Consider the following 47,038-nt stretch of genomic DNA (forward strand, 5'->3'; position numbering starts at 1 on the left):
ATTAAAGTCAATGTAAAACTCAAGTATTAAAGCAACTCTATATCCAATAATTCACTTATAATCTTTAAAAATTACTATTAAAAATAATCTTCTCAATAACTTAGGTATGGGTGAGTGCTTTATATTACAAGTCTTCAATTAAAATTTACCTTAGGACAAACTAAAAAAGTACTAATCTGGACTTTGCTCTGTTGTAGCTGGAGATTTGCTGACAAGGGTATAAGTAGTAGAATGACGAAGTAATAATTATCGACAATCCACTTTAGTTTAATTGGATTAATGGTTTTAAAAAGATGATTATTTAACCATTTTTGTTGTAATTAAAAAGAGCTGGGGGAAATAGAAAAATAGCCATAAATATAAATTTATCTTTTATAGTCAAAGCGATATTTATGGCCGTCTAATTTTTATTTGTCAGATCAACTTTAGGTATTTGACATTTAGGTTAGATGTTTTCTAGCTTTTTCATTATTATTTTATAGAATATATAAAGTAAAGCTGAAATCATCAAGAAGCAAGGTAGTACATACAAAAAGATATATGGAGCATTCTCAACTTTTTGCTCTTCATTTATAAAAGGTAATGAAAGCCTTTTATAGGCTTCTAAAAACACTATGAAGTTCGCAAATGAACTAACTAAAATAAATATCACATTCAAAAAGTATAATTTAGCCTTTGACATAATTACTTAATCTCCCAAAACCAAACATCTTTGCTTTCGTTTAAATCAGAAACTACACCGAAAAATTCATATATAGATCTAGTCATCATGCCACCACTCGTAATTTGATCTTTATTCCAAAGATCAATATGGTCACCACTTCGATTAGTTACTGATTCATTACCTCGCTGCCAATAATCTTTAAAAAAGATAATGCCAGTTTTACCATCCAGATCATCTTGAAATGATTTCGGGTTAATTTTTTCAAAGTCACCTAACCAGCTGAAGTTTGATTTTTTAAGCCAAATAGCCATTTCTTCTGCTAATAAAATATGCTTCATCCCGGCATGTCCCCAGCATTTCTTTACCTTTGCCCCAACAGTTGATACACCTGATTTAATTAAAGAATCACTTAAATTTATCGCGCAATAATTACTAAAGGGTGAAGAGCTTGTAGTTTGTTTATTTTGACATCTTGCTCTTATTAGTTCTTTTTGAGGAAAGTTTTTCCATAACTCATTAAATTTTGACATTTTATATCCTTATATATTTTATGAAAACAATTAACCAGCCTGAAGAGTGACTCTCTTTTTTTGTGGACCTGTAATCGGGATTTATTGTACAGGCATTCAATTGCTTTAACAATTATCTAATAAAATTAGACAGCCATGAATCTAAGTTTATTATTTAAAATCAATAATATATTTATGGGTGTCAACTTTATTTTCAGTTGATATAAAGGGTGTGCTTAGTATGTAATAACTTGAATCATCAAATTATGACTTAACTGCTTTCAATTATATCTACATAGCTCTGTTTATTATGTATTTTAAGTTTTATTAACCCACATAGAGTCTCCTGATTAACGTTTTCGTTTTAAATATATCAATTTGTTGCTCATGAGTTTTTAAAAATCAGGTTAAAACTAATTAAATCAAGAATATATTTATGGATGTCTATTTTTTCGTCGTTGAACCGCCAGTAGTTTTTAATACACTTATATCAGGTTTTTTTTTAAACATATCACCATCTTCTTTCTTTTCGATGACTTCTTTTTTTTGCGCTTCTACCACGTATTTTTTTCCGGGATTAAAAATAGCATCTACTTCCAAAAAGGCTCCACTCATTGAACTTTGACCTGAAACAGAGCTTTTACTTTTTACTTTTTTTTTGAACCAATTCAAATCAAGAATTTTATATGCACAAGTAATTCCAATAAAAGGTATAAACCAAACACCAAGAAACAAAGCTAAGCGCTTTTGTAATGAAGGCACCCATTCATGGATTTCTTTTGGAATGTGGGCGTTCACCAATATGTGCAATACAATAATGATAACACCTAAAGTTAATAGCTTAGTGTTCTCCATAAATAGTAACTCCTAAGGGCTTGTGTATTTTTTGCTAATACTCGGTGTTTTTTTCATCTATTAAAGTCAATGTAAAACTCAAGTATTAAAGCAACTCTATATCCAATAATTCACTTATAATCTTTAAAAATTACTATTAAAAATAATCTTCTCAATAACTTAGGTATGGGTGAGTGCTTTATATTACAAGTCTTCAATTAAAATTTACCTTAGGACAAACTAAAAAAGTACTAATCTGGACTTTGCTCTGTTGTAGCTGGAGATTTGCTGACAAGGGTATAAGTAAAAGAGTGATGCAGTAATAATTACCGATAATCCGCACATGTTTAAATTGATTAATGGTTTTTAAAAAGGTAATTATTTAATAATTGTTGTCGTAATTAAAAATAGCTAGATGAAATGGAAATATCCATAAATAGCAGTTTATCTTAAACCATAAGAGAAGTACGTGTGATTGTCGATCTTTATTTTTGTAAAGTATTGATTGAAATTAAGTGGCTTAATTAGGTACTATATTGAAGAGAATTAAAATATAAATTACGCAAAGGAATATAAATGCAATCTTCATATGTAACTCAGATCTATAAAAATGACCCTTTAAAGTTTTTAATAAAAGTAATGGATCTTACACATTTTTCTAAAAATTTAGAAAAAATAAATTCTTCATTATATATTCTGACAGGTATTTCAACTTATCGTAATTTACCCCCTTTAGAAAAACAAAAGATTAATGCTCAAGTACTTGCCTTAAAGAAAATTGATGGTCCGTTATGTGGTAAGCTTTATGGTTTAATAGCACAATTAAATGCTAACCCATATTGGTTTAGTTGGTCTTTATCTGATTCTGAATTACGTTCTTTTTTTGAAGTAAACAGTGAGGCTAAAACTGCACTAGGCTATATTGGCATTCAACCGTCAAGTTTATTAACTGTAAGTGGTATAGCAGCAATAGTCTTAGGTATTAGTAAAAATGGTTTGTATGGTGGTGTTAAAGAAGTTGCTTCTGCTCGGATTAATTATACAAATGCGAGAGACATCACTCAACAACTATCCAAAAATAAAATTTCAGCCCCTGGAGCTACTAAAATTGGGTTGGCAGCAGCTTTTGTAACTGTATTTGCTTCAGTATTACTTGCAGCAACTTCTAGTAATTATGAATCCGCAAAAAAAGAACTATTGCTACGAGGATTACTTGAATCAGATAAAATATAATGATTAGTTATTTATTTTGGGGACTGATAGTAAATATTGCATGTGCTATCGCTTTGCAACGAATTATACTGAGTAAAGTCGATTACTCTAAAGCCCCGTTAGTTTTATTTTCTTTTGTACACAGTGCATTGCTTTGTATCGGTATTGAACTAATAACTGGACTTTTCAACATGCATATAACCATCGAACAGTTAACCATTATTTTCTGTTTTATATTCATTCAATATGTAGTATTTATATTTATGGTGAATAAAAATGATTAGCCTTTTAATGTTTTTAGCTACTATTGGAGCTCAAATAGAAAGTAAGGATTCAATAGAAAGAGCTGGATACCTTTCGTCTGCATTATTGCTATGTGGACAGTTAGAACATGATTTAACTTCCGATAAATTACAGTCTATGAATAACTCGTTTAGTAGATTATATGATAAATATACTGATAATGAGGTGAGTAGAAATCATTTTTTAAAAGGTGACTCCATTTTTTTAGAGCAGTTATCTCAACCAACAAATTTTATTTTTGCAGAGCCTCAAGATGCATTAAAAGCAATATTGACTAAAAAACAATGCCTTTTATTAAATAAAGAAGCTATAGATGTCTTAAAAAAATAAAAACCATTCTTTACTAATTTATTTTAGGATAAACCGGAACGATAGTTTTTTTATTGAATTTAGATTGACATTATATTCATCTCTGCAATTTCAGATGACTTTTTGTAATTAGAGCTTAAAAAAAATAAAGAAAAATAAAGAAAAATAAAGGGAGGTTAAAATAACGGGACAGGCATATAATTTAGCCATCTAAATGTAAATGGACTAATCTTAAAGGGTTAGTCCATTTTTCATTTAAATTGTTTTAGGTGGTTTACATGACGAGAGGAAGGCGTAACCTTATCGACTTATCAGCGACCAGTTATTATCATGTTATTGCACGATGTGTTCGACATGGTTTTTTATGCGGTGATGATAAATACTCAGGACAAAATTTTGACCATAGGCGAACTTGGTTGAAAGATCGTATTACACATTTATCTGAAATATTTTCCATTAAAATATGTGCTTACGCGATAATGAGCAATCATTACCATCTAGTCTTATAAGTAGATAAACAGCTAGCAGAGACATGGTCGCAAGATGAAATCATAAAGCGTTGGTACAAGATATATAAGGGAAATAGGTTAGTAGATCGTAACCTTAATGGTGAGAATTTAGATGATGCCGCTTTATTTTTTATCAGTGAAATAGCTGAAAAGTGGCGCATACAAATAAAAATAGACACCCATAAAATTTAACCAACTATACATCAATGTACTAAGCCTTAATAGTTTGTATTGGGCTACTCACTCTATCTAGTAAATATACAATCGATTGATAGGGGATATCACTGGCTTTAGTTAAGCCTATTTCGCAGGTTTTACTATTTGAAAATCCCTCTGTTATACAGCTTGGGTCTTTGCTGAAATTGTTGATTTGAGGTTTTAGGGTTTTTAACGCATTTTCATTTAATTTAGGCTCAAAAAAGCCTTTATCTCCTGCAAAACCACAGCAATTTATATCACTTGGGATCAATACTTCACTCGCACAGGTTTTAGCGATATTCATCAGATGGTGTTCAATATTTTGTCTTTTGCTACTACAAGTAACATGCAGTGTTATGGGTTGTGATTGTGGGATGATAGCCAAAGAAGTTAACACATTTTTGTTAATAAACTCAGCTGTTTCATACACTATAAATCCAGCTTTATCTGAGTTATTCAATGTTAATGCACACGGGCTGGCATCCATAATCACAGGTATTGAATTATTTTGATTAAATGATTTTATAACTGCTATTAATGAATCTGATTTTTGTTTGGCAGTTAAGTTATCCCCTTTACTTTGCCACGGCATACCACAACACAGATTTTTAATTGTTGGAGGGATCAATACTTCAAAATTGGCTTTTTCTAAAATTGAAGTGATAACTTCAAATAATGGGCGCTGATCGCTGGCTTTTTTATCTTGTGCAAATGTTCTGCCGCCACAACTTGGAATATAAATCACTTTTTGTTTTTGTGTTGTAAACGCGTGCTTGGTTAAGCTTATGCTTTTTTCACCTTTAGGCCATGCAGGGTAATATAAAGGAATATAGTTTTTGCTAATGGAGTTTAATATCTGAAAGCTTTTTTCTACAACAGATTTTGGCATAACTGAGTCAAGTGCATTAACCGCAGATAAGCCTACTTTAGCGACTGAAACTGTTTTATCTAAATTTTTTGCTGTGAATTTTGATATTTTTAAACCTAACAGATTATTGGCGAGTTTTTTTGCCCTTAAAGATTTTATAAACTCACCTGTGTTTATACCAACGGGGCATTTTAATCCACATAAGCCAGTCGCTGCACACGTATCTATGCCTAATCTTTGATAGTCGTCTTCTAGCGTATTGAGTTCTTGTTTTAGTGAAGTATTACTTAAATCTAGACTTAGTTTATTTTCAAGTTCGACTATGCGTCGCCAAACGCTGATCCTTTGTCTAGGTGTGAGTGTATATTCATTTGATGGGCAAACGGATTCACAAAACCCACATTCAATGCATTGATCTATTATATCATCTGCGGGTGGCAGTGTTTTTAGGTTTTCTAAATGTATATTTTTATTATCACTTATTAAAACATCAGGGTTTAGTATGCCATTGGGATCAAAAGCTAGTTTTACCTGTTGCATTAACTTATAGGCATCAGTGCCCCATTCTAATTCAACAAATGGCGCCATATTTCGCCCTGTGCCATGTTCCGCTTTTAACGCACCTTTAAATTCAATGGCAACAAGTTGTGAGACTTCTTGCATAAATGCACTGTATCTATCGGTTTGGCTTTGCTCGTTGAATGATTGAGTGAAAACAAAATGTAAATTGCCATCTAATGCATGACCAAAAATAATGGCTTCATTATATTGATATTTTTGAAATAAACTTTGTAATGCTTTTACACCTAAAGCGAGCTTTTCGATAGGAAAGGTCACATCTTCAATTATAACTGTAGTGCCTTTTTGCCTAACAGCACCTACTGCAGGAAAGGTTGCTTTGCGTATTTGCCAAAGTTCGCTACTTATTTGCTGATCTTTAGTAAATTCAACTTTCGCTTGTATATTAGCCTGTAACTTTGCAATTAAGTTTTGGCATTGATGGTGAACGGTTTCTAATTCATCAATATTTTTAGCATGTACTTCAATCAGTAAAGCGGCTGAATTTTCGGTTAGTTGTGTATTTTGGGTGTCTGAGTTTTGATTTAAACATTTCTGCATTAACGGTTTATTTGCAACACTATTGAGTGCTCTAAAATCAAGTAACTCAAGTGCCGTCACATTTAAATTAGCAAGCTCTGGTACTAAATTGCAGGCTAAATTTAAATCATCAAAAATATAAAAGCCGGTTATTTTATGTTGGTGATCATCAACCGTATGATAAGTAATATCGGCGATAAAACCTAAAGTACCTTCACTGCCTATCATTAAGTGTTTAATGACATCGATAGGGTGTTGAAAATCTAGCAATGAATTAATACCGTAACCACAGGTGTTTTTATAACGATATTTTTGTTTAATTAACTCTGCTATTTCAGGATTATTTTGTACGCTTAACAATAACTGAGAAATTTGATTGATTAACTGCGGCTGGTTATTTAAAAAGTGATTACAACTGTGTTGGTTTGATGTATCAAGCTCTGTCCCATCGGCAAAAATAATCGTCATATCTGCTAAGGTATGGTAACTGTTTTGTTTTACGCCACAGCACATGCCAGATGAATTATTTGCTGCGATACCGCCAATTTTACAACTATCTATTGATGCCGGATCAGGCCCTAATTTTTTATTAAAAGGGTGTAATAATTGATTTGCTTTAGCGCCAATGATCCCAGGTTGTAAGGTGATTTTTTCACCTAAGTGGGTAATGTCGTAATTTTGCCAATCGCGCGATAAAGTAATTAATACAGAATCTGTAATGGCTTGTCCTGATAAGCTAGTACCTGCGGCTCTAAAAGTAACCGGTACTTTATATTGGTTAGCCAAACTTAAAACTTGTTTTACTTGGTTTTTGTTTTTAAGTTTTAAGACCAGTTTAGGTATAAGTCGATAAAAGCTGGCGTCAGTGCCAAAAGCATATCGTTGGGTGTAGGCCTCTATGATTTCTTCTGGGAGTAAGAAACTGCTTAGTTGAGATTTGAATTTTGTAAATTGCTGGTGTGACATACAGTTCCCAGAATAATAATGCTTTGTTGCTTAATAACGAAATTGTTATTAAATATCTTTAAAGACCAAAGCATTATATATCCAAGAAACTTCATTTTGAAGTAACTTGGTTATGCCTATATTTATGGAGTTAAATATAGGCATGGAGGGGCATAAATTTATTCACATTCGTTTAATCTATGTGCATCAGATACAGGTGATGCTGCTTTAACCAGATTTAACTGTGTTCTCACCTGTTTATGCATACTTAGCATTTGCTCAAAGTTTTCTTCTTCGCTAACTTCTAGCTGTTCAGTTAATACTTGATCTAAATGAGATACTTCTTTTTTCCAGTTATTCATAATAATACTCCGGCTAAAATTGTAATAGTGCAAATTCAGGGCCATAGGAAAAACCCTATAAATACATCAAAATCAGCATTCTGCTTTGCAAAATGCGATGCAATAAGAAGTGAGAGACATCTTAAGCTGCGGATTATACCTTAATGGTTAAAATTTGTATTATTTTGATTCATTATGTCTCATATATTTAACGCAAATGTGTAAACTGCTTTAAATATGCCCACTTAGCCTAATTAACTCAGCTAAAGCTATTTATATGAAGCATAACTTGAGATAATCGTTAGATATAACTCACAATACACCTCATTAATTTGCTATGTGAAAGTATTGCTCAGGCCCGAGTTTATTTGGCCTTGATGCTAGTGGATTAACAGTCACTTATTAGTTTTTGTATTGTGTTAAGTAAAGAACAGCATTTCTTTTTTAGGTATACATGAAAATATTACACACATCAGATTGGCATTTAGGTCAGCATTTTATTGGTAAAAGCCGCGCAGGTGAGCATCAAGCATTTATTAACTGGATTTTAGTTCAAATTGTTGAGCAACAGATAGATGCAGTGATCATAGCTGGTGATGTATTTGATACAGGTGCACCGCCCAGCTATGCCCGTGAAATCTATAACCGTTTTGTGGTTGAAGTGAATAAATTAGGCTGTCAATTAATTGTATTAGGCGGTAATCATGACTCTGTATCTACCTTAAATGAATCAAAAGAATTGTTGGCTTATTTAAATACCCAAGTGATTGCTAATGTTAGCGGTGATTTGAGTGAGCAGATCATAGTTTTAAATCATAGCTTTGGTGAACATAAAGGAAAACCGGGTGCAGTATTGTGCGCCATTCCTTTTATTCGCCCGAAAGATGTGATGACAAGTCGTGCTGGTGAAACCGGCCAAGAAAAACAACAAGCGTTAGGGCAAGCAATTAAAGATCATTATGCTAATTTATATCAACTCGCAGATGATAAACGTAAAACTTTAGAGTGTGAATTGCCAATTGTTGCCACAGGTCATTTAACCGCTTTAGGTGTAAAAACATCTGACTCAGTGCGTGATATTTATATTGGTAGTTTAGAAGCGTTTTCGGCTTCAGAATTCCCACCTGCAGATTACATTGCCCTTGGTCACATTCATCGTCCACAAATTGTCGCAAAATCTGAACATATTCGTTATAGCGGCTCACCAATTCCTTTAAGTTTTGATGAACTGGGCACTGAAAAACAAGTATTACTCGCTGAGTTTGAAGGCGGTGAATTAAACGCTGTAACGCCTTTAAAAGTGCCTTTATTTCAACCTATGCAATCAATTAAAGGTGATTTAGAAAGGATAGAAGCACAGTTGAATAAACTTGAAAATGATCCTGATGCTTTACCAACTTGGCTACATATTGAAGTGCAAACGCAAGATTATTTAAATGATTTACAACAGCGTATTGCCACTTTAGTTGAAGATTTAAATGTAGAGGTTTTACAGCTGCGTAGAGCGCGTACTAATAGACAAGTTTCCATTGAAAAGCAACAAAAACAAGTTTTAGCAGAGTTAACACCATTAGATGTATTTGAGCAACGCTTGGCACAAGAGTCATTTGAAACAGAGCAAGAACAACAAAGGCGAACACGTATTATCACGACTTTTCAAAATATCGTTGAAGATGTAAAGGAGGCTAAATAATGAAAATTTTAAGCCTTAGATTTCAAAATATTAATTCACTTAAAGGTGAATGGAAAATCGACTTTAGCCAAGCACCTTTTAACGATAACGGTTTATTTGCTATTACAGGCTCTACGGGAGCCGGTAAAACCACGATATTAGATGCCATTTGTTTAGCGCTTTATCATAGAACGCCACGACTCAGTAACATTTCTAAAACAACCAATGAGTTAATGACGCGCGATACCGTTGAATGTATGGCTGAGGTTGAATTTGAAGTAAAAGGCATTGCATATCGTGCTTTTTGGAGCCAAAAACGCTCTCGCGGTAAAATTGATGGTAATTTACAAGAAGCTAAAGTTGAATTGGTTAAATTAGAAGATAGCGGTGACGACAGTATTTTAGCGTCACAAGTTAAAACTAAAATTCAATTAACAGAAGAGATCAGCGGTTTGGATTTTGCGCGTTTTACAAAATCTATGTTGTTATCTCAAGGTCAATTTGCTGCTTTTTTAAATGCTGAGCCTAATGAGCGAGCTGAGTTATTAGAACAATTAACTGGCACAGAAATTTTTAGTTTAATCTCTGAAAAAGTACACAAAGACTTTAGCGTTATTAAAAATGCATTAGCGCGTTTAAAAGAAAAAAAGCAAGATGTAGAAGTGTTATCTGAAGATGATTTAGAGCTGTTAAAACAGCAGCAAACAGATAATCAAACCAGCTTAGAAGACAATCAAAAAAGTAAAACAATTTTAATTGAGCAACAAGCTTGGCTAAAAAAACGTGATGACGCGAAAAATAACTTAATACAATCGGATAATAATTTATTATCGGCACAAAAAAATACTGATGAGCAACAAAGTAATTTTGAAAAGCTTGCTAAATGTGAACCTGCCGAAAAGCTCAGAGCGCAATTTGCTTTATTAAATAAAGTAAAACAACAATTAATAAACATAAGCGATAAACATAAAATATTATGTGTTGATCTAGAAGCTGCTGATAAAGTATCTACTGAATTGTCTCAAACACTTAATGCAACAAACAGCGAGCTTGAAACACTTACAAAGTCTCATACTGAACTCAATACTTTATTGAATGACAAAATAGTGCCGCTAGATGCAATATGTAAACAGCTTAATGATGATGTTACTAAAAGTCAGCAGCAAATAGAGGCATTAACTACAACAGAGCAAAGCCAAACAAGTGAGAAAAAAGCGCATGTTGCAATGCAGCAAAAAATGCAAGCTGAACATATACAATTTACTGAGTATTTAGAGTCTCATAAACAAGATGAAAATTTAGCTGAGCAATTACCTGTTTGGCAAGTAAAGTTTGATGGTTTAACTAAATTAAATGCTCAAAAGTCAGCGTTAGATAAAACACTTAAAACGTCGCAAAAAGATGTCACAGCACAACAAACCGCACTTGAAAAAACACAAGAAACAATCAAACAAAGTGAGTTAAGTGCAAAATCACAGCAAGATGAGCTAAATAAACAAAAACAAAATTTAGCCACTTTGCTTAATGGCGACGAGTTAGCAAATTTAAAGCAGCAGTTGTTATTATTAAATCAGCAGCAAGAACATCGCTCGACATTAAGTTTTAATAGCGAACAATGGCAAAAATCTCAAAATGAATATCATCAGTTAACGCAGCAACATCAAGTACTACAACAAAATGTGACTCAATTTGAACAACACATTCAGCAATTAAGAGCAGATTACCGCCCTAAGTTGCAGATGCAAAAAGATTTACAAAAAATCTTAGAGCAAGAGCGAAAAATCACTGATTTAACCCAAGCGAGATCACAATTACAACCAGGAGATGCCTGTCCTTTATGTGGCTCTTATGAACATCCTTCTGTGCAGCAATATCAAACAGTGAATGTGTCAGATACTGAGCAAAGGTTAAACGGGGTTACTACTGAGTTAGATGCCATACAAGCCAACGGAGAAAAGTTAAAAGACCAAAGGCTTTTGGAGAACAAAGAACTAGAGAATACAATCCAAAAATTAAAAGAACTATCAAATACAGGTCAAACATTATCAGCGCAATGGCAAAATATTTGTAATGAGTTACAGCTGCAAATCACTATAGATAATATCACTGCATTTAATGATTACATCAATCAATGCTCTGAGCAAAAAAACTATTTAGAACAGCATATAAAACAAATAGAACAGCAAGAAGTCACGCTAAGAGAGTTACAAACCCAAGTTGATGCTGCTATCAGTGAACAAACAAAAAATAGCCATCAAGTTGAATTAGCACAACAGCAAATTGCTACGTTGCAACAGCAAGTAAAAGCAACTGAGTTAGAGCTTACAAATATTGATGAGCAATACAAGACAGATGAAAGTGAATTAAAAACTACATTTGAAAGTTTATCTCTGAGCTTACCTGAAGTAGAAAGTGCCAGTGAGTGGTTTGATAATAAACAACAAGATTTACAAAAATACACCCACGCTAAAGAGCAAACGACAGCATTACAAGAGCAGTTAACAGCAGCGGGTGTTAAGACCGATAACTTAGAAAAGCTAATAGTTGAATCTCAGACACAATTAAAGCAACACAGTGATGTTTTAAATGAATTTAAACACAAGCTTGAAGTAGAGCAGAAAACACGTTTTGAGTTATTTGCTGATAAAGATGTATCAGAGCAAAGATTGCTTAGCGAAAAAGCACTTGCGGATATTCAAGAAAAACAAAAACAAGTTCAAACGCAATCGCACAATGCGGCTCACGCGTTGACAGAAATTAAGGGCCAGTTAAATGCACTAAATATAGAGCTTGAAACTGCCAATACTGAACAAACACAACAAACGGATAAATGGCAAAAACAGTTAGCTGATAGCCCATTTAAAGAGCAGGATGAGTTTGAAGCTGCATTGCTTGATGAAGATGAGCGAGAAGCCCTGATCAAGTTAAAGCAAACATTACAAACAGAACTTGATGGTGCAAAAGCAGTTCAAATTGAAGCTAAAAAACAATTAGAACTTGTTGAAAATTTAGAGCAAAGCAATCAAGCATCAAAATCGAGTTTAAGTGAAGTCACTGAGCAATTAGCAAAACTGGAATCTGATATTTTATTATTAACTGAAAATATCGCTAACGCTAAGTTTAAATTGACAGAAAATGACAAAAAACAAACAAGTCAGGCATTGTTAATTGAGCAAATTGCACAAAGCCAAATTGAATTTGACGATATGGCTTATTTACATAGTTTAATTGGTTCACAAAAAGGCGCTAAGTTTAATAAGTTTGCACAAGGTCTAACATTAGATCATTTAGTATTCTTAGCCAATAAACAGCTTGATAAACTTCATGGTCGTTATTTATTACAAAGAAAACAAACTGAAGCATTAGAGCTACAAGTAATTGATACTTGGCAGGGCGATACGGTACGTGATACCAAAACATTATCTGGTGGTGAAAGCTTTTTAGTTAGTCTTGCTTTAGCATTGGCTTTATCTGATTTAGTGAGCCATAAAACCAGCATTGATTCGCTATTTTTAGATGAAGGTTTTGGTACATTAGATAGTGAAACCTTAGATATCGCCCTTAATGCATTAGATAGCTTAAATGCCAGTGGAAAAATGATAGGTGTGATCAGTCATATTGAAGCCATGAAAGAGCGTATCCCTGTTCAAATATTAGTGAAGAAAATGAACGGTCTAGGTGTCAGTAAATTGGAAGATAAATATAAATTTATCAAGGAGTAATATTTTGGATATGGCGCAGCTGAAGCAAGATTTAATCGCACTGGAACTTAAGTTAATTGAGCCTGAAGTACGTCGTTGCAAATCAACGTTAAATCAACTCATTGCTGAAGATTTTATGGAATACCCAGCCAGTGGTGACGCGCCATATTCAAAAAATGATGTATATGACAGACTTGCAGGTGAAATACCTTTTACTGTTGAGCAACAAGATTACCAGTTAAGAATATTAGCTGATAATGTTGCTCAGTTGGTTTATCGTGCGAAAATTACCTTAATTGATACTGATACAATCAAGTATTCTCATAGAAGTTCACTTTATAAATTTAATGGCCAGCATTGGCAAATGCAATTTCATCAGGGTACACCCTGTGAGCGCTTTATTTAGGTTTGGCAAAATATGAATTTAAGTGATTTAACACGTAGCACTTTGTATCAAGTATTTGGTAAACAAATTCAAATAGCTGATGTAGTGCTTATTCAATCTCTATGGAGTGATTTTGGTCAACTTTTACGTGTAAAGTTATCAAACGCTGCAGTTGAAAGTGTGATTGTAAAATATATCAAAGTGCCGAATGAAATAAGCCATCCAAAAGGGTGGCAATCAGATTTATCTACACAAAGAAAATTAAAGTCTTATCAAGTAGAAAGTGCATGGTATCAAGACTTCTCTGCATTATGCGACTCACCAGTTGCAAAGTCATATGCCTCTAATACTGTAAATAATGAAACTGTCATAATATTAGCTGATTTAGCATGTTCGGATTATGCGCCATTGAGCTGTGATGCTAACGAGTGGCAAATAAAACAGGCTTTAAATTGGCTAGCGCAATTTCATGCACAACACTTACAAGTTTGTCCACAAAAATTATGGCAAACTGGCAGTTATTGGCATTTAGCAACACGACCTGATGAACTCGCTGCGATGACTGACTTAACCTTAAAAGAACAAGCTAACAATATTAACGAGTTATTAAATCAATGTGAGTATCAAAGCATTATTCATGGTGATGCAAAGCTGGCTAATTTTTTATTTAAAGACGAAGGTGCCGCAGCGGTCGATTTTCAGTACGTGGGCGGTGGCGTTGGTATTAAAGATGTCATGTTGTTGCTCAGTAGCATGCCGCAAGCGCTAATGAAAAATGAAGTTGGGTATTTAGATTATTACTTTACTCAGTTAGCACGTTATTTATCACACTATCATGCACATATTGATGCTGAGGAAGTTTGTAAACACTGGCATAGCTTATATAAATTTGCTTGGGCTGATTTTGTTCGTTTTTTAAAAGGTTGGTCACCCAATCACTTTAAATTGAATCAACATAGTTTAGCGATAACTGAATTGGCGCTCAGTGAATTACCCTAACGTGGCCTTTAATATCATCACATAAAAAACCCTATTCATTGATGGAATAGGGTTTTGTTTTTATTAGCTGGTGGATTTATGGATTTAAATGTTGCTTTAAAAACTTGTCCATAGCTTGGTAGGCTTCAAGACGGTTCTCTAAACTTCTAAAACCATGGCCTTCATTCTCTTTTACGATATATTCTACATCGATACCGCGTTTAGTAAGTGCGTCAACAATTTGATCTGACTCAGCTTTTACTACTCTTGGGTCTTTCGCGCCTTGCAATACCAATAATGGTGCTTTAATTTTATCTACGTTATATACCGGAGAATACTTGGTCATCATCTCTTTATCATGCTCTGGGTGACCAACCATTTCATGTAACATCGCTAAGTATTGCTTCCAATATGGTGGGATTGACTCCATAAAGGTAAATAGATTAGATACACCTACATAATCGATACCACATTTGTATAGATCTGGTGTATAAGTCACACCAGCAAGTGTTGCATAACCACCATAAGAGCCGCCATAAATACATACATTATCTTTATCTACGATACCTTGGTCTATGGTCCAGTTTACGCCATCAGTAATATCATTTTGCATGGCTTGACCCCATTGCTTAAATGATTTTTCCCAAAATTCTCGGCCATAACCCGTTGAACCTCTAAAGTTAACTTGTAGTACTGCATAACCACGGTTAGCGAACATTTGTACTTCAGGTTGGAAGCCCCAAGAATCTCGGGCCCAAGGACCGCCATGCGGTAGCATAACTAAAGGTAAATCTTTAGCTTCTTTTCCTCTTGGTGTTGTTAAATAACCATGAATTTTTAGCCCATCACGTGATTTAAACTCAATTGGTTTCATGTACGACATGTGCTCTGAATTATGCCAAGGCGCATTTTGCGCAAGTGGTGATAAAGAATCAGATTTTACATCATAATGATAATAAACAGGGCGTTCTACATCACTATAACTGACCACTATCATTTGTTGCTCATCACGAGAGCTGCTACTAATAGATAATTGACTGTTAGGTAGTTTAGATTGAATCTTTTTAAATGTTTGTTCTGCACCTTTATCTAAGAAATGATGCTGGTTTTTCCATGTTGTATAGTTAACTGAAGTGATTTTATTGTGCACATCAGAGTAACTGATGCCACTAATATCAACATCTGGGTGAGAGAAAATCTCTTTTACTTCTTTATCTTGAGCAATATCATATTCAATTAGTGTTGCTTTATCACGTGTGATACGAGTGCTTACATAAAGGTTTTTATTGTCAGGTGTAAAACCTAGTGGCTCAAAACCTTGCTTAAAGTTAAGTTGTTTTAATACTTTAAAAGGTTCTGATTCATCATCACGATATAATACTTGCGTATTGACACCATCTGTTTGCATTGCGACTCTGATTTTACCGTCATGATCTGTCATCCAGCCACTATAACTACCAGGGTTTTGTGCAACTAAAGATGTCGCTTTGGTTTTTAGGTTGTAGCGATAAACATCAAAAATGCGTTTATCACGTTGATTCGTTGATATTAAAATTTCATTTTGTTGATTAGGTAATACATCTATTACTCTTGCTACTACGCCACTTTTTGGCGTTATCACTAATTCTTCGCCGGAGTGAATATTTACTGTTACTAGATAGTAATTTTCATCGCCACCAGTATCTCTTGCATAAATGACTGTATCGTCTGAAATCCAACCATAACCGGCGACATCACGGTCGATTTGATTTGAAATACGTTTTGCTTTTTCTGGTTGGTTAATTGGGTGAAAGAAAATATTCATGCGGTCTTTATAAGGTTTAAGCATCGCAACATAGTTTGCACTTGGAGAAATGGTCACACTACGTGTAACACTGTTTCTGAAAAAATAATCGACTGGGTATTCTGGAATTTGAATGTTTTGTACTTGCGCACTTTGTGTATTTGTTTGGTTTTCTTCTGTTGCGTTACAACCGACTAATGTTGCTGATATTGCAGCTGCGATGAATAATTTTTTAAACATGTTGATTCCCTTTTTTTACAAACTATTATTTTTGAGTTGTGTGCATTATGAAGAGATTGATGTTGTTGATGCGCCAAAAATGAAAATAGGCTAAATAACATGATTTTAGGTAAAAATAGATGGTATAAGGTTTTTATGCTTTTTTATTAAAAACTTAACACAGCATGTTTTAATTTTTACAGGCTAGATGTGTTGTTGGTGTAGATTGTTTTCTAAAAAGACCAAGTAGCTTTATATCTGACTTTGATATTGCAATCCGTTGTAATTTATCTTGTTTATTAAATGTGATGGCAACCGCATCTGAGTTTTTGTAAATAGATAAAACACGATTGTCTTGATCCCATTCATATTCAATTAAATTAAGCCGAGTATGCTCTATTACTTTTTCTTTTGTTGTTTCACAAGAGATTTTATCGACAAAGGTATTGAGATCATGCCAATTGGAATAACAACCGGTGTTGATAGTAAATAATATGAAAATTAATAATTTAAATAGAAGTCGTTTATTCACAATACTTGAGCAATACAATGAGATCGTATATTGATAATAGATGAGAAAAATTGAGCCTGCAGACATAAAACCAAAAAATGACAAACTTCCCTTAGAAACGATTTAAATTAGCTAAATTTTGCTTTCTTAAATATATAAATTTTAAATAATTCGATACCCTTTTTAAAAATGTAATCAGTTTATATCGGATTATAAACTGACAATGCAGCTATTAACTTATAAATATTAGATCCATTAAAAACACAAATTAACCTTAAACACTACAAACTCTCATTCCCTATGGGTATTCAATTAACAGGCGGAACAATATTTATTGTCTATAATTCATACTGGTTGCATATATGTTTTATAACAAAAACGAGCTCGCTATGATTTAGGTTTTAGTCGCTCAGTTACTATGTGGTCGCATCTTAGGAGATTTATTGTGCCAGAACAAGTAACGCATGAATCAGAGCATTATCGACAACATGTTAGATTTAGAATTCCAACAGTATTACAACTTGAGGGAGAGTCTTTTACGCTAGCTGACTGGTCGGTATCTGGTGTCGCAATGGAAGACTTTCCTGAGGAACTTGGTGTTAAATCGATTTTAACTGGATACTTAATTTTTGATTTTCAAAGTTATGATTTTCGGGTAGCCATAGAAATTGAAAAAGTCAGGTTTAATAAAGAAACTAAACGTTGGGCAGGAAGGTTTATAAATGTATCTAAACAATCCCTTTCTCTTATTCATTATATGATCAATGCATACTTATCTGGTGAAATCGTTAGTGTGGGTGACTTGCTTAGTGTTGTCGGTAGTGAAAGTGTATTAAAAAAAGACCTAGATAAAAGACTTGAAATTGAAAGAAGCTTATTTCAGAACATTTTATATCAAAGCAAACGGATTTTAGGGCACATTATCTATGCCAGTATTTTTGTATTGCTTGTTTGGTTTTCAGGTTACACCATATATGCAAATCGCTATATCGTTGAAAGTAAAATGGCGTATGTTGATCGAGAATCAATCAAATTACGTGCTCCCGATGATGGCATTGTTGAGCTTAAGTTATCAAACACTAATCCTTTAGTTAAAAAAGGAGATTTAATTGCTGTAGTACGCTTAGTTAATGGAGGCGTGTTAGGTATTGAATCTCCATGCGATTGTTTATTAACAGAGATATTTGTAAAGACAGGAGTTTTTGCTGCTCAAGGGGAAGTATTATTTAGTATATCACCCCCAAATACACCAATAGTAATAAAGGCTAAAATTGATTTTGAAGATGTCTCTAAAATAAGCATCGGTGATCCTGCGATGATCCAATTATTAAATGGTGAAAATATGCAGGCAAAAGTAGAGGGAATTATTGCTGGTTCAGTAACAGAGCTAGATATAACTGGTGCCGTGCCTGATTTTGCAGTTGTTGAGTTAACAACAAAAGAATCAATTAATATCGATAACATAAATTCATTAGCTACCGTATATATTGAGACATTTTAATGTACTTTAAATTATTTTTACTCATGAGCTTTTTCTGCCTTATTTTTATAGAACAAGGTATTGCTCAGGGTGATTTGATTAAAATTGACTCTCAGATGAAAGCACCTTCCTTAGATAAAATAACGGTAGAATATGTGAGAAATAAAGTGCCTAAGCCTTCATTAGATGAAGGCATTGAAGTGCTTCCCTTGCATTTTATTTATACTTTTAGTTCTAGAAATTATTACGAGCTTGTCAATACTCTAAAAACTAATAAAGGCCTTGAAGATATTGAACCTTTAGCTATCTACATCAGTGATGGTAATTATGGTTTAAATGATATTTATAGATTGATAAACAACAAAAACCATTTCAATAAATTAAGTGATTCAGTTTATATTTCTTACCTGCCTATTATGATCGCTAATGATGCTAGTTTAACAATAAAAAAGCAGGAACTTAGACTATCTGTTCAGGATGTTGCATTTATTGCTTATCGAGGAGATTTATTTGTTATAGATGCTAAGGTGACGAGTTGGCAGCAAACTACCGCCGATTATGGACCTAGGAAAGCGATAGAAAAGAAAAACTTGCTGCTATATGGTATTCAACCTGCTCGACCTTATTTGTTAGGTATGAGAGGTTCAAAAAGTTATTTTGCTAATTCTCACTTTAATGGTTTGGGCTATCAAGGTCTATCTTCCAGCTTTGGCATCGCACTATCAAGTAGAATCAATTATGCACGACATGATCCGTTAAGTTTTTATGGCATATTAAGTAAATTGCCTGAACCTACAGGATTAATTGTAGGCAATCTTATAGAAAATAATTTTTTTGGTTTTTATACGAATAAAGCCAAAAATATATATTTAGTGGGTAATATTATTCGAAATAATATTATTTATAATGTTGACCCGCATGATTTTTCAGAAAACTTATTTATTTCACGAAATATAACTTATGGTGCGAGACATGCTCACGGCATTATTATCTCTAGAGAAGTAAATCATTCACAGCTAAATGAGAATATTAGCTTTAATAATGCAGGGGCAGGTTTAATGCTTGATAGAGCCTGTGAAGATAATATTATTAATAATAATATTGTATTTAATAATAAAAATGATGGTATCGCGATATTTGAAAGTAATCGCAATAAAGTGAAATCAAATGTTATTTTTACCAATGGCAATAATGGTATTTATATTAGAAATAGCCAGTCTATTTTGGTAAATAAAAATGTCGTATCTCATAATGCCAAATTTGGTATTGAATTAGCATCTCAAGCGCTATCTCATCATTTATCAAGAAACTTTAATTTAGACCCCTATCAAGAATTAACAAGTGCCAAGTTAATAGACAATATTATATTTCGTAATACTTCTGCGGCAATTACAGCGAAAGATAAAACTAAAATATACTTTAGTAAAAATAATTTAAAGGGTTCTTCTCCCTATTTATATGGCGGAGATTTAAAGAACTTTGTAAATGACATAATGAAGTTTCAAGATACTGAAGGTTATAGCTATTGTAATTTGGGTACTAAATTATGCGATTAAAAATTGTCTTGTTTATAGGATGTTTAACCCATTGTTTATTGGGAGCAGCTACGCCCGATTTGAGTGTCGTTAAGGCTTTTGATACACAAAAACAGCGTGAAATATTAAAGATGTTGTCACAAGAAGGCGTCGTTGCTGCACAAAAAGAATATATGCGTAGGTTAATTATCCTTTATCGTAATAATGCAGGGTTAGAAACAGAAGAGTTAGAACATTTATTAGTATTAACGGCGTTAAAGGGAGATGTAAGCTCAATGTATCGTCTAGGTCATCTTTTAATTCGAGACAACACAGAACAGCTTCATTCATTTCACACTGGTATCAAATTAATTACAAGAGCCGCTTTGTTAGGTTATGGCAAAGCGATGGCAGATCTAAGATTATTACCTAGTGTTATTAAATTCCCTGAGTCAGTATATGTTAATGCTTTTATTGAAAGTTTGGATGAGCTACAAAACAACCAAGGTATTGAATGTGATAGCTGGCAAAGATTATGTAACGACATAGAACAGGAAACGGACTATAGTGGTAATCAATTCATACAAGACTTAAGAAAAGAACGAGTTAATACTTTAGCTGATATTCATCATGTTTTTTATCAGTTTAATCGTAAGCTAATTGCTAAAAACTTCACTGAAGTTGCTAATTTTAAAAACGAAATTAAACAAAAAAATAAACTTAAAAAACGCAGTTATATTCCAGAGGATCGGTTGGCCAAATTGACCCAAATAGATTGGCAACAAAAAACATATTTAAGTCGCAAAGCCACCCAAAAAAAACTAAATAGCAGGTTAGCTAAAAAATCATTAACTACTCAAATCACCAAACATAAAATAAAAATCGAAAATACATTAAAAAAAATCAACTTACATAGAGCGATTGATCAACAAATTTCAATGGATGAATTACTTGATATGATTGAGGAGCTTTGATGCCGACTCATAAATACAATCAAGTTTTAATGATTTTACTCACTCTCATACTGATATTGCCTAGCTGTTTTTATGCCCATTCAGAAAATATTACAGAAGATAAAACTGATTTCAAACCTCCTTACATAAAGAAAAGTAATCATAGCCTTTATTATGGTGTTAAAGGTTTTACTTATCAAAAATTGCAAGTATTAGCTCAACAGCGGATACACCAAGATCAAATCAATTTTTTTGTAGGGTTAAAGTATAACTATTTAGTTGCTGAAGATTGGTTATTTGATAGCGATATCAAACTTGTTCATAGACGTAATGATAATTTTAATTCAGAGCAAGATGAATCGTTTACTTTCTTGGAAGTCAAACGCTTCAAACTTATTAAAGAAAACTTCTTTGGTTCCCTTTTTTGGGATCTTGAACTTGGGAGAGATAGATTAAAAAGTCGCGCATCTTGGCTATTTGATGATGAAATTGATTTTATCGAATTAAATCGAAATTCGACCCTATTAGATATTAATTTGTTTGCTGCTAAGTGGTTATGGGATGCTAGGGTTGGTGCAGATTTAAATACTTTAAGTGAAGAGCAAAAAATTGAGACGACGGGTAGCAAGTATTTATCAGGAGAGCTTAATTATCAGTGGTTCTATAACCATTACTTTCAATTTAATATTTTGCATGAGGATTATATTAATTCTCGCGCGTTTAGAGAGGAGGAATTTAACTTACGCACTTTGGTCAGAGAGTCAGAATTAACTTGGTTTCGAGCAGCTTTACATGGCAGTAAAAAATATAATGTTTCAACAGATATAGATTATTGGTTTGATATTGCAACCTTAAGTGGAGAGCGCAGTATAGATGATCCTAGAGATGATTTTAAAACGATTATAAAGCAAAAAATGTCAGGAGGTCATGCTTATCGAATGGGCATAACTACACGGTTTGAAAATAATAAATATGCATTTGGTATAGGGTATGATCTGGCAAGTTCTGGTGAGGCTATTACAAAAAAAACTGAACTGTTTATTCAGCCATTTATAGCAAGTAATCGTTCAAAAATTTTTGGCTTTAGTAAAAGGCGTATTTACGGTGAAGTATTAGCGCCTCAACTATCAAACTTACAAGTATTTCATTTAGGTGGTGGCTATGCAATAGATGAAAATCAATGGTTAGAACTCTCTTTATATAATTATCGTCAAGATGAAGCGCGTTCTGATACCTTACTTTATCGTCAAAATGACCTTTTAAGTGGAGCATCTAAAGACATAGGTTGGGAAGTTGATTTTTCATTAGGGATGCGTTTTCCAAATGAACTTAGAGTAGAGTCTGTTTTTGCATATTTAAAAGCAGGACGTAGTTTCGAATATCAATATGATAAAAATGGCAGTTACCGAATTTCCTTAAATTTTGTTAAGGACTGGTGATATGTTGACACAATATCAGCATTTAGTATTGATAAGTTTGGTTTTCGCCTTAATGAGTGCTTGTGCCGACCTGAGACAAGCTAGGTTAGATTATCAACAGAATAAAATTGATAAAGCTTATGAGCAATGGCAAGAGCTTGCAGATAAAGGTTTTGGTGAAGCTTATTATGCTTTAGCTAATTTATATAGCTCAGGTCGTTTAGCTGGTGGGCGAAATATACAAATGGCTTTTCACTATTTAACTTTAGCGGGTGAAGCTAATTATCAAAAAAGTTACCTTGAGATTGGTCGTCTATTAAATCAAAAAAAATTAAACCCGGCACAACAAAGTAAAGCAAAAATAAGTTTAGAGCAGGCGCTTTCTCAGAAAATACCTGAAGCGACTTTAGCTGTTGCTGAATTAAAAATTCGTGGAACGTTTTATGAACAAAATATTAATCAAGCAATAGAATTACTTAAGCAGCTTGCGAATGAGCAAAACGTACAAGCCTATAATAGGCTCGCTGAAATTTATAAAAATGGCCTTTATGTAACTACAAACTTAGGCTTAGCTTTTCAATATTATAATAAAGCTTTTTCTTTGGGCCATAAGTCATCTGGAATTTCGGTCGCGCAATTTTATGAAAATGGTATAGGTGTATCCCAAGACATCAATCAAGCAGAAAATATATTAAGAGATCTTGTAAATCAATCATATATCTCAGCTTATTATCATTTAGCTGCTTTTTTAGAAAGACACAATCATAAAGTATCAGAAGAGCCTTTACTGCTGTATCAGTTAGCTTTAACAAAAGGTTCTACATTAGCAAAGTTAAGATTAGCTGATATGTATCGACATGGTGAAGGCGTAACGAGAGATCCAGAAAAAGCGATAGCCATGTATCAAAAATTATCTGAACAAGGGTATGGTACCGCAACAGCGAGAATAGGAGACATTTATCGCGATGGAGAGTTACGTGCCCTTGACTATAAAAAAGCCAATGATTTATATCAATTAGCATTAATTCAAGATTTTGAAAAAGCAGAATTAAGAATTGCAAAAATGATGGCCAATGGCTTAGGAATGCCAAAAAACCTTGATGGTGCCAAAGTTATACTTTTGAAGTATGCCAACTTAGGCGTGGCTAATGCAGCTTATGAATATGCAAAAATACTAGAGCAAACAACAAAAACAGAAGAGTTTCCTGAGCAGGCATTGATCTGGTATCAAAAAGCCTCTGATGCTCAACATCTAAAAGCAAATATTCGTTTAGCCGAATTAATGTTATCAGGTCAAGGAATGGAACAAGATATTACTGGTGCGATAAATAAATTTGAAAACTTAGATCACGAAGCCGTTGCACTAGTGAGGCTCGCAGATATATATCGCACTGGACTTTACGTTAAAAGAGATCACTTAAAGGCCGAACAGTTATATTTGCAAGCAGTCTCGTTAAATGATCAAAAAGCCTTACTTAGTTTAGCAAACTTATATGCCAGTGGAGATAGTTCAGTCGCTGACTTTGATAAAGCAGTTAAAATTTATCGTCAATTCTCTTTAACTGGTAGATTAGAAGTAAGTTATAAATTGGCTCGAATGTATGAACAACGATTAGGTGCGGATGCTATTACACCTGAAATAGTACAATGGTATAAAACAGCCAGTGATGGCGGTTATGCACCAGCAAGAGTTAGGTATGCGGATTTATTATTAGAAGGTAACGGCGTAATCCAAAATAAAGATAAGTCTATTGAAGTATATCAGGAACTCAGTAGTGTTGGTTTTGGTGCGGCAACTTTTCGTTTAGGCAGGTTACATGAGTTTGGTATTAACACAGACATCAATTTTGTTTTAGCTATGCAGTTTTATAATAAATCTTTAGATCAAGGATACGATTTAGCACAATTAAAAATTGCTAGATTACACTATTTAGGTAAAGGGACCCCCAAGGATATTCCTTTAGCGCTTTCAATATATTTGAAACTTGCTTTACAAAACAATGCCGTAGCAGCTTATTCATTAGCCAAAATGTACCATGAATTAAAACAAAAAATTAATGCGGATTGGATGGAAAAAGCAATATATTGGTATAGAGAAAGTGCTGAGTTAGGTTATCTAGATGCTCAGTATGAATTGGCTATTTTATTTGATATTCAACAAGGTAAATACTCTAAAAAAAGTACCAATATTTTATTTTCTTTAGCAAATTCTGGGCACGGAAAAGCAATGCTTTCTTATGGGAAAAGACGATTTTATGGCTTAGGTCAAACTGTAAATCAATTAGAGGGTTTAACTTATGTTTTAACCTCTACTCGAATACAGACTAAATTTGCATTAGATGAATTATTAGCCATGATCAAAGATACACAATACGATGAAGACATAAATAATGCGGTGATCAGATCGAATAAACTTAAAGAGTCATTAAGCGTAGCGAATTAAACTAACAGGTTTTAATAAAGCGAGGGCTAAAATGGATAAAAAACAGATCAGCATATTTGGATTGGGCTATGTGGGCTTAGTAACCAGTGTGTGTTTAGCTGAACTAGGTCATCAAGTGATTGGTGTTGATATCAACCAAGAAAAAATTGATTTGATCAATCAAGGGAAGTCTCCATTTTATGAACCGGGCCTTGAAAAAAAGCTAGCAAAAGTAATTGAAAGCGGCAATTTTAAAGCGACGATAGATCATCAATTTGCAACCATGCATTCACAGATCAGTATGATATCAGTTGGCACTCCAAGTTTGAGGTCAGGTGATGTCAATCTAGAATATGTATTTGAAACATTAAAAAATATCGCCAAAGATATTAAAAATAAATCCAATCATATCATTGTAATGAGAAGTACTGTGCCTCCAGGCAGTGCTCAGAATAAATTCCTACCAATATTATATGATGTTTTAGGTGAAAGGCTTGGGAAAGCGTTTCATTACGTATCCAATCCTGAGTTTTTAAGAGAAAGTACCGCAATCGAAGATTTTTACAACCCGCCAGAAACTGTATTAGGCTGCAATGAACATATTATCAGCAAGGAGCTGGCAGCGCTTTATTCGTTCAGCGATGCACCTGTTTGTTGTTGCAGTATTCCAGTTGCTGAGTGTATTAAATATGTTGATAATACTTGGCATGCACTTAAAGTCACTTTTACGAATGAGATAGGTAGTTTATGTAAAACATTGAATATTGACAGCCATGAAGTAATGGATCTTTTTTGTAGAGATACAAAGCTTAATATTTCAACTGCTTATTTTAAACCTGGTTTCGCTTTTGGCGGCTCATGCCTACCTAAAGATGTGCGGGGTTTATCTTATGTTGCAGAACAACACAGCTTACGTTTGCCAACATTGACTTCAATCCTTAAGTCTAATTTTTACCATATTGATCGAGCCTATGAATTAGTGACCCCACCAGGAGTGAAATCTATAGGGTTATTGGGTTTAGCGTTTAAAGCTGATACAGATGATGTAAGAGAAAGCCCTTTGATAAGATTGGCCGAACGTTTGATTGGTAAAGGATATAAACTTATTGTTTATGATAAACATGTTTTTCAAGCACTAAAGCAAAAGTCTTCATCTGAAACAATGAAAAAATGTTTAGGTCATTTATGCCAATATGTGAGTGATGACTTAAATCATGTGATTAAAAGTGCAGAAGTTGTTGTTATAGGCAATAGGAGCGAAGAATTCAATCACATAGCTCATCTAATTCAAGATCATCAAATTATAGTTGATTTAGTTAAAAATAAGAGTCTTGAAAACCATTCCTTTTATGAAGGGATCTGTTGGTGAAAATTCAGTTGGTGTTATTTTTTTTAACTTTATTTGTTATAAATCACACTCAGGCCAAAGTGTATTTTGTTTCACCTGATGGAAATAACAATTCAACAGGGTTAACCCCAAAAGAAAGTATGAAAAGTATTCAAAAAGGAATTGAATTATTAACTCCTGGGGATACTTTATGGCTTATGAAGGGAGTATACCATCAAAAGTTTCATTCAATTATTAGTGGTACAAAACAGGAACCTATTACAATAAAGGGTAATGTTTCAACTATAGTTAAAGGTTTAGTTAATAATATCAAATCAAAAAAAATAGTCGAAATAAAGCATAGTTACATCCATTTAAAGGGCTTTACAATTGATGGGCATTCAGGAGAACACCAGCGAGCAATTGACTATAAAGATAAGTTATTATTGGTACAGGGAAATGAACAGAGTCCTATCCGTGGAGTAGAAATTAAAGGAATGAGAGTGCTCAATGCATTAGGTGAATGCATCAGATTAAAAGACTTTACCCAGTACACTCGTATTTCAAATAACATCATAAAAAACTGCGGCTTAAAAGATTACAAATTTGGCAGAGGTAAAAAAAATGGTGAGGCTATATATATAGGCACTGCACCTGAGCAGCTAAAAAGCAAAAGCTTAGATACAAGCTCATATAATGAAATCAAAGGAAATAATTTAGATCCGCAAGGTGGTGAATGCATTGATATCAAAGAAGGGGCAAACCATAACTTAATTGCTGAGAATAATTGTTTTGGCGGATTAGATATACATTCGGGATCTATTTCTATACGTAGCTCTTTTAACCGAATCATTGGTAACTATATTTTTGATAATCACGGCAGTGGCATTAGGATCGGGGGAGATACAAAAGGCATTGCTATCGATAATTATGTTGTAAAGAACCTATTGATAAATAATCAATTTGCAGCATTAAAAATTATGGACTGGCCGCAAAAGTCTGTATGTCGTAATCAAATTCACCAAAAAAAAGGTAATAAATGGATTAAGGTAAAGTCGGGAATAGATAAATCTGCAATATTAAGGTGTAATTATGGCGATGATATTTAAACACCTTATGTTAATAATGATTTTATTGGCTTTGGCAGTTTCATTGCCTTGGACATATTTTGATTCTACATCAGACAAGTTTATTTTCATTATAGGTTTTGTGGCTATTTGGCGTTATGGCTGGGCAATACAGCATTTTGTGCGTGCATTAATATATCTTAAAATTAAATTTAAAAGATTAAGGCAACAAGAACAGAATTCAGGTGATGAATACATTCCAATTCATGTATTTCTTTTGATAACGTCTTTTCGTATTGAGACAGAAACCTCTATCACTGTTTATCGGTCCATCATAAAGGAGGCAATAAATAACGGTGTTGATACCACAATCATCGCTTCGTTAGTCGAAACTAGTGATGAGAGATTAGTAAAACAAATATTTTATAGCTTCTCACCTCCAAAACATATTCGGCTGAAGCTAGTACTCTTAGACGGAACTGGGAAAAGGGATGGCTTGGCTGCAGGGTTTCGAGCGATTTCTAATTCACAACTGCATTTGGAAGATACTGTTGTAGCGGTTGTAGATGGGGACAGTATTCTTACTAAAGGGAGTATTGAAAAATGTTTTAAATTTTTTAAATTAAATCCAAAACTCGGTGCGCTCACAACAAATGAAAAGTGTATCTTACAAGACAATCATAAAGTTACTGAAATTTACCGACGCTGGTATAACTTAAGGTTTTCTCAGCGCCATGAATTTATGAGTTCGATAGCTTTAAGTAATAAAGTGCTTACTTTAACTGGGCGTATGTCAATGTTTAGAGGAGATATTATTGGTGATTCAACCTTTGTTGAACGTGTTGAATTTGACTTTGTAGACCACTGGCGTCTTGGGCGTTTTCGTTTTTTAACTGGTGATGATAAATCAAGTTGGTTTCATGTATTAAAGGATGGTTGGCAAATGTTATATGTGCCAGATGTCGAGGTTTTGACGATTGAATCTCCTCCTAGCGAAAACTTTCTTAAAGGTGCAACGATGCTAATGTCTCGCTGGTTCGGTAATATGTTGAGAACAAATAGTAGAGCGAGAGAAATCCCAAGGAAAACAACAGGAAACTATGTTTGGTGGGTATTGTATGATCAATTGATAAGTATATGGACTTCGTTGTTTGGTTTAGTGTTAGCTATAATGGGAGCCATTTATTTTGATAAATCGATTTTTCTGGCGTTTATTTTCTGGATTTTATTAACGCGTTATCTTCTCACCTATTTATTAAGCACTTTACAAGGTAACTTCTCTTTTTCATGGCCATTTTTGGTATATTTCAATCAAATTTATGGTTCAATGATTAAGGCATATTCCTTACATCATTTGTATAAACAAGGCTGGACTAGACAAAAAACCACCTTGAAAGGATCAAAAAGTAAAATTGAAAATACAATTAAAACTACAGGTTCTAATCTTTCACTCGTAAGTTCTGTATGTGTATTTTTAACAACTGTAGCATTTATTGTTGGTATTTTTAATCTTCATGATATCAATGCGTTTATCTTATATTTGAAAATGCGGTTTATTTAATACTTTTATTTTTTATAAGTAGTCCGGTTTAAAAGGTGCATCTCTTTTAAGTTGTTCGGTGAACGCTTCAGCACTAATAGGTTTTGAGATTAAATAGCCTTGGATAAAGTCACAGTGCGCACTTTTTAGAATTTGCATTTGCGCTGATGTTTCAACGCCTTCAGCAATAACTTGTAACCCCAATTTATGAGCCATTACTATGATAGCTTCACATAATGCTTGGTTTTGAGGGGAAAACTCTAAATCTCGAACAAATGCTTGATCAATCTTTAAAAAGTTCATATCAAATTTGGTTAAATATGAAAGTGACGCATATCCAGTTCCAAAATCATCAAGTGATACTTCGATGCCATTTTCCTGAAATTTAGCTAATTTCTCTTTTGTTTCAGGGCAATCTTCTAGTAATAAACCTTCTGTAATTTCTATGCAAATACCATAATGTAAGTTAAGTTGTTCAAGCGTACTGACCCATAATAATTCAGTGCTTTCTTTTGGATTTTGAAATTGAACGGGAGATTTATTAACGCTTATTTGAAACCGAGAGTCGAACTCATCTTGCCATAATTTAACTTGTTGGGCTGCGCTGATAAACACCCAATTACCTATACTTTCAATAACACCTGAGCTTTCTGCTAGCGGAATAAAATCAGCAGGGCTTATAATACCAAGCTCTTTATGATGCCACCGAATTAATGCTTCGGCTTTAAATATATTATTGTCAGCGAGGCATATTATTGGCTGATAAAGTACTTCAAAATCTTGTTCAATAATGGCAAGTCTTAGCTCTTGAGTTAATGCATGCGTTTTATCTGCGTCCAGTTTGAGTTGCTGGGTAAAATAATTGAATTGCTTACGGCCTTTATTTTTTGATTTGTACATTGCTTGATCTGAGAATTTAAGCAGCTCATCCATTTTATCGGTATGCTCAGGAAATAATGTAATACCGATACTGGCAGAGATAAAAACAGATTCATTGCAAATATAGAAGGGCAGTTCTAAGGTTTGAATTATTTTATTAGCAATGATATCTATACAGTTTAAATCTTGGATCTGACTTAAAATCACGGTGAATTCGTCTCCACCGATGCGAGATACCGTATCTGACTCCCTTAAAATCAGTTTAATACGTTCAGAAGCTTCAATAAGCAATAAATCACCAGCTTCATGTCCTAATGTATCGTTTACTTCTTTAAAGTGATCTAAGTCGATAAAAAATAATGCAAATTTATCACAGTTTCGCTTACTTTTAATTATTTCTTGTTTGAGCCTATCTGCAAACATATTACGATTGGGTAACTGTGTTAAAGGGTCAAAATTTGCCTGTTGCCATATCACTATTTGAGATTGCTTTTTATCAGTAATATCTAAGATTGAACCTACCATGCGAAATGGGATGCCATGCTCTTCCCTGATTGCTTCACCCACTATTTGAAACCAAAGTTCATGCTGTTTTTGAGAAAATAAACGGCATTCAATATTAAACTCAATAAAAGGATCATCTAAATGCTGTTGTAGTTGAAATTCAAATTCACCGACATCGTCAGGATGAACTTGCTCTAATAAAGATGCCCAATTATTACCAAAAGCTAAATTGTCGTAACCTAATAAATCTGTAAACTTTACAGAGTAATAAACTTCATTCGTTTTTATATTCCAATCCCAGATCCCAGCACTAGAACCTCTTAATGCCAGCTCATATCTTTGTTGATTAACTTTGAGTTCAGATTGAATTTTATTAAATTCAGAAACATCTTCAACGCAACCAACATAGGCAATAAGTTGACTTTTACTATCTAGTATTGGTTGAGCATTTACTAGTAAATGTAATTCTTTATGATTGGGAAAATGAACTCTAAATTTATAGGAAAAAGTCGCTTTTTTAGCAATACAGCGATACCAATGCTTAAAGACAGCCTCTTTATCATCAGGATGAAAGTAGGTTGCATATCCTAGTCCTAATGTCTGCTCTAAGGTTAAACCAAGTAATGTTTGTAAGCTTTTATTGCTGTATGTACATTCACCACTTGGGCTAGCTTCAAAAATACCTGTAGCGGCATTCTCTGATAATTGAAAAAAACGTTTATGCTTACTTTCATGATCTCGCTTCACTTCAATTCCTTTTAATAGTGAATAGATTTTAATTAATTGTAGTCTAAAAATAAATTTTATGAATTGAAAAATAACGACTATGTTTAATAACATAGTTAACAAGGAGTAGTGTAAAAAAGATGAAAAATATCATGATAGTTGACGATAGCCGAGTATCTAGGATGATGATTAAAAATATAGTGGTCGATCAGCATCAAGATTGGAAAATAGTTGAAGCAGGTAATGCTGAAGAGGCGCTAAAATTATGCACTGAATTTACGCCAGACTACTTTTCAGTAGATTTGAATATGCCTGGCCGAGATGGTTTAGAGCTAATAGATTTACTTAAACCGAAATTTAAAAGCGCAAAATTTGCATTACTTACAGCAAATATTCAACAAGCCACGCACGTAAGAGCTGAAAAGCTAGGGGTTAGATCATTTAATAAACCAGTAACGCTTGAAAGTATTAGTCAAATGCTAGGATATTTTAATGAGCAAAACTAATTTATTAACTGAGCTTGAACAAGATTACTTAGTAGAATTATTTAATATAGGTATTGGTAAGGCTGCTAATTCACTCAGTCAAATTGTAAATCAAGAGATTGTTTTATCTGTTCCCGCAGTAGAATATATAACAATTGCTGATTTAAATACAAAGATGGGTGAACATAAAGATATATGCAGTGTGTCTCAGTCAGTTCAAGGTAAGTTTAGTGCTAACAGCATGCTGCTCTTCCCTGAAAAAAGTAGCTTGGAAGTTGTAAAAAAAATGCTTGGCGAAGGATACTCAAATGAAACTATAGCGGAACTTCATCAAGAGGGGTTTACTGAAATTGGTAATATTGTACTTAATGCGTGTATTGGTTCTCTTGGGGAGTCATTTCAAGAAGAGTTTAAAGTTGGCTTGCCATATTATCAGATTGGCTCTACCTCAAAAGTAATTCAAATTCCTGAAAATGATAATATTTTATTTATACGTATTAATTTGATGCTGAGTGAGAGTAAAGTACAAGGTTATTTAGTATTCTTATTAGAAAGTTTATCTTTTACGCAATTTAAAAGTATGTTGAATAAAATGATTAATGGGCTTTTATCTTAATGGCTGACAATGAGTTTAATGAACTTGAAATTGTAAACCAGATCAGTGTTGGTTTAATTGGTATTGACCAAGATAAAAAAGTGTTCCTTTGGAATGCATGGATGGAGCAAAATAGTGCCTTACATTTAAAGGACGTAAAAGGTAAAGCGCTAAATGATATTTATCCAGATTCATACCAAGGGCGATTGTTACATGCAGTAGAACAAGCTTTATCTCAAAGAATGCCATCTGTATTATCGAATGTATTTAATCGTTCAGTTTTCCCCCTTTACAATTTTAGTCATCAATTAATTCAGCAATCTATTAATATTTTCCCTATTAATATTAAAGATAAACCTTGCTGCATAATACAAATAACAGATGTATCTGCTGCAGTCGCTAGAGAGCAAGCACTAGAACGCCAAGTATTAGAGAGAAAAAAGGCAGAGCAAGCTAAAAGTGAATTTTTAGCCAGTATGAGCCATGAAATTAGAACACCATTAAATGGTGTCTTGGGTATGTTAGATTTATTAAAACGAGAAGATATTCCTGAAAAAACCTTAGGTTTTGTCAATGTTGCGTATTCAAGCGCTAATGCATTGTTATATATCGTTAATGATGTGCTTGATTTTTCAAAAATTGAAGCTGGTAAGTTAGATATTGAGCAAATACCCTTTGAAATAGTGACATTTTTAGAAGATGTTGTGCAATTTTTTGCTTTAACTGCCCAAGAAAAAAATGTGAGTATCAATTTAGATACCTCTGATTTAAATATTACACACGTGATAGGAGATCCTAATCGCATTAAACAGATTTTAATGAATTTGATTGCCAATGCTTTAAAGTTTACTGAAGTAGGCGAAGTACTCATTAAAGTGAAAATATTACCAATTAATTCACAGCAAGCGCAGTTAGTCTGTCAAGTACATGATACCGGTATAGGGATCACTGATGCACATCAATCAACATTGTTTTCGCCTTTTAAACAAGCTGATAATTCAATTGCACTTAAATATGGTGGAACTGGTTTAGGTCTCTCAATAGCAAGGCAATTATGTAATTTAATGGGCGGTGAGATAGAAGTTAAAAGTCAAATAGGTGAAGGCAGTTGCTTCAGTTTTGATGTCATATTATCTTATGAACCTGAACCCTTTAACCCATTAATTCTAAATGGCAAAAGCGCTATTATTATTGGTTTGAGTGATACATGTTCAAACATTTTAAAGGCTTATTTGCAGTATCAAGGCTCAGAAGTTTTTATTAGTACTGTTGATTTTGATGCATTCACATTATTAAAAACAAAGCACAATGTTGATTGGATTTTTATAGAATACAATTTTTATAACAAATACCTAAATTTAGTAGAACAGTTTATCTCTCAAAACGAATCTTGGATAAAACCCGTTTTAGTTTCGCCAGCATATTCAAAACATTCACAATCAGATGTGTATTACAGTATTAATCAACCGATTTTCAAATCTGAAATATTAGAATTAATTTATAACGAACCGATTGATGACTTTGTTGAAAGTTATGTAGTACCAGATAAAATACAGCTAGCGATTTTAGTTGTAGAAGATAACCCAATCAATCAAATTGTAATTAAGGAGATTTTAAGTAAATTAGGCTTCGATTGCACGTTAGCCAAAGATGGTATTGAGGCCATAGAGGTATTGTTAAATAGCAATGAAACCGTATTTGATATCATATTTATGGATTGCAAAATGCCTAGATTAGATGGTTTTGAGACAACGGAACAAATCAGGCAAGGAAAAGCAGGTCAAGCATATCAGAATGTTCAAATAGTCGCATTAACTGCCAATGCTATTCATACTGAAAGAGATAGGTGCTTAGACTCAGGAATGAACGGTTTTTTAACCAAACCGATTAATGTTGAAAAGTTGAATCACACTTTACAAGATTGCTTAAATCAAAAATAGCCATGTTTGACATTATTAATGTAATTTTAAAACGTATAAAATAAACTGATTTATTTCTTTCTTTTGTCATATTTGCACATTAGTCTAGTTAGATGTTTTTATAATACTTTTCATTATGCTGCTTTATCAAAAAATACGCCAATATGTTCTCGAGCTGATCAGCAACAATTCCACTAAGCCTTCAACAAAGCTGCCGTCGGAGCGCACTTTACAAGAAAAATTTCAATCAACTCGTATCACAGTAAGAGAAGCCTTATTTAGATTAGAGGCCGAAGGCTTAATATATAGCCAAAAGCGAAAAGGTTGGTTCATCACTCCACCTAAACTTAAATTAAGGCCTGCAAGTAAAGTTAATTTTAATAAATTGGCAGTGGAACAAGGTTTTGTACCAAAAACTGAAGTGATAAGTATATTAGATGATATTGATGATAGTTTTCAAAGCCAAGAGCAGGATATCTTTACAGGTGACGCTTTGTATCATTTGAAACGAGTACGGTTGTTAGATGAACGACCCGTAATGATTGAAGCTATTTATTGTCAGCGTAATCGGTTTGAAGATTTTGAATCTAAAGCGCTATCAGAATCTATTACCGATATTATGGCCGCGGATTACAATGTTAAAATTACATCGGAGCGATGTGTTATTTGTGTTACCGCATTATCTAATGAAGATGCTGACATTTTAGAAAAAAATAGCGGTGCGCCTTGTTTAAAAATAATCAGAAAACGTTTTGATGAACATGGTTTATTAGTCGATTATAATTATGAGTATTGGTTACATGATGCAATTGAAATGCTTGTTGAAGGTACTTAATCCTTTTTAGTAACAACAACAAGCATAGTGGAGTTTATTATTATGCTGATAAAAGCTTAATCATTATTTTCTATTACTTAAGCCAATAACAGCTTTGATTAATAACTTCTATTAATCTTGAAATATCGTCAGGATATATTTCACCGATATTACCAATTCTAAAGCAATCAGCGTCAGACACTTTACCCGGATAAATCACAAAACCTTGCTGTTTTAAACTATGATAAAAAGTTGAGAAATCATAATTTGGATGTTCAGGAGAATAAAAACAGCTAATAATAGGGGATTGATTTTCAAGTGTGACCAAACATTTGAATCCTAAACCTTCCATACCTGATATTAAAAGGCTCTGGTTTTTAGCATAACGTGCTTGTCTTGCTTTTATTCCGCCTTCCTGCTCAAGTTCTAATAAAGCTTGATAAAAAGCACGAACAACATGTGTTGGCGAGGTAAATCGCCATTTGCCATTATGTTGTTCCATAGTATGCCATTGATCATATAAATCTAATGATAATGATCTCGCAATGCCTTTAGCATGTGCGATAATATTTTGTTTTAAAATGACAAAACCAAAACCAGGCACACCTTGTATACACTTATTGGCTGAGCTAATTAAGATATCAATTCCAAAATCATCGATATCCATATCTATACCACCAAAACTACTCATGGCATCTAAAATAAAGGTCTTATCATAACTTTTTACCAGCTCAGCTATGGCTGCAACAGGATTTAGAATACCTGTGGTGGTTTCACAATGTACCATAGCGACATGGGTGATAGTGTTATCTGACTCAAGGGCTTGTTGTACTTGTAATAAATCAGGAATTTGCGTTTCTATAAAACTCAATACGGTGTGTTCAATATTTAAATATTCAGCGATTTGAGCAATGCGCTTACCGTAAGCGCCATTATTAATCACCAGTAACTTTTCACTGGGTTTAATAATTGAACCAATAACTGACTCAACACTCGCTGTGCCGCTTCCTTGTATCAGTACACTGGTAAAGTCACTCGATTTGGTCGCCAGCTTTACGAGTTTATGTCTGATCTCTTGCACAACATGTTTATTGTAATCATCGTCCCAAGTACACCAATCTTTAAGCATGGCTTCTTTTACTGTTTTAGAAGTCGTCAGTGGTCCGGGTGTTAATAATAGATATTCATTCATTGCAAAACTCCATCTGGTCTATACCAGTAACTTTTCACACAAGTATGCCTGATGAAAATGAAGTTTTTATTTCAGTTTTATGTCATTTATTGATTGGTGATTATTTCCAAACTCTTCATAAAATCGTCATGTTCACATTCTATCATTTTTTGCATTAAGTTTGGACTAGACCAGAAAGTGAAAATAATTTTGAGGGATTAGTAACATGAGAAAACTAAACGCAATAGCAGCTGCCGTGATCTTGCTTTCAAGCCAGAGCGTGTTGGCACAAAATAGCCGGTTAGAAGGCGTGATCAAAGATGCAAACGCAAATTTATCTGGTGCACAAATACATGTTTTAGGTTCTAGGTTTATAACAACAACTGATTATCAAGGGCGCTTTGAATTAAATCAATTACCTTTGGGTAAACATCAAATAGAAATTAGCTATTTAGGATATCAGTCGAAAATCATTAATGTAGAAATGACACAAGATGGCATCAAAAACCTAGGTACTGTTACACTGAATGATCAATATATTGAAATTGAAGAAGTGGTTGCTTTAGGGCAAATCCAGCGTGGTGAAATGGCTGCAGCAAATAGCCAAAAACACGCTAATCGTATTATCAATGTTATTTCAGCTGATGGAATTGGTAAATTGCCTGACCGAAACGCAGCTGAAGCTGTTCAACGTATTCCGGGTATTTCAATTGAACGTGACCAAGGAGAAGGTCGTTTTGTCGCTGTTCGCGGATTACCTTCTCAATGGAGTTCAGCGAGTATTAATGGTGATAGATTACCTACCGCGGAAGAAGAAACAACCAGCCGTGCAACGGCATTCGATTTTTTCCCAAGTGAATTAATTGAATTTGTTGAAGTGTCTAAAGCAATTACGCCAGACATGGAAGGCGATGCAATTGGCGGAAATGTTAACTTTATTACAAAAAAAGCACCTGATGCACAAATGCTCAAAGTGAGTGTTGCTGGTGGTAAGAATCAATTAGCTGAGGGTGGGAATTACTCAGCTAATGTTTTGTACGGTGATAGAAGTGAAAATGATAAATTGGGTTATTTGATCAATGCAACTGCTTGGAAACGCGATTGGGCTACCGATAATTATGAACCGCGCCGTGGTAACGATGGTTTGGGGATCCGTAGGTTAGAGCTTAGAGACTATACGGGCACGCGAGAAACCTACGGCTTAAATGGCTCAATGGAGTATAAGTTAGAGCAAGGAAAAATCAGTGCTAGTGCTATGTACGGCACCTTAATTGACGATGAAACGCATTATAAACACCGTATGCGATTTGATAAAGATCGTGTAGAAGTTCAGCATATTCGTAACGAATTAATCACTGAAATGACTGGCTTTGAGCTACAAGGTGAGCATTACTTTGGTTTTGATACCACTTTTGATTGGAAATTATCGAGTTATGAAAATGAATTTCGCTATGGCAATACGCCAAATGCTGACGATAATAGTTACTTTGTTGTTAGGTTCGATCAAAAAAATGTCGGTTATCAAGGGCTAGAAGATCGTGGTACAGGTAAAAACTATGCGTATAACACTGTAGATGGTGGTTCAGATCCTTGGAATAATATTAGTAATCATTTACCAAATGGCTTTAGCATGGATCCGAGTCAAACTAAGTTGGCATGGGTCGAATTATATAAAATTGATGTAAATGAAAAAGATAAAATTGTCGCACAAGCAAACTTATCATATCAATTAAATGAATCATTAGAGTTAAAGTTTGGTGCAAAATTTAGAGATAAAGCGCGTGTTGCCAGCTATGCTGATGAATTTTATGCTTGGGACGAAAGTAAAGGCATTACCCCAACACTTGCAGATTTTAATCTAAGTGATCAGCCAGGACGAAATGACTATTTAAATGAGCTTAATAGCGATTACCACAATCAGTTTTCACAAGTTGCCAGTACCGATGACTTAGCTGACTTTTGGAATAATAATAAGCAAAACTTTATTTTAGATAAATCTGAGTCAGCGCTAATTGAAAACGGCGGGGCGCTTGGACGTAATTTTGATGTTGATGAAACCCATGCTTCTCTTTACGCTATGGCGACCTATCAATATGCTGATAATTGGGAAATTTTATCCGGTTTACGATTAACGCAAACGGATACTAAAGTGAGTGGTTATACCTATTTAGCTGATGAAGATACTGTGGTAGAAAATAATCAAAGTAATGATTATTTATCAGTGTTGCCAGCATTACATGTTAAGTATACCAGTGATGATTATACCAACTATCGTTTAGCGCTTACACGAAGCTTTGCCCGACCAGACTTTGGTGCATTATCACCTGGCGCAACCTATTCAGAAGCTGACAACCAACTTAAGTCGGGCAACCCTACATTAGATCCTACTTATTCTAATAATTTAGATTTAATGGTTGAGCATTTCTTTGATGGCGTAGGCGTTTTGTCTGCGGGTGTATTTTATAAAGACATTCAGGATCCTATCTTTCAAGCATCAAGTATAGGTAACTATAAATCTCAGCAAGGGGTTAATATTGTTCGCCCTGAAAATGGCGATAGTGCTTGGTTAGGTGGAATGGAAATGACATTTAATCGTGATTTAGGCTTTTTAGCAAATGAGCTCTCGTCTTTTGGCATTATGGCGAATGTGACTTTAATGGACTCAGAAATGTCGATACCAGATCGCGAAGAAAAAGTGAGCATTCCTCGTCAAGCAGATAACCTTTATAACTTTACTGTTTATTTTGATAATAATGACTTTACTGCGCGATTAGCAATTAATCATAAAGGTCAATATATTCAAGAGCATGGCTCTGATAATCAGTCAGATAGTTTTTATGGCGATAACACCAGTGTTGATTTCAGCGCGTCATACTTCTTAAGCGAAAATGCCATGGTATTTTTAGAACTTAATAACCTCACTAACGAACCTTTGAAATATTACTTAGGTAATGAAGATCGACCATTACAAGTTGAGTATTACGGTGTGCGCGGCATGTTGGGTGTGACATATTCATTTTAAATAAAAACGATGACACACAACGCTTTATTAATGGCGTTGTGTGTTTATGATTTTATCTAACCGTTACTGAATTTAAGCGATTGTTTTAATGGCATGTTTAATCAAATAGTAAAGGGTTAATGAGGCAAAAGTATGAATAAAATATCTCCCAAATGGCTACATCAAGCCCAAGGATTTGGCTTTGTATTGTTCGCAGGCGTAAGTGCTTTTATGACTTATTTCAGCATGTATGCATTTCGAAAACCTTTTACGGCATCAACATATGACAGCATTATAGGTTTTGAGTCGGTAGTCACTTACAAAGTCGCTTTAATTTTGGCACAAGTTTTAGGTTATTTATTAGCAAAATTTATTGGTATAAAAGTGATAGCAGAAATGCAGCATAAAAACCGTGGTAAAGCGATTTTAGCCATGATTTTAGCTGCAGAACTCGCTTTAGTATTATTTGCCATCACGCCCGTTGATTTTAATATTATATGGTTATTTTTTAATGGCTTAGCACTTGGCATGGTGTGGGGAGTGGTGTTTAGCTTTTTAGAGGGGCGCCGCACAACTGAAATGCTGGGCGCCGTTTTAAGTCTCACTTTTATTCTTGCTCCGGGTGTTGTTCGAACAGTAGGTAAATGGTTGTTAGAGTCTGTTGGCATTTTAGAGCTTTGGATGCCTGCAGCAACAGGTGCACTGTTTTTACCATTATTAATGTTAAGTGTGTGGTGTTTATGTTTATTGCCTAAGCCTAATAGTGCCGATGAAAAAGCAAGGCAACATAGAGCGCCAATGAATGGCCAACAAAGGTGGGCTTTCTTTAAAAAATATGCATTTGGGATCTGTTGCTTAATATTGAGTTTTTTACTTTTTACCGGTTTGCGTGATTTTAGAGATAATTTTTCGGCTGAGATTTGGCATGCACTCGGTTATGGGCAAGAGCCTGCAATATTTGCATACGCAGGGATCAGAATCGCATTTATCGTGCTGATTGCCTTAGGCGCTATGGTTTTAATACGAAATAATAAAACTGCGTTTTATAGTAATCATGGTTTTATTTTATTTGGCATTGCTTTGTTGTTTGGCACCACAGTCGCTTTTGAAGCGCAATTAATTGAAGCCAAAACATGGATGGTTTGGTTAGGGGCGGGTTTATATATAGCTTACATACCCTACAACTGCTTTTTATTTGACCGGATGATTTCTGCTGTTGGGGCGACAGCAAATGCCGGTTTCTTGCTCTATTTAGCTGATTCAGCTGGGTATATTGGCAGCGTTGGTATTTTGTTATATCGCACATTTGCCACTCCCGACATCAGTTGGCTAAATTTCTTTATTCATACCATTTACGCAGTAGCAGTGATAGCAGCCATATTAGTGTTCAGCTCTGGCATTTATTTTCACCGCATACTCGTACAAAAAAATATTACTCACTTGAATAATACTAAGCAAAGATCTTTATCAGTTGCTTAGAGATTAATTTTTATATTTAGGAATACAAATGAACAATAAAGTAAAAGCACTTATTTTAGACTGGGCTGGTACTGTGGTCGATCATGGCTCAGTGGCACCAACAACCATTTTTGTTGAAGCATTTAAACAGGCTTTTAATTTTGATATCTCCTTAACAGAGGCACGTGTACCAATGGGCATGGGGAAATGGGATCATATCAAAACGTTAGGTGAATTACCTGAAATAGATAAACGTTGGCAGTTACAGTTTGGTCAAGCTATGCAAGCAAATGATGTTGATCATATCTATGAAACTTTTATGCCTTTGCAGAAGCAAAAAGTAGCAGATCATGCAGCGCCAATTAAAGGTGTGCTACCTGTAATAACACAACTACAACAACAAGGTATTAAAATAGGCAGTTGTTCAGGCTATCCAAAGCAAGTTATGGATATTTTAAAAGTGGCTGCAGCAGAGTATGGTTATAAACCAGATGCTTGTGTTGCCAGTGATGAATTAGCTGCAGGCTCAAGACCTGGCCCATGGATGGCATTAGAAAATGTGAATCAGTTAGCAATTAATAATGTTGCACATTGTGTAAAAGTTGATGATTCTGCACCCGGTATTGCTGAAGGTTTAAATGCTGGTATGTGGACTGTAGGTGTGGCGCTTAGCGGCAATGCGGTTGGCTTAACAGAGCAAGAATGGCAAACGTGTGATGCACAAAGCCTAAAGAGTTTAACTGCAAAAGCTTATCAAGAACTCAGCAATGCAGGCGCACATTTTGTAATAGACTCTTTAGTAGACATTTCGCCAATTTTAAATGAAATTAATGCAAGATTAGCGCGAGGAGAGCGTCCATAATGCGCTTTGTGCCTTTTTGGTTCGATCAAGCAATTTCAACTGCAGATATTTCATCTGCAGTTGAACTTAAAAGTAATATCACAGCGGATATTTGTATTATTGGTGGTGGATTTACCGGGCTTTGGAGTGCAATACAACTCAAGTTACAAGAGCCAGATAAACACGTTGTTGTGATTGATAAAGGGTTATGTGGGCAAGGTGCATCAGGTCGAAATGGCGGCGCCATGCTAACTTGGTCTACTAAATTTTTAAGCTTAGCTAATTTATATGGTACACAAAACGCGATTAAACTAGTAAAGCAATCTGAGCAAGCTGTTTATGATATTCAAACATTTTGTAATACCCATAAAATCTCATGTGAACTTAGGGTTGATGGCGCATATTATACTGCATCAAATAAGGCACAAATCAATGCTTTGTCACCCGTTATCTCACAGTTAGATAAACACAATATTAATCAGTGGCACGCTATTCATAAAAATGCAATACATGAGAAAACGGGTTCTAAAGAAAATTTACAAGCCAACTATTCACAAGCTGCAGGTAGTATTCAGCCCGCTAAATTGGTGAGAGGTTTAAAAAGTGTTGCACAAAAACTAGATGTTAAAGTTTACGAAAATACGGAAATGACCAGTTTGGTAGCGGGTGAACCTGCTACCATTAATGTGCCCAATGGCCGAGTGCTAGCTAATAAAGTTATTGTTGCCGTAAATGCTTGGTTACCTAAATTATTTGAGCAGTTTAGTAACAAAGTTGTTTTAGTGTCTTCTGACATGATTATCACTAAACCTATGCCGCAAATATTAAATAAACTCGGATTAAATCACGGTGCGCCCGTCATTGATTCTCGCATTTTTGTAAATTATTATCGTACAACTGAAGACGGCCGCTTAATGTTAGGTAAGGGCGGTAATTACTTTAGTTACAATAATATTGTTAGAAATAAATTTGATCAACACAGTGCTTATAAAACGATATTAAACCAATCTTTAGCACACTTTTTTAAAGATCATAATTTTGAAATAGAGCGTACTTGGACTGGACCATCAGATCGAAGCGTAACAGGATTTCCATTTTTTGGTCATATGCCAAATTCGCAAAATATATTTTATGGAGCAGGTTACTCAGGCAATGGTATAGTGCAATCTTACTTAGGTGGTAAAATACTCGCATCACTTGCTTTGGGTAAAACTGATCAATGGTCACATCATCCTATGGTTGATAACCAATTAGCATCTTTTCCACCTGAGCCATTTAGAACTCCGGGCGCTTTTATTGTGCGAAACGGGATCCGTAGAAAAGAAAGTGCTGAAGATAAAGGGCACTCAGTGAGTCGTTTTGATAACTGGTTAGCCAAATTCTCAGGCTCAGCGGCTAAAGTTGATTTGAGTTGATATGATAGCTTTTATTTAAGCTTAAGCTAAGCATTAAAAAGTGTGCACAACAACTACACAATGCAAGTTAGTATCGATCAATTGGGCTGATAGTATGGCTGAACCTTTCACCTATAACATGGGTGTAGATTTCAGTAGTTTTAAGGTCTGTATGCCCTAAAAGTTCTTGAACTGTGCGAATGTCGCACCCATTTTTCAGTAATTGTGTTGCAAATGTATGTCTAAAAGTATGTGCTTTAACTTGCTTATTTATATGGCTTTGTATTACAGCTTTTCTCAATTGCTTTCGAAATGCAGAGCTATGTAAATGATGGCGGCAGATATATCCATCATATGGGTGAGTACACCGAGTTGTAGATGGAAAAAGATATTGCCATGCTACATCTTTTACTGCATTACCGTATTTTTTTATTAAAGCAGGAGGTAAAGACGTTAAACCATACCCTTCTTTTACATCCTGATTATGGATGAATTTTACTTGCTTGATTTGTTCTTCAATAGCAGGTTTGATTGATTTAGGCAATAAAGTGTATCTATCTTTGCATCCTTTTCCTCTAAAAACAAATAATGTGTTGTCAGTTAAATTTATATCTTTAATTCTTAATTGTAATGCTTCATTTATTCTTAAACCACACCCATATAAAATAGATGCAATTAGCCAGTGTTTAGCATGCAAATGATTGATTATTTTTATAGCTTCTTCATGCGTTAGCACTGTAGGCATTGTTTTTTCTCTTTTTGTAAATGAATAACTTAATCCATGAATATCTTTTTTAATGATATAGCGATACAAAAATATAATCGCACATAAAGCCTGATTTTGTGTTGCAGCGCTCACTTGACGATTTACAGCTAAATGATTTAAAAAACGCTCAATTTCAAAATTCCCCATATCTTTTGGATGTTTCTTTTCATTAAAAAGAATAAATCCTTTAATCCAAATTAAATAGACTTTTTCAGTTCTTAAACTATATCTTCTCGTTCTTAATTCAGTACGAACTGATTCTAAAAAAGGGGAGCGTGACATAAAATATTCACTTTATATTAACTGTATTTATATACAGGTATAAGTGAGTGTAGTGATTTAATCAAGCATATGGCACGTTATGTAATTTTATGATGGCACTATTTTTAAACTGTAAATTTTCAAGCGACTGTTTTATTGATATTTTTTATTTTAAGGAGCTATATAATGAACCCTAACGAGGCATAAATATGTGATGGCTCACTTTTATATTACAGAATTACATTTGATAGCGGATAAAAGAGGTGGTAACCTATTAATATTATTGTAAAATTATAAAATAATAGTGTCGTAAAAGATTTGTTTCAATTCTAGATAACCTGAAATGCGCACTAATAAGCTGTTAGCTCTCTTGAGGGATTATGAGAAACCGAATACCGTATGTGATCATATCAATAATAATTTTTTGTAAAATTTTTGTGTGGTGGTTGCTCTTTTGGGGAACTGATTACTCCAAAGTAGAACCAACTTTAATGGGCGTCTTTGAGCCTGTGCATCAATTCAGTTATTCAATCTTGAGCTCATTTTTGATTGTAGGTATTTTGTTCAAGTCTAGGTTCGCGTTGATAGCTATGTTTGCTGCCTTTCTAGTTAACCTAGGTATTTTTGTGTTTCGTGGCAGCACCGTATATCAATCAATTTTAGATCCAGTATTATTACTAGTGCTTTGTTTAATTTTGTTTTATCGCAAACCTAATTCATGGTTCGGTGTACGCGAGAGCTAACAAGGCAATAAAGCAGGACTAAAAACAGTTTGCTGTTTTCGTTCCTCAACATTTTAGCAAACAATTTTTAGCCTCTTATTGAGGCGTTATGTTCATCCGTACCGCCCATACACGGGAGTTTCGAAATGAGAAAAGGAGATAATATGTACCTTCCTATTAAGGATCTAAATCTAGGCTTTAACGATGCCATCAATTATCGTCGTCGTGAAAATAAAAATGCATTTAGTCAGTTGTTTATTAAAAACGATAAACTTGATGATTTGATGAAATTGTCAAGTTACTTTCTTATGGGTGATAAGGGTACAGGGAAAACTGCCTACGCAGTATGGTTGAGCAATAACGAGTATAAAAATACTCGTTCGACATTGAATTATATAGGTGAAACCGAGTACCAGAAATTTGTTACGCTAAAAAAAGAAAAGAACCTAAATTTATCCGACTATACAAATATTTGGAAAGTAATTATTCTCCTTTTGGTTTCTAAACATTTGTATGAAACGGAAGGAAAAGAAAGCTTACTTAATAAATATATTAAATTTAGAGCGGTAAATAGTGCAATTGACGATTATTACGAAGGTGCGTTTTCCCCTGAAATAATGAATGCAATTGAGTTTGTTCACGACTCTTCATTATCAGCTAGCTTACTAAACGAATATGCAAATGTTGAAGGACTCATCAAACGCAAGAAGACATTTAGTGAAGCGAAATACCAAACTAACCTTTTATATATTCAACAGAAATTCGAAGATGCATTAAAATCTCTCAAACTCAATAAAAATCATACAGTTTTTATTGATGGCATAGATTTAAGACCTACAGGTATCGATTATGCAGACTACCTTGAATGTGTCAAAGGCCTAGCGAATGCAGTATGGCAAATTAATAATGATTTATTCTCTACTATTAATGACTCCAAGGGCCGTCTAAAAGCTACCATTTTACTTCGACCTGATATCTTCAATGCTATTGGTTTACAGAATGCAAACAATCGAATTCGAGATAATGCTGTATTGCTAGATTGGCGTATACCATACAATAGGTTTGAGCAATCCGAGCTTTACAGGATACCCAATAGACTACTTTCGATTGGTCAAAATAAAGAGTTAGATAAAGAATCGTTTTGGGATCATTACTTTCCTTATAAAGTAAGTGTGCAAGGGAAAGAAGAGCATTCGTTCATTTCATTCTTAAGGTTCTCTTACTTTAGACCTCGGGATATTGTTACTATGCTTAATATTTTGAAAGAATTACACCAAGAAAGTGGAACAAAGAGAAACTATTTCATCGAAGATGATTTTAGAGATCCCCATTTTAGGCGTAGGTATTCAGAATATTTACTGGGTGAGGCTAAAGACCACTTGTCATTCTATTATTCAGACGCAGATTATGAGTGGTTTTTAAAGTTTTTTGAATTCTTGCGTGGCGATTATAAATTTTCTTTTTCAGAATACTCGATATTTTATAACAAATACTTAGAGTTTATTGATGAGCATACTGATACCCGTCCTGCGTTCTTGAGTGGTGAGGTTGATTTCCTACAATTCTTATATGAACTTAACATTATCTCGTGTATTGAAGAAGCAGAGGATGGTAAAAAATTCTTCTTCTGGTGCTTCAAAGATCGTAATGTGTCAAATATTAACCCTAGAGTGAAAACTAATTGTCGTTACGAGATCTTTTATGGTTTAGGTAAGGCATTAAATATGGGTAAGCAATTTATCGAGTCATGAACATAACAAGCGCATCAAATCTGACTCCGCAAACTGTCCGATTTTTTGCTAATAAACAAAGGGCGCAAAAAAGCGTCCAACTTGCTTCGCAGTTTATGCGGGCGTTATATGCCTAGGAAAGTATGAAGTTATATCGAACTATAGATGAGGTTGAAATTTCTGGCTCCATTAATGAGTTAGCAAAAATCCATCAGTCACTTATAAGCGCTTCGGAGAATTATAATGAAACGTTTATCTTTGATACTTCTGGTTCTTCAAAACCTTATGATTTTCTCGAGGGAAAGCTAACTATTTCAATTAGCTTTAAACCTGCTTGTGCTTCATTCAATGAGAAAACAGGTTTAGTTATTACTGGTAATGTAGCTAGTCTTAAAGCCCTTGGTTCATTTTTCGACTTTGAATCCGATGCTAAAGCCGGTGAACATTATCATTGGGATAATGCATGTGATCCTGAGTATACGTCTGAAGACACGTTGCCTATTGTTGTATCAGTGGTGTAATCGGCATATAACAAGCATTTAAAGCGGGACTGCTAACAGTTTGCTCGGTTTCGCTTCGCTACACATTTTAGCAAACAATTATCAGCCCCTTAAATGGGCGTTAGGTGTTTCGAGAGTCCGCATGTCTTTTCTGAGTAAACTATTTCGTTGGGAACGAGGCAGGCAAAAGTCGGGGTACGATAAAATGCTACTTTGTGGAGCAACTTGGCCTGTAAAATTCGATACTTATCTGCTCAAATTTCCTGAAGGGAGTGAAATAGCACCACATACGGATAAAGTTGTATCAGGTAAACATTATCGATTAAATATCGTAATCAAAAGTGCAGATAAGGGCGGTGAGTTTATTTGCACGAATCCAATTTACGAAACAAAGCGGATTAAATTATTTCGCCCAGATGTAAGCGAACATCAAGTTTCAAAAGTTGTAAAAGGTAATAGGTATTTACTTAGCATTGGTTGGGTAAAAAACACCTAACACATATGAGCCTTAA

35 protein-coding genes are annotated in these 47,038 nt (G+C 34.2%); 26 read left to right on the plus strand and 9 right to left on the minus strand.

Annotated elements, in window-relative coordinates:
• Positions 1-684: 684 nt before the first annotated feature.
• On the minus strand, positions 685-1,194 hold the full coding sequence (locus KO527_RS25255) for a type VI secretion system amidase effector protein Tae4 (protein ID WP_216043013.1): 510 nt from the start codon (positions 1,192-1,194) through the stop codon (positions 685-687).
• Positions 1,195-1,617: 423 nt separating this feature from the next.
• Complete coding sequence (locus KO527_RS25260) at positions 1,618-2,028, minus strand: hypothetical protein (protein WP_216043014.1); 411 nt, start codon at positions 2,026-2,028, stop codon at positions 1,618-1,620.
• Between the two features lie 555 nt (positions 2,029-2,583).
• Between KO527_RS25260 and KO527_RS25265 the strand changes: the two genes are divergently transcribed.
• The 3 genes from KO527_RS25265 (at position 2,584) to KO527_RS26200 (ending at position 4,340) form a co-directional block, all read left to right on the plus strand.
• Positions 2,584-3,240: a hypothetical protein gene (locus KO527_RS25265; protein WP_216043015.1), complete on the plus strand. Its 657-nt coding sequence runs from the start codon at positions 2,584-2,586 to the stop codon at positions 3,238-3,240.
• Between the two features lie 255 nt (positions 3,241-3,495).
• Complete coding sequence (locus KO527_RS25270; protein ID WP_216043016.1) at positions 3,496-3,852, plus strand: hypothetical protein; 357 nt, start codon at positions 3,496-3,498, stop codon at positions 3,850-3,852.
• Between the two features lie 257 nt (positions 3,853-4,109).
• Complete coding sequence (locus tag KO527_RS26200; protein WP_252734118.1) at positions 4,110-4,340, plus strand: transposase; 231 nt, start codon at positions 4,110-4,112, stop codon at positions 4,338-4,340.
• Positions 4,341-4,551: 211 nt separating this feature from the next.
• Here the strand turns inward: KO527_RS26200 and KO527_RS25280 are convergent, their stop codons facing one another.
• The gene (locus KO527_RS25280) at positions 4,552-7,470 is read right to left on the minus strand and encodes an FAD-binding and (Fe-S)-binding domain-containing protein (protein ID WP_216043017.1); all 2,919 of its coding nucleotides are present in this window, start codon (positions 7,468-7,470) and stop codon (positions 4,552-4,554) included.
• 158 nt (positions 7,471-7,628) lie between these two features.
• Positions 7,629-7,811, minus strand: a complete 183-nt coding sequence (locus tag KO527_RS25285) for a hypothetical protein (RefSeq protein WP_042143294.1) — start codon at positions 7,809-7,811, stop codon at positions 7,629-7,631.
• A 433-nt stretch (positions 7,812-8,244) separates the two neighbouring features.
• On the opposite strand from KO527_RS25285, the gene sbcD reads away from it, so the two are divergent.
• From sbcD to KO527_RS25305, 4 genes are read left to right on the plus strand one after another with little or no spacing between them, the layout of a single operon-like run.
• Complete coding sequence (sbcD, locus tag KO527_RS25290; RefSeq protein WP_216043018.1) at positions 8,245-9,483, plus strand: exonuclease subunit SbcD; 1,239 nt, start codon at positions 8,245-8,247, stop codon at positions 9,481-9,483.
• Entirely contained in the window at positions 9,483-13,184 is a 3,702-nt protein-coding gene (locus tag KO527_RS25295; RefSeq protein WP_216043019.1) for an AAA family ATPase, read from the plus strand. Before sbcD ends, KO527_RS25295 begins: the two co-directional genes overlap by 1 nt.
• A gap of 10 nt (positions 13,185-13,194) precedes the next feature.
• On the plus strand, positions 13,195-13,569 hold the full coding sequence (locus KO527_RS25300; protein ID WP_216043020.1) for a DUF4440 domain-containing protein: 375 nt from the start codon (positions 13,195-13,197) through the stop codon (positions 13,567-13,569).
• A gap of 12 nt (positions 13,570-13,581) precedes the next feature.
• Entirely contained in the window at positions 13,582-14,547 is a 966-nt protein-coding gene (locus KO527_RS25305; RefSeq protein ID WP_216043021.1) for a phosphotransferase, read from the plus strand.
• A 76-nt stretch (positions 14,548-14,623) separates the two neighbouring features.
• Here the strand turns inward: KO527_RS25305 and KO527_RS25310 are convergent, their stop codons facing one another.
• Positions 14,624-16,549, minus strand: coding sequence for a S9 family peptidase (locus tag KO527_RS25310; protein WP_216043022.1), 1,926 nt, complete (start codon positions 16,547-16,549; stop codon positions 14,624-14,626).
• A 169-nt stretch (positions 16,550-16,718) separates the two neighbouring features.
• Complete coding sequence (locus KO527_RS25315; RefSeq protein ID WP_216043023.1) at positions 16,719-17,060, minus strand: hypothetical protein; 342 nt, start codon at positions 17,058-17,060, stop codon at positions 16,719-16,721.
• 424 nt (positions 17,061-17,484) lie between these two features.
• On the opposite strand from KO527_RS25315, the gene KO527_RS26510 reads away from it, so the two are divergent.
• From KO527_RS26510 to KO527_RS25355, 8 genes are all read left to right on the plus strand, one after another.
• A complete protein-coding gene (locus KO527_RS26510) occupies positions 17,485-18,540 on the plus strand; it encodes an HlyD family secretion protein (RefSeq protein ID WP_216043024.1) in 1,056 nt (351 codons plus the stop codon).
• 95 nt (positions 18,541-18,635) lie between these two features.
• Positions 18,636-20,075 (plus strand): right-handed parallel beta-helix repeat-containing protein, encoded by a 1,440-nt coding sequence (locus KO527_RS25325; RefSeq protein WP_216043025.1) that lies wholly within the window; start codon positions 18,636-18,638, stop codon positions 20,073-20,075.
• Positions 20,066-21,007 (plus strand): hypothetical protein, encoded by a 942-nt coding sequence (locus KO527_RS25330; RefSeq protein ID WP_216043026.1) that lies wholly within the window; start codon positions 20,066-20,068, stop codon positions 21,005-21,007. Before KO527_RS25325 ends, KO527_RS25330 begins: the two co-directional genes overlap by 10 nt.
• A complete protein-coding gene (locus tag KO527_RS25335) occupies positions 21,007-22,425 on the plus strand; it encodes an alginate export family protein (protein WP_216043027.1) in 1,419 nt (472 codons plus the stop codon). Before KO527_RS25330 ends, KO527_RS25335 begins: the two co-directional genes overlap by 1 nt.
• 1 nt (position 22,426) lies before the next feature.
• Positions 22,427-24,847, plus strand: a complete 2,421-nt coding sequence (locus KO527_RS25340; RefSeq protein WP_216043028.1) for a tetratricopeptide repeat protein — start codon at positions 22,427-22,429, stop codon at positions 24,845-24,847.
• A 31-nt stretch (positions 24,848-24,878) separates the two neighbouring features.
• A complete protein-coding gene (locus KO527_RS25345) occupies positions 24,879-26,195 on the plus strand; it encodes a nucleotide sugar dehydrogenase (protein ID WP_216043029.1) in 1,317 nt (438 codons plus the stop codon).
• 11 nt (positions 26,196-26,206) lie between these two features.
• Positions 26,207-27,262, plus strand: a complete 1,056-nt coding sequence (locus KO527_RS26210) for a right-handed parallel beta-helix repeat-containing protein (RefSeq protein ID WP_216043030.1) — start codon at positions 26,207-26,209, stop codon at positions 27,260-27,262.
• Positions 27,246-28,781: a glycosyltransferase gene (locus KO527_RS25355; RefSeq protein ID WP_216043031.1), complete on the plus strand. Its 1,536-nt coding sequence runs from the start codon at positions 27,246-27,248 to the stop codon at positions 28,779-28,781. The genes KO527_RS26210 and KO527_RS25355 overlap by 17 nt, the downstream gene beginning before the upstream one ends.
• A gap of 12 nt (positions 28,782-28,793) precedes the next feature.
• Here KO527_RS25355 and KO527_RS25360 read toward each other — a convergent pair whose 3' ends face one another.
• Positions 28,794-30,890, minus strand: a complete 2,097-nt coding sequence (locus KO527_RS25360) for an EAL domain-containing protein (RefSeq protein ID WP_354668663.1) — start codon at positions 30,888-30,890, stop codon at positions 28,794-28,796.
• Positions 30,891-31,009: 119 nt separating this feature from the next.
• On the opposite strand from KO527_RS25360, the gene KO527_RS25365 reads away from it, so the two are divergent.
• The 4 genes from KO527_RS25365 to KO527_RS25380 all read left to right on the plus strand — a co-directional run bounded on the left by KO527_RS25365 (position 31,010) and on the right by KO527_RS25380 (position 34,703).
• Positions 31,010-31,375, plus strand: coding sequence for a response regulator (locus KO527_RS25365; protein ID WP_216043033.1), 366 nt, complete (start codon positions 31,010-31,012; stop codon positions 31,373-31,375).
• Positions 31,362-31,970 carry a chemotaxis protein CheC gene (locus KO527_RS25370; RefSeq protein WP_216043034.1) on the plus strand — a complete coding sequence of 203 codons (609 nt, stop codon included), beginning with the start codon at positions 31,362-31,364 and terminating at the stop codon, positions 31,968-31,970. Before KO527_RS25365 ends, KO527_RS25370 begins: the two co-directional genes overlap by 14 nt.
• A complete protein-coding gene (locus KO527_RS25375) occupies positions 31,970-33,889 on the plus strand; it encodes an ATP-binding protein (RefSeq protein WP_216043035.1) in 1,920 nt (639 codons plus the stop codon). Before KO527_RS25370 ends, KO527_RS25375 begins: the two co-directional genes overlap by 1 nt.
• 115 nt (positions 33,890-34,004) lie before the next feature.
• Entirely contained in the window at positions 34,005-34,703 is a 699-nt protein-coding gene (locus tag KO527_RS25380) for a UTRA domain-containing protein (RefSeq protein WP_216043036.1), read from the plus strand.
• Positions 34,704-34,776: 73 nt separating this feature from the next.
• Here the strand turns inward: KO527_RS25380 and phnW are convergent, their stop codons facing one another.
• Complete coding sequence (gene phnW, locus KO527_RS25385) at positions 34,777-35,874, minus strand: 2-aminoethylphosphonate--pyruvate transaminase (protein ID WP_216043037.1); 1,098 nt, start codon at positions 35,872-35,874, stop codon at positions 34,777-34,779.
• A 205-nt stretch (positions 35,875-36,079) separates the two neighbouring features.
• Here phnW and KO527_RS25390 point away from each other — a divergent pair, with 205 nt between their 5' ends.
• The 4 genes from KO527_RS25390 (at position 36,080) to KO527_RS25405 (ending at position 42,568) form a co-directional block, all read left to right on the plus strand.
• Entirely contained in the window at positions 36,080-38,875 is a 2,796-nt protein-coding gene (locus KO527_RS25390) for a TonB-dependent receptor (RefSeq protein ID WP_216043038.1), read from the plus strand.
• Positions 38,876-39,007: 132 nt separating this feature from the next.
• Complete coding sequence (locus tag KO527_RS25395; protein WP_216043039.1) at positions 39,008-40,333, plus strand: DUF5690 family protein; 1,326 nt, start codon at positions 39,008-39,010, stop codon at positions 40,331-40,333.
• Between the two features lie 28 nt (positions 40,334-40,361).
• The gene (phnX, locus tag KO527_RS25400) at positions 40,362-41,174 is read left to right on the plus strand and encodes a phosphonoacetaldehyde hydrolase (protein WP_216043040.1); all 813 of its coding nucleotides are present in this window, start codon (positions 40,362-40,364) and stop codon (positions 41,172-41,174) included.
• Positions 41,174-42,568, plus strand: a complete 1,395-nt coding sequence (locus tag KO527_RS25405) for an FAD-dependent oxidoreductase (RefSeq protein ID WP_216043041.1) — start codon at positions 41,174-41,176, stop codon at positions 42,566-42,568. The genes phnX and KO527_RS25405 overlap by 1 nt, the downstream gene beginning before the upstream one ends.
• A gap of 67 nt (positions 42,569-42,635) precedes the next feature.
• On the opposite strand, the gene KO527_RS25410 is transcribed toward KO527_RS25405, so the two are convergent.
• The gene (locus KO527_RS25410) at positions 42,636-43,595 is read right to left on the minus strand and encodes an integron integrase (RefSeq protein ID WP_216043042.1); all 960 of its coding nucleotides are present in this window, start codon (positions 43,593-43,595) and stop codon (positions 42,636-42,638) included.
• 847 nt (positions 43,596-44,442) lie between these two features.
• On the opposite strand from KO527_RS25410, the gene KO527_RS25415 reads away from it, so the two are divergent.
• From KO527_RS25415 to KO527_RS25425, 3 genes are all read left to right on the plus strand, one after another.
• Positions 44,443-46,047 (plus strand): funZ protein, encoded by a 1,605-nt coding sequence (locus KO527_RS25415; RefSeq protein ID WP_252734120.1) that lies wholly within the window; start codon positions 44,443-44,445, stop codon positions 46,045-46,047.
• 122 nt (positions 46,048-46,169) lie between these two features.
• Positions 46,170-46,547 (plus strand): hypothetical protein, encoded by a 378-nt coding sequence (locus KO527_RS25420; protein WP_216043043.1) that lies wholly within the window; start codon positions 46,170-46,172, stop codon positions 46,545-46,547.
• A gap of 121 nt (positions 46,548-46,668) precedes the next feature.
• Positions 46,669-47,022, plus strand: coding sequence for a 2OG-Fe(II) oxygenase (locus KO527_RS25425; RefSeq protein ID WP_216043044.1), 354 nt, complete (start codon positions 46,669-46,671; stop codon positions 47,020-47,022).
• The last annotated feature ends 16 nt before the right edge of the window (positions 47,023-47,038 follow it).

The sequence above is a fragment of the Pseudoalteromonas sp. C2R02 genome (genome assembly GCF_018860845.1).
GTDB lineage: Bacteria > Pseudomonadota > Gammaproteobacteria > Enterobacterales > Alteromonadaceae > Pseudoalteromonas.

What these genes read in the sequence shown, in the direction of transcription:
- KO527_RS25355 (WP_216043031.1), top strand. Translation starts at nt 27,246, where the DNA reads ATGGCGATGATATTTAAACACCTTATGTTAATAATGATTTTATTGGCT.
- KO527_RS25300 (WP_216043020.1), top strand. Translation starts at nt 13,195, where the DNA reads ATGGCGCAGCTGAAGCAAGATTTAATCGCACTGGAACTTAAGTTAATT.
- KO527_RS25380 (WP_216043036.1), top strand. Translation starts at nt 34,005, where the DNA reads ATGCTGCTTTATCAAAAAATACGCCAATATGTTCTCGAGCTGATCAGC.
- KO527_RS25410 (WP_216043042.1), bottom strand. Translation starts at nt 43,595, where the DNA reads ATGTCACGCTCCCCTTTTTTAGAATCAGTTCGTACTGAATTAAGAACG.
- KO527_RS25395 (WP_216043039.1), top strand. Translation starts at nt 39,008, where the DNA reads ATGAATAAAATATCTCCCAAATGGCTACATCAAGCCCAAGGATTTGGC.
- KO527_RS25375 (WP_216043035.1), top strand. Translation starts at nt 31,970, where the DNA reads ATGGCTGACAATGAGTTTAATGAACTTGAAATTGTAAACCAGATCAGT.
- KO527_RS25255 (WP_216043013.1), bottom strand. Translation starts at nt 1,194, where the DNA reads ATGTCAAAATTTAATGAGTTATGGAAAAACTTTCCTCAAAAAGAACTA.
- KO527_RS25265 (WP_216043015.1), top strand. Translation starts at nt 2,584, where the DNA reads ATGCAATCTTCATATGTAACTCAGATCTATAAAAATGACCCTTTAAAG.
- KO527_RS25420 (WP_216043043.1), top strand. Translation starts at nt 46,170, where the DNA reads ATGAAGTTATATCGAACTATAGATGAGGTTGAAATTTCTGGCTCCATT.
- KO527_RS25415 (WP_252734120.1), top strand. Translation starts at nt 44,443, where the DNA reads ATGAGAAAAGGAGATAATATGTACCTTCCTATTAAGGATCTAAATCTA.
- KO527_RS25405 (WP_216043041.1), top strand. Translation starts at nt 41,174, where the DNA reads ATGCGCTTTGTGCCTTTTTGGTTCGATCAAGCAATTTCAACTGCAGAT.
- KO527_RS25310 (WP_216043022.1), bottom strand. Translation starts at nt 16,549, where the DNA reads ATGTTTAAAAAATTATTCATCGCAGCTGCAATATCAGCAACATTAGTC.
- KO527_RS25295 (WP_216043019.1), top strand. Translation starts at nt 9,483, where the DNA reads ATGAAAATTTTAAGCCTTAGATTTCAAAATATTAATTCACTTAAAGGT.
- KO527_RS25335 (WP_216043027.1), top strand. Translation starts at nt 21,007, where the DNA reads ATGCCGACTCATAAATACAATCAAGTTTTAATGATTTTACTCACTCTC.
- sbcD (WP_216043018.1), top strand. Translation starts at nt 8,245, where the DNA reads ATGAAAATATTACACACATCAGATTGGCATTTAGGTCAGCATTTTATT.
- phnW (WP_216043037.1), bottom strand. Translation starts at nt 35,874, where the DNA reads ATGAATGAATATCTATTATTAACACCCGGACCACTGACGACTTCTAAA.
- KO527_RS25365 (WP_216043033.1), top strand. Translation starts at nt 31,010, where the DNA reads ATGAAAAATATCATGATAGTTGACGATAGCCGAGTATCTAGGATGATG.
- KO527_RS25390 (WP_216043038.1), top strand. Translation starts at nt 36,080, where the DNA reads ATGAGAAAACTAAACGCAATAGCAGCTGCCGTGATCTTGCTTTCAAGC.
- KO527_RS25285 (WP_042143294.1), bottom strand. Translation starts at nt 7,811, where the DNA reads ATGAATAACTGGAAAAAAGAAGTATCTCATTTAGATCAAGTATTAACT.
- KO527_RS25325 (WP_216043025.1), top strand. Translation starts at nt 18,636, where the DNA reads ATGAAAGCACCTTCCTTAGATAAAATAACGGTAGAATATGTGAGAAAT.
- KO527_RS25305 (WP_216043021.1), top strand. Translation starts at nt 13,582, where the DNA reads ATGAATTTAAGTGATTTAACACGTAGCACTTTGTATCAAGTATTTGGT.
- KO527_RS25270 (WP_216043016.1), top strand. Translation starts at nt 3,496, where the DNA reads ATGATTAGCCTTTTAATGTTTTTAGCTACTATTGGAGCTCAAATAGAA.
- phnX (WP_216043040.1), top strand. Translation starts at nt 40,362, where the DNA reads ATGAACAATAAAGTAAAAGCACTTATTTTAGACTGGGCTGGTACTGTG.
- KO527_RS25330 (WP_216043026.1), top strand. Translation starts at nt 20,066, where the DNA reads ATGCGATTAAAAATTGTCTTGTTTATAGGATGTTTAACCCATTGTTTA.
- KO527_RS25370 (WP_216043034.1), top strand. Translation starts at nt 31,362, where the DNA reads ATGAGCAAAACTAATTTATTAACTGAGCTTGAACAAGATTACTTAGTA.
- KO527_RS25260 (WP_216043014.1), bottom strand. Translation starts at nt 2,028, where the DNA reads ATGGAGAACACTAAGCTATTAACTTTAGGTGTTATCATTATTGTATTG.
- KO527_RS26200 (WP_252734118.1), top strand. Translation starts at nt 4,110, where the DNA reads ATGACGAGAGGAAGGCGTAACCTTATCGACTTATCAGCGACCAGTTAT.
- KO527_RS25425 (WP_216043044.1), top strand. Translation starts at nt 46,669, where the DNA reads ATGTCTTTTCTGAGTAAACTATTTCGTTGGGAACGAGGCAGGCAAAAG.
- KO527_RS25345 (WP_216043029.1), top strand. Translation starts at nt 24,879, where the DNA reads ATGGATAAAAAACAGATCAGCATATTTGGATTGGGCTATGTGGGCTTA.
- KO527_RS25340 (WP_216043028.1), top strand. Translation starts at nt 22,427, where the DNA reads ATGTTGACACAATATCAGCATTTAGTATTGATAAGTTTGGTTTTCGCC.
- KO527_RS25280 (WP_216043017.1), bottom strand. Translation starts at nt 7,470, where the DNA reads ATGTCACACCAGCAATTTACAAAATTCAAATCTCAACTAAGCAGTTTC.